This window comes from Lactobacillus mulieris (assembly GCF_007095465.1).
Lineage (GTDB): Bacteria > Bacillota > Bacilli > Lactobacillales > Lactobacillaceae > Lactobacillus > Lactobacillus mulieris.
Window position 1 is genome coordinate 115,343 of record NZ_SDGL01000003.1, and the last position, 46,201, is coordinate 161,543.

General features: G+C 35.1%; 40 protein-coding genes (1 of these 40 only partly in view). 4 read left to right on the forward strand and 36 right to left on the reverse strand.

From position 1 onward, the window contains the following. The 25 genes from ETI37_RS01965 to ETI37_RS02080 form a co-directional block, all read right to left on the reverse strand. Positions 1-7,538, reverse strand: the 5' portion of a protein-coding gene (locus ETI37_RS01965; protein WP_006586573.1) for a mucin-binding protein. It extends 592 nt beyond the left edge of the window; only the first 7,538 of its 8,130 coding nucleotides appear in the window; its start codon is at positions 7,536-7,538; the stop codon falls past the left edge of the window. Between the two features lie 137 nt (positions 7,539-7,675). Next, entirely contained in the window at positions 7,676-7,993 is a 318-nt protein-coding gene (locus ETI37_RS07880; protein WP_006586572.1) for a YSIRK-type signal peptide-containing protein, read from the reverse strand. Between the two features lie 149 nt (positions 7,994-8,142). After that, positions 8,143-9,270 carry a tRNA 2-thiouridine(34) synthase MnmA gene (mnmA, locus tag ETI37_RS01970; RefSeq protein ID WP_006587187.1) on the reverse strand — a complete coding sequence of 376 codons (1,128 nt, stop codon included), beginning with the start codon at positions 9,268-9,270 and terminating at the stop codon, positions 8,143-8,145. Positions 9,271-9,283: 13 nt separating this feature from the next. Next, positions 9,284-9,619 carry a DUF1831 domain-containing protein gene (locus ETI37_RS01975; RefSeq protein WP_006586570.1) on the reverse strand — a complete coding sequence of 112 codons (336 nt, stop codon included), beginning with the start codon at positions 9,617-9,619 and terminating at the stop codon, positions 9,284-9,286. A 51-nt stretch (positions 9,620-9,670) separates the two neighbouring features. Next, positions 9,671-10,834 (reverse strand): cysteine desulfurase family protein, encoded by a 1,164-nt coding sequence (locus ETI37_RS01980; protein ID WP_006586569.1) that lies wholly within the window; start codon positions 10,832-10,834, stop codon positions 9,671-9,673. Between the two features lie 18 nt (positions 10,835-10,852). Then, the gene (locus ETI37_RS01985) at positions 10,853-11,542 is read right to left on the reverse strand and encodes a 5'-methylthioadenosine/adenosylhomocysteine nucleosidase (RefSeq protein ID WP_006586568.1); all 690 of its coding nucleotides are present in this window, start codon (positions 11,540-11,542) and stop codon (positions 10,853-10,855) included. 13 nt (positions 11,543-11,555) lie between these two features. Next, entirely contained in the window at positions 11,556-11,834 is a 279-nt protein-coding gene (locus ETI37_RS01990; RefSeq protein ID WP_006586567.1) for a hypothetical protein, read from the reverse strand. Then, a complete protein-coding gene (locus ETI37_RS01995; RefSeq protein WP_006586566.1) occupies positions 11,827-12,393 on the reverse strand; it encodes an NUDIX hydrolase in 567 nt (188 codons plus the stop codon). The genes ETI37_RS01990 and ETI37_RS01995 overlap by 8 nt, the downstream gene beginning before the upstream one ends. Beyond that, positions 12,393-12,614, reverse strand: a complete 222-nt coding sequence (locus ETI37_RS02000; protein WP_006586565.1) for a cold-shock protein — start codon at positions 12,612-12,614, stop codon at positions 12,393-12,395. The genes ETI37_RS01995 and ETI37_RS02000 overlap by 1 nt, the downstream gene beginning before the upstream one ends. Next, positions 12,614-15,406 carry an isoleucine--tRNA ligase gene (gene ileS, locus ETI37_RS02005; protein WP_006587186.1) on the reverse strand — a complete coding sequence of 931 codons (2,793 nt, stop codon included), beginning with the start codon at positions 15,404-15,406 and terminating at the stop codon, positions 12,614-12,616. The genes ETI37_RS02000 and ileS overlap by 1 nt, the downstream gene beginning before the upstream one ends. A gap of 216 nt (positions 15,407-15,622) precedes the next feature. Further along, positions 15,623-16,354 carry a DivIVA domain-containing protein gene (locus ETI37_RS02010; RefSeq protein ID WP_006586563.1) on the reverse strand — a complete coding sequence of 244 codons (732 nt, stop codon included), beginning with the start codon at positions 16,352-16,354 and terminating at the stop codon, positions 15,623-15,625. Further along, entirely contained in the window at positions 16,324-17,148 is an 825-nt protein-coding gene (locus ETI37_RS02015) for a YlmH family RNA-binding protein (RefSeq protein WP_006586562.1), read from the reverse strand. The genes ETI37_RS02010 and ETI37_RS02015 overlap by 31 nt, the downstream gene beginning before the upstream one ends. Positions 17,149-17,191: 43 nt before the next feature. Next, positions 17,192-17,479 (reverse strand): YggT family protein, encoded by a 288-nt coding sequence (locus ETI37_RS02020; RefSeq protein ID WP_006586561.1) that lies wholly within the window; start codon positions 17,477-17,479, stop codon positions 17,192-17,194. Next, positions 17,479-17,940 carry a cell division protein SepF gene (locus tag ETI37_RS02025; protein ID WP_006586560.1) on the reverse strand — a complete coding sequence of 154 codons (462 nt, stop codon included), beginning with the start codon at positions 17,938-17,940 and terminating at the stop codon, positions 17,479-17,481. The genes ETI37_RS02020 and ETI37_RS02025 overlap by 1 nt, the downstream gene beginning before the upstream one ends. A 15-nt stretch (positions 17,941-17,955) precedes the next feature. Continuing rightward, complete coding sequence (gene ftsZ / locus ETI37_RS02030) at positions 17,956-19,329, reverse strand: cell division protein FtsZ (protein WP_006586559.1); 1,374 nt, start codon at positions 19,327-19,329, stop codon at positions 17,956-17,958. Between the two features lie 14 nt (positions 19,330-19,343). Continuing rightward, positions 19,344-20,714 carry a cell division protein FtsA gene (gene ftsA / locus ETI37_RS02035; protein WP_006586558.1) on the reverse strand — a complete coding sequence of 457 codons (1,371 nt, stop codon included), beginning with the start codon at positions 20,712-20,714 and terminating at the stop codon, positions 19,344-19,346. Positions 20,715-20,795: 81 nt separating this feature from the next. Next, positions 20,796-21,650, reverse strand: coding sequence for a cell division protein FtsQ/DivIB (locus ETI37_RS02040; RefSeq protein ID WP_006586557.1), 855 nt, complete (start codon positions 21,648-21,650; stop codon positions 20,796-20,798). 30 nt (positions 21,651-21,680) lie between these two features. Continuing rightward, entirely contained in the window at positions 21,681-22,793 is a 1,113-nt protein-coding gene (gene murG, locus ETI37_RS02045; RefSeq protein ID WP_006586556.1) for an undecaprenyldiphospho-muramoylpentapeptide beta-N-acetylglucosaminyltransferase, read from the reverse strand. Positions 22,794-22,795: 2 nt separating this feature from the next. Further along, positions 22,796-24,166 (reverse strand): UDP-N-acetylmuramoyl-L-alanine--D-glutamate ligase, encoded by a 1,371-nt coding sequence (murD, locus tag ETI37_RS02050; RefSeq protein ID WP_006586555.1) that lies wholly within the window; start codon positions 24,164-24,166, stop codon positions 22,796-22,798. A gap of 5 nt (positions 24,167-24,171) precedes the next feature. After that, complete coding sequence (gene mraY / locus ETI37_RS02055; RefSeq protein WP_006586554.1) at positions 24,172-25,131, reverse strand: phospho-N-acetylmuramoyl-pentapeptide-transferase; 960 nt, start codon at positions 25,129-25,131, stop codon at positions 24,172-24,174. A gap of 20 nt (positions 25,132-25,151) precedes the next feature. Then, positions 25,152-27,314, reverse strand: coding sequence for a peptidoglycan D,D-transpeptidase FtsI family protein (locus ETI37_RS02060; RefSeq protein WP_006587185.1), 2,163 nt, complete (start codon positions 27,312-27,314; stop codon positions 25,152-25,154). A gap of 2 nt (positions 27,315-27,316) precedes the next feature. Beyond that, positions 27,317-27,691: a cell division protein FtsL gene (gene ftsL, locus ETI37_RS02065; RefSeq protein ID WP_006586552.1), complete on the reverse strand. Its 375-nt coding sequence runs from the start codon at positions 27,689-27,691 to the stop codon at positions 27,317-27,319. 12 nt (positions 27,692-27,703) lie between these two features. Then, the gene (rsmH, locus tag ETI37_RS02070; RefSeq protein WP_006586551.1) at positions 27,704-28,657 is read right to left on the reverse strand and encodes a 16S rRNA (cytosine(1402)-N(4))-methyltransferase RsmH; all 954 of its coding nucleotides are present in this window, start codon (positions 28,655-28,657) and stop codon (positions 27,704-27,706) included. After that, on the reverse strand, positions 28,654-29,085 hold the full coding sequence (mraZ, locus tag ETI37_RS02075; RefSeq protein ID WP_006587183.1) for a division/cell wall cluster transcriptional repressor MraZ: 432 nt from the start codon (positions 29,083-29,085) through the stop codon (positions 28,654-28,656). The genes rsmH and mraZ overlap by 4 nt, the downstream gene beginning before the upstream one ends. Positions 29,086-29,282: 197 nt before the next feature. Next, complete coding sequence (locus tag ETI37_RS02080; RefSeq protein ID WP_006586548.1) at positions 29,283-29,612, reverse strand: DUF3397 domain-containing protein; 330 nt, start codon at positions 29,610-29,612, stop codon at positions 29,283-29,285. A 91-nt stretch (positions 29,613-29,703) separates the two neighbouring features. Between ETI37_RS02080 and ETI37_RS02085 the strand changes: the two genes are divergently transcribed. Further along, positions 29,704-29,823, forward strand: a complete 120-nt coding sequence (locus ETI37_RS02085; RefSeq protein WP_006586547.1) for a DUF4044 domain-containing protein — start codon at positions 29,704-29,706, stop codon at positions 29,821-29,823. Between the two features lie 42 nt (positions 29,824-29,865). Here ETI37_RS02085 and mreD read toward each other — a convergent pair whose 3' ends face one another. The 11 genes from mreD to ezrA all read right to left on the reverse strand — a co-directional run bounded on the left by mreD (position 29,866) and on the right by ezrA (position 42,822). Continuing rightward, entirely contained in the window at positions 29,866-30,411 is a 546-nt protein-coding gene (gene mreD / locus ETI37_RS02090) for a rod shape-determining protein MreD (protein WP_006586546.1), read from the reverse strand. Next, entirely contained in the window at positions 30,411-31,268 is an 858-nt protein-coding gene (mreC, locus tag ETI37_RS02095; protein WP_143458378.1) for a rod shape-determining protein MreC, read from the reverse strand. The genes mreD and mreC overlap by 1 nt, the downstream gene beginning before the upstream one ends. A gap of 51 nt (positions 31,269-31,319) precedes the next feature. Then, a complete protein-coding gene (locus ETI37_RS02100) occupies positions 31,320-32,324 on the reverse strand; it encodes a rod shape-determining protein (protein ID WP_006586544.1) in 1,005 nt (334 codons plus the stop codon). Between the two features lie 98 nt (positions 32,325-32,422). Beyond that, complete coding sequence (locus ETI37_RS02105) at positions 32,423-33,046, reverse strand: JAB domain-containing protein (RefSeq protein WP_006586543.1); 624 nt, start codon at positions 33,044-33,046, stop codon at positions 32,423-32,425. A 34-nt stretch (positions 33,047-33,080) separates the two neighbouring features. Further along, positions 33,081-33,761 carry an HAD family hydrolase gene (locus tag ETI37_RS02110; RefSeq protein ID WP_006586542.1) on the reverse strand — a complete coding sequence of 227 codons (681 nt, stop codon included), beginning with the start codon at positions 33,759-33,761 and terminating at the stop codon, positions 33,081-33,083. Continuing rightward, on the reverse strand, positions 33,751-35,007 hold the full coding sequence (locus tag ETI37_RS02115) for a bifunctional folylpolyglutamate synthase/dihydrofolate synthase (RefSeq protein WP_006586541.1): 1,257 nt from the start codon (positions 35,005-35,007) through the stop codon (positions 33,751-33,753). Before ETI37_RS02115 ends, ETI37_RS02110 begins: the two co-directional genes overlap by 11 nt. A gap of 1 nt (position 35,008) precedes the next feature. After that, positions 35,009-37,648: a valine--tRNA ligase gene (locus ETI37_RS02120; RefSeq protein ID WP_006587181.1), complete on the reverse strand. Its 2,640-nt coding sequence runs from the start codon at positions 37,646-37,648 to the stop codon at positions 35,009-35,011. A gap of 271 nt (positions 37,649-37,919) precedes the next feature. Beyond that, entirely contained in the window at positions 37,920-38,624 is a 705-nt protein-coding gene (locus ETI37_RS02125; RefSeq protein ID WP_006586539.1) for a pseudouridine synthase, read from the reverse strand. Beyond that, on the reverse strand, positions 38,624-39,838 hold the full coding sequence (gene thiI, locus ETI37_RS02130) for a tRNA uracil 4-sulfurtransferase ThiI (RefSeq protein WP_143458379.1): 1,215 nt from the start codon (positions 39,836-39,838) through the stop codon (positions 38,624-38,626). The genes ETI37_RS02125 and thiI overlap by 1 nt, the downstream gene beginning before the upstream one ends. Positions 39,839-39,847: 9 nt before the next feature. Beyond that, positions 39,848-41,002, reverse strand: a complete 1,155-nt coding sequence (locus ETI37_RS02135) for a cysteine desulfurase family protein (protein WP_006586537.1) — start codon at positions 41,000-41,002, stop codon at positions 39,848-39,850. An 86-nt stretch (positions 41,003-41,088) separates the two neighbouring features. Then, on the reverse strand, positions 41,089-42,822 hold the full coding sequence (gene ezrA / locus ETI37_RS02140) for a septation ring formation regulator EzrA (protein WP_006586536.1): 1,734 nt from the start codon (positions 42,820-42,822) through the stop codon (positions 41,089-41,091). Between the two features lie 293 nt (positions 42,823-43,115). Between ezrA and rpsD the strand changes: the two genes are divergently transcribed. The 3 genes from rpsD (at position 43,116) to ETI37_RS02155 (ending at position 45,571) form a co-directional block, all read left to right on the forward strand. Further along, positions 43,116-43,727: a 30S ribosomal protein S4 gene (rpsD, locus tag ETI37_RS02145; protein ID WP_006584510.1), complete on the forward strand. Its 612-nt coding sequence runs from the start codon at positions 43,116-43,118 to the stop codon at positions 43,725-43,727. Between the two features lie 81 nt (positions 43,728-43,808). Next, the gene (locus ETI37_RS02150; protein ID WP_006586534.1) at positions 43,809-44,276 is read left to right on the forward strand and encodes a YueI family protein; all 468 of its coding nucleotides are present in this window, start codon (positions 43,809-43,811) and stop codon (positions 44,274-44,276) included. After that, positions 44,273-45,571 (forward strand): replication-associated recombination protein A, encoded by a 1,299-nt coding sequence (locus ETI37_RS02155; RefSeq protein ID WP_006586533.1) that lies wholly within the window; start codon positions 44,273-44,275, stop codon positions 45,569-45,571. The genes ETI37_RS02150 and ETI37_RS02155 overlap by 4 nt, the downstream gene beginning before the upstream one ends. Positions 45,572-46,201 lie beyond the last annotated feature (630 nt).

Genomic DNA, 46,201 nt, shown 5'->3' on the forward strand with positions numbered 1-46,201 from the left:
GTTCTAGTTACTTCTCTTGAAACGAGTGGTTCTAGAGACTTACCTGTTGGAAGGTAAATTATGTCAAAAATTTCATCTTGGCTGTTTTCAGTTACTTCTTCAGCAGGGATGCTTGTTACATCGTGAGTTTGACCATCGACTGTTTCAGTAATCTTAAGCTTGAAGCCGTCAAGTAGTTCAACATTTGTTGCATCAAAGCCCTTCTTATCAGAAGTCCAAGTACCTTCCTTAACTGTCTTGCCAGTAACAAGGTCGATTGAATCTGTCTTATTAAAGGTTACTTTCTCTGTTGTACTTACAGTCTTTTCACCAGGCTTTGTAATATTAACAGTTCTTGTTACTGTCTTAGTTTCTGTATCACCAGCTTTGGTACCGTGTTGAACATTAATGGTATAAGTTGCATCGCTTGTTCCATAAGTGGTTGGGATTGTTTGATCATTTACAATCTTATAACCCTTATTTTGTAAGTTTTTCTTTACTTTGTTCCAATCATATCCAGTATCAGTGTTTGGATCACCTTTGCCACTAAAGCCATAGTAAGTCAAATCAGTGTCGGTATCGTTGTCGTGAACTGTAACTGTCAAGCTATGTTGAACAACTGTGTAGACTAAATCATCTTCACTATTTGCTTGTTCATTTGCGGCTGCAGTTACTTTGTCATTTTCAACTTTGAGCCCCTTCTTGGTAGTTGAATTTGCTACATAGCCATCAATTTGTGGAATATCGATTGCATCATAGTTTTCTGATGAAGCTTTCCAGTCAGTGGTTCTTGGATCCTTAACGATTTGACCATTAGTCTTATCTACATAAACGGTTCTTGTCCAGTCGACACTCTTGGTAATTGAAGCATGTAAGACTTTTCCATCTTTATCTAAGAAGTGAAGCGTGAAGGTGTAGGCCTTCTTGTATTGGTCTTCGCTTGGCCACTTTGGTCCTTCTGGATCATTTGGATTAATTGTAGTGCCAGGCTTTTCAGGATTATCTGGTCCAACCGGTACTACTTCATGTTCTACATGGATGGTGTAAGTTGCATCGCTTGTTCCATAAGTGGTTGGAATTGTTTGATCATCTACAATCTTGTAACCCTTATTTTGCAAGATTTGCTTTACTTTGTTCCAATCGTATCCAGTATCGGTGTTTGGATCACCCTCGCCTTTGAAGCCATAGTCATCCAAATCAGTGTCGATATCGTTGTCGTGAACTGTAACTGTCAAGCTATGAGCATTTACAGTGTAAGTTACGTAGTAGACTTCATTTGCTGAATTAATTGTTATGTCATCATTTTCTGGGATACTCTCAACAACTTGACCAGTAGCGGTATCCTTATGAATTACAGCAGTGTAGTTAGGCTGATCATCTGGGGTATATCCAGCTAAAGTACCCTTTTCAGGAGTCCAAGTACCATCTGAAAGCTTATCACCATTTACTGCATCAAGCGTTGGAGTTCTACTGAATTCAACTGACTTTTCAAAGACTTTTGTTGGTTCAGTTTCTCCTGGATTAATTGCGTATACAGTTCTTTTTACTGTCTTAGTTTCCTTTTCTCCATCCTTTGTACCATGCTTCATCTTGATAATGACATCGTTGCCATCAAGAACTACCGTTGTTGGCACTTCTCCAACTGGAATATAGCCATCTTCAGGCGTCTTACTCTTAATTGTGTAAGTTGAACCTTCTTGACCACCAGCATTTTCACTTTGAATAACCTTGTATCCGCCGTACCCCTTATCACTTGTATCAGGAGTTTGAGTATCTACCCAGTAGATGGTTTCTGAACTTTCAATTGGATTGTAAGTTACGTAGTAGGTTTCGTTTGGAGTATCTGCATTGACATTGGTCTTAGCTATAATGCTATTAACTTCTTGACCATCTGCGCTGTCTTTGTGAATTACAGGGGTGTAATGATCAACCTTATCTGGAGTAAATGCATCCCAACTACCTGATTCTAGAGTCCAAGTACCTGAATCAATAACTTTAGTATGATCAACAGCATCTACAGTTGGCGTTCTGGTAAAGGTGATGGTTTTGTCATATTTCTTAGTTGGCTCATTTTCACCAGGCTTAGTTACATAGACGATTCTAGTTAAAGTCTTTGTTTCTTTAGTCCCCTGCGTAGTACCATGCTTCAACATGATGTAGACGTTATTGCCATCGACTGTGACGCTCTTAATGTCTACTTGATCATCAGCTAAGACATAGTTAGTTGGAGTTTTCTTAGTCAAAGTGTAAGATGAATCTTCAATTTGACTTGGAGTGTCTTCACTTTGAACTACCTTCAATCCCTTTTGACCTGCTGGGTCTTGAGTTTCTGTATCAAGCCAGTAGACGACCTCACTCTTATTAATTGGATCATATGTTACGTAGTAGGTTTCATTTGGAGTATCTGCATCAACATCGGTCTTAGCAGCGATACTGTCAACGACGTTACCGTCAGCGGAACCTTCGTGAATCACTGCTTTGTAGTGAGGAACTTCATCTGGGGTAACTGCCGTCCAACTAGTATCGTTATCTTTTGCTACCCAGGTGCCTTCGTTAACAACTTTTGTTGGAGTGACCGCATCAACAGTTGGAGTTCTAGTGAAGGTGAGAGTCTTGTTATATTTTACAGTTGGCTCAGTTTCATCAGGCTTAATTTCATAAATAGTTCTATTTACTGTCTTTGTTTCTTCAGTCCCCTGCGTAGTACCATGCTTCAACATGATGTAGACGTTGTTGCCATCAACTGTAACACTAGTAACTGGGGCTTGACCATCAGCTAAGACATAGTTATCGGGAGTTTTCTTAGTCAAAGTGTAAGATGAATCTTCAATTTGACTTGGAGTGTCTTCACTTTGAACTACCTTCAATCCCTTTTGACCTGCTGGGTCTTGAGTTTCAGTATCAAGCCAGTAAACTGTCTCACTCTTATTAATTGGATTATATGTTACATAGTAGATGTCACTTGGAGTATCACCAGTTGCATTATTAATTTGATCAATACTTTGAACAGTTTCGCCATCTGGAGTGCCCTTGTGAATCACAACTTTATAATGATCTTGTGGTGTTGGAGTATAACCATTAATTACCGCAGAATCTGGATCCCAGTCACCATGTTCAATTTGACCATTTACTGCATCAACCACATTATCACGGGTAAATTCAATTGCAGTATTTACTACCCTACTTGCCTTAGTTGCATTTGGTTTAGTTACATAAACAACTCTAGTAACAGTTCTAGTTTCTGGCACTTTATTTGTGCGGTGCTTCAACTTGATAATGACGTTATTACCATCGACAGTAACGCTCTTAATATCTGCTTGACCATCAGCTAAAACATAGTTTTCTGGTGTTGATTTAGTTAACTGGTAAATACTTCCTTCAAGTTGTTCTGAGACTAGTTCACTAGCAACAACCTTGTATCCTTCTTGTCCTGCTGAGTCTTTAGTTTCAGTATCTACCCAGTAGACAGTTTCACTCTTCTTAATTGGAGCGTATGTTACGTCAAATGTTTCATCTGAAGAACCAGCTGTTACAGTTTCAGTTGGAATTGCAGTTGCAGAGTCATCGGCCTGCCCATTTTTACTAATCTTAGTGGTGTAATGGTCAACTTTAAGATCATCTTCAGTTAAACCAGTGAACTGATCACTATCACTAGTTCTGGTCCATTTTCCTTCAGTAGGTTGATTAGTTACTAAATCAGTAGAATCGGTCTTTGAGAAGGTTACAGATTGCTTAGTAGTTTTAGTTTCTTCACCAGGCTTAGTGATGTTGATAGTTCTAGTAATAGTCTTAGTCTCAGTGTTAGTACTAATCTTGTGCTTCAATCTAATAACAACATCTTGACCGTTATTAGTGATCTCAGTTACTTGGTCTTGTCCGTCAGCATAGTCATAATTTTCAGGTAATTTATCCAATGTGGCTTTTGTGCCTGGATAATCAGTTACATCTTGCTTTTGAACTAACTTAAAACCATCTTTACTATCACTACTAGTATCTGGAGTTTGAGTATCTACCCAGTAGACATGTAAAGTAACTTGAGCTGGACCAACACTCACATTAACAATTTCATTCACGGTGATATCGGCAGTATCACCAGCAGTTTGCTTTTGGTTGATAGTATTAATTAAGTCATCAACACTAACTTCCTTCACGCCATAAACGCTATTGCCCTCAGAATCAGTTTGCTTAATGATTGGACTTTGAATATTATCAGCTGACATTTCAGTTGCTGGAATTGTTTCCCCGCTGACTGGATCAGTGGTAAGCTTACGACCGTCTTCATCAGTGACTTCAACTTTAATTAAATCGCCACTTTGCACTTGACCAAAGAGGTACTTGTCCCAACCACTAGTTGTTGGGGTTACCATTTGCCATTTGCTATATTCTTCAACCTTGCCTGTTGCTTCGTTAACAGTTGCAGTTCTATATAACTTAAGTGTTTCAGTTTTACTGCCAACTAATTGCTTGTCTTTGTTATAAACATTAATTGTCCGAGTAACCTCTTTATAAAGTGCTTGTTTATCAACGTGTTCTGGATAATTCATATTTGGATTATCTGGAAGCGGTGTGTCAGGAGTCTTGGGACCATCTGGAGTTTTACCAGAAACAGTAATCTTCTTTGATTCAACATAAAAGTCAATTTCTTGTCCACCAGTAGTTGAAACAGTAACTCCCCAACTTAAGTTAGAGCCACTACCATTAGTAAAGACTGGACCGTTAATGCTGTAGCCTGGTTGAACATTAGCTGTGATTAAGTCAGCCGGAATATTTGCTTGAGGGTAGTCTTGGCTAATAATCAAGGAGCTGTCATTTGGATTGTATTCTTTTTCCATTGAAGGAATTTCAATCTTAGTTCCATCAGCCTTAACTAACTTAACTGGGACTTTTACCAATCTGTTAATCCGAATAGTAGCCGCAATTTGTTCATTTGGATTTGCTTTACTATTGATTTGAGTTACTATTTGCGGAGCCATACTATCTGAATATAGCCCGTTTGCCAAAAAGCCTATTCCGTTGAAGTCACCTTCAGCTGTTGTGTCTTGCCCATTTAAGATAATGCGGCCACTTTGACTATTAGCAGCAATTGTTGGTAAATAAATCTCAATGGTCTTAATGATGTTCCAGTCAGTTACTTGAGCTGCACTAACAAAACTACTCAAATCACTGATATCAGACATATTACCATTAAAGTTAAAGTCTTGAGTTGAATATTTAACTTCAGCATTCTTTAAATCATCTGGCAATTGAATTGGACCTGTCAATCTAAAGGTCATAGTTCTACCATATTTATCAGGGTGCTGTGAACCCACATAACCGCCTTGACCACTTGGCAAAGACAAGATGATGTGATTATTGCTTAATTCTTTTGAACTAGTATTAATGACAGAGTAAGCAAATTGGAGGTTTTCACCCTTCTTATTTGTAGCTTGAACTCTTTGACGCCAAATACCGTCGGGACCGGCGGAAAGCGTTACTCCAGTTTCTGAATCACCTAAACCAACCTTGGCGGTAAAACTACCTAAATCATAAAGTTGATTATCGTTTGTAAGACCAAGTAATTTCTTAACATCATCTGAACTTGCTGGGTTAGTCGTCTTGTCCATTGGCGTGGTAGTGTCAATGTAGGCTTTAATGTCGTAGGAACCCTTTGCAGCATCAGGTAAAGCTTGAATCCAAAAGCCTAAAAGTTTTGGTTGACCTTCATCGTCTTTTTCTTGATTTGCAAAGTCATAAGTAAAGCCTGTGCCTTTGTAGTCAACTTTAACAGTGTATGAACCATCGCTATTCTTAAATTCCGAAATCTTTGGCACAACACCTTGGAAGTTCTGGACATAAAGCCCGCTCAGTTTTTGAGCAGAAATTCCCTTTGGCATTACGTAGTAAATAGTTGGTTCATAAACAGTCCCTAACTTAGTGACACTAGAATTACCTAAAGTAGTGTATAAGTAACCAATTTGACCGCCAGGAGCTACTGTCATGGTACCAGTTGATTGCAACTGCAAGGTTGAAGTTTGCTGACCAACAGTTTGATGCAATTCACTAGATGATGTGTAATTATGATTGTCAACTGTTCCGTTTAAACTAAAGCTTGAATCAAGCTTGTCACCTGCTTGACTACCACTGGCTGTAGTAATCTTGCCGTAGAACTTGAAGACTTGATCACCGGTGACATTTGCACCAGTCAATAATTGATCTGGAGTAAAAGTCAAGCTAACAATTGGTGAAGAATCAGTGTTGACGATATCTTCATTAGCGTTAACTTGACCAGTTTGAACGGTATTATCAGCTCTAACAATCCGGTATTGATAAGTCTTAACGCCTGACAAGAACATACCAGCTGATTCAGGTGTAGTTACCTTATAGACGTGCTGATTGCTTGAAAAAGTGAAGCTGAATTGGGCACTACCATTAGTAAAGGAATCAGAACTATTGACGCTATAGCCAAAGCTGCCGATTAAATCATCGTTTTCGTGATCAAGCATCAGAACTTGACTATCACGCTTAGGAGTACTGGTGGTAGTGACATCCCCATAAATACTCTTAATCTGTTCTTTTTCTTGAGTTGATTGTTGCTCAGCTGGTTTTGAAGCAGCCTTCTTAACTTCGTCTTCAGTTGTTTTACCAAGTAAAATATCGACAAAAGTACCATTTGAAGCTGTTTTTGAATAAGTATCTGAGTAATTTACCGTTGCACTAATTACAGCTCCAGTTGGTGTGTAAGCCTTTGTATCTTGATCAGGTTGATCCCCATTAAAGTGACCTACAAAGTAGTATGGAGCAACTGAAGTTTGATTAAGGTCAACACCTTTCCCCTCAGGAATGGTGATGATAATATCCTTACCTACGCCATCTTGGGTAATTTCGGTTCCGTCATTTAAAGTATTTAAGGCATCAGTTGCTGCTTTATTTAATTCAAAGTTCGAGGCAACTGGAATAGTGATGACAGATCCAGCATTAAAGTCCTTTGGCACACGGTTGTAGTTATTAATTCCAATTTGATTGGATAAATCTACTGAATAAGTGTGGTCAGTGCCCATTTTAACTGCATTAGTTCCGCCGACACGCTTGACAGGATTTATGGAAAGTGATGGTTCAACATCGTAGACAAAATCAGCCGGCGTTTGTTCTTTGCCATTTACTTCCCAGGTTACTTGATAAGTGTGTGGACCGACATCTGCTTGAGTAATGTTATAAAGACTCGGATCTATGCCAGTAACATTAGTAGTCTGCAAATCATATAGGTGAAAACTAACATGAAAAGTAGATGTCGCATTCATGGTTATTTTGATAGTCGCACCTTGATTATTACTGTCAACATTGACACTAGCAACAGTTGGTGGTAATTGAGTATCACCATCTTGTTGACCCCATATCCCCTTAAATGGAATATGGACAGAAATTACATCCCCAGCTTGTGCCGAATAGGAAATATTTAGTGTATGTTTTGAAGTTTTGCCATCAAAAGTGTTGTTGTCAAAGTAAACGCCATTTTGTTCTTGCGTGTCATTTGAAGATACACCATTTGTAGTGGCAACTGAGTTTAACTTTGTTTGTTCCAATTTCTTAGCAGCCGTAGTTTGATCAGTTGTTGAAATCGATTTAGCATCCTTTGCTTCACCTTTAGTTTTATCAGCACTAACTGCTTCTTGCTTTACACTACTTTCATCCCTATTTGTAGTTGAACTAGCAGCTTGATCTACCCCCCATTTTCATTTTGGGTAGTAGTTGTAGCATGCATAGATGCTACTTGTTGATTTGACATATTAGCAGTTTTACTACTATTTTGATTATTTGTTTTTTTATTCTGTTGATCAATCTGGCTTACGGTTTTAGTATCAGTTTCTGTCTCTGCTTGTACATCAGCCTTAACTGAACTTGGCATTGCACCAAAGTAAAAGACTGTTGCAATCAAAGCTGAAGCTAAGCCTACAGAAAACTTACGAAATCCAAAACGTGGCTTTTGCTCAGCCATTTGCTTCATTTTATTTTTAAAGTTATTTCTAGATACTCCCATATAAAACCTCCACAAATTATAGATATCTTTTGTATTCGGTTACAATGCTATTGTAATACTTTTTTATAAACAATAGTAAATATTGTAATTTTTGCAAAATAAAAAACAGTATATCAGCTATCTTTCATAACTAATATACTGTTCAGAATTTAGACTAATTGTAATTGCTTTTCTTCTTGGTATGCAGCATCAATATTACCGCCACCAAGACATTCTTCACCCTTATAAAGTACCAATGCTTGCCCTGGAGTAACCGCACGAGCTGGCTCATCAAAGTATACATCACAAGTCTTGTCAGCAGCATGATACTTTACATGAACTGCAACATCCGCTTGACGATAGCGAAACTTAGCCGTGCAATCAAACTCAACATCATGGTCAGGATTACCGGTGTAAAATGACATCCCACTAGCCTTTAAACTAGTAGCGTAAAGACGTGGACTATCATAACCTTGTTCAACAATTAGTTCATTTTTCTTAAGATCCTTACCTACAACAAACCAAGGTGCTGTTGATTCTTTAGTTGAACCTAACCCTAAGCCTTGACGTTGGCCAATAGTATAGTACATAAGGCCTGAATGATTACCAACCACATTGCCATCAGGAGTTACCATTTTCCCTGGCTTTGCTGGTAAAAATTCACTCAAAAACTTCTTAAAGTTTCTTTCCCCAATAAAACAAATTCCAGTAGAATCCTTCTTCTTAGCGGTTGCCAAACCAGCTCTTTCTGCAATTTCACGCACTTGTGGCTTAGTCAAATTTGCTAATGGGAAAATAACATGCTTAATTTGTTCTTGGCTCAATTGACTTAAGAAGTAAGTTTGATCCTTATTACCATCTTTTGGTCGCATCATGTGAGTAACACCATTTTTATCTTTAACGGTCTTAGCATAATGTCCCATGGCAATATAATCAGCATCAAGACTCATCGCAAATTCTAGAAAGGACTTGAACTTAATCTCAGTATTACACATAATATCTGGGTTTGGAGTCCGTCCCTTCTTATATTCACTTAAGAAATATTCAAAAACCCGTTGCCAATACTCTTTTTCAAAGTTAATTGAGTAATAAGGAATTCCAATTTTGTCAGCTACTCTTTTTACATCTTCATAGTCTTCAGTAGCGGTACAAACGCCAGCGTCATCAGTGTCATCCCAATTTTTCATGAAGACACCCACAACATCATAGCCTGCTTCCTTGAGTAAAAGTGCAGATACGCTTGAATCAACGCCTCCACTCATCCCAACTACAACTCTAATCTTGCTATTGTCAACCATTAAATCCCATCCTTTATAGTGGCTTAATAATCTCGCGCTCAATCAAATCTTTCAAAATAAAATTGAGTAATTCAACCGTTGGCTTTAACTGTTGATTTTTGAAAATATTTACCTTTTGCAAACCATTTTTATCAGTAATCACCATTGTTAAATGATCCAAGTCTTGATTAATAGTCATCTTCAACTTGGTTGGAGCATTATAAGGTGATTCATTATATAAAGGGTGTTCATAAATAAAATTACCCTTTGGTGACTTAACAAAGCCTACATCAATCAAAGAATAACGCTTAACATTTTCATTGATTGTGAACTTTCTTGTATCACCATTAATAATTACGGTATTTGCCATCGTTAAAACCTCACTTACAAATTATAAGTTACTTACTCAAATAAAGCAAGTTTATACTTTTTGTAGACGCAGAGCCATCTTAACTAAAGCTTGGGCAAATGCTTCTACTTCTGCTTTTTTTGTTAATCTACCAAAACTTATTCTAATCGATTCTTCGATTCTTGGCGAATCTGCTCCATACATTGCAGTTAAAACATGAGAAGGTGTGAGTGAGCCGGCAGTACATGCTGATCCACCTGAAACAGCAAAGCCTGCCAAATCTAGGTTTGTCAGCATAACATAAGTTCCAATGCCAATTAGGTGCAAGTTCAAAGTATGATGCGAAACCAAACCAGTTAAACTGCCATTGATTTCATATTTAATATGGTTTGCATCTAATGCATCGAGCACAATTTGTTGGAACTCTTGATAACGTGTCTGTTCTGCTACCCGATCAACAGCTTGTAAAAGCTTAATCGCTTCACCAAAACCAGCAATGCTTGGTGCATCAGTAGTTCCAGCTCGTCGCTTTTTTTCTTGTTCTCCACCGGTAATCAAACTTGGTAAACTTAATCCTGTTCTTTCATACAAGAAGCCAATATACTTTGGTCCATTAATCTTATGAGCACTAGTTGACATAAAATCAATTTGCATTGCTTGTACATCAAGCTCAATATTACCCAAACCTTGAACTGCATCAACATGGAAACAGATTTTAGGATTATATTCATGAACGATTTGCCCGATTTGGGCTAAATCATTAATCGTTCCAACTTCATTATTAACTGCCATCGTCGATACTAAGGCAGTTTTGGCACTTAAGGCAGCTTTCAAATCAGCTAGACTAATATGTCCACTTTCATCAACTGGAAGATAAATCACCTCAACTCCTTCAGCCTGTAATTCTTTAGCTGTATTTAAAATTGAAGGGTGTTCAATTGCTGTAGTTATTATTTGACAATCATAGTTATGTTCTTTAGCAATTCCGCGTAAAACTGTATTGTTTGATTCGCTACCACCTGAAGTAAAAATAATTTCATCGTCATTTCTTGCATTAATGAATTTGGCAATTCGATGCCGAGCTTGATCAACCACTTCAAGCGCCTTTCGGCCAAAAGCGTGTGTGCTGGAAGGATTACCAAAATTTTCGGCTAATTGCTTAGTCATTTCAGCTACCACAGCCTCTGAGACTGGAGTAGTTGCTGCATTGTCTAAATAAACTAACTTTCTATCCACAATTCTCACCTTTAATCTTTATCGCTTTAAATATGAAATAATTAAATCAGCTGCTTTTTGTCCAGCTTCCTTAACAAATTCCTCAAAGCTTTCATTAGCATCTTCATCTCCATTATCGCTAATTGCTCGCAAAGCAATCAATGGCTTATTGAAATGGTATGCCACTTGGGCAAAACTTGCTCCTTCCATTTCAACTCCAACAGCTTCAGGAAAATTAGCTTTAATGACAGTTTTAGCTGCTTCTGAGGCAATAAATGAATCACCAGTAACAACTAATCCTTCTTTAAAATTAAACCCTCTAGTCTTCAAGAAATCAATAAATTGAGCTCGTTCAGTACTTTGTAAATCAAATCTTGCTGGTTCGCGCGGAATTTGACCTTCTACATAATCACCAGCCGCAGTATTATGAGCGTCATGATAAGCAAAACTATTGACCACAATTACATCTTTTTTCTTAATTTCAGGTTTTAAAGAACCAGCTGAACCAGTCATGATGATTAAATCAATATCAACCCTAGCCAATAAATTGCTAAGGTTCATAGCAGCATTAACTTTCCCAATTCCAGAAAGTCCTAAATAAATTTCATTTTCATTAACAGAAAAATGTTCGAACTTTGTACATCCGAACATTTTTACCTCTCTGTCATGAAAATGCTGATAATAAAATTCCGCCTCTTCAGGCATCGGAACTATCAAAGCGATTTTCATATTGACTCCTTATTTATAACTTAAATAGTGCCACAAAGACTAAAACTAACAATCCTAAAACAATCCCGATTGCAATATTCAATCGCTTTTTTAATCGATCAATTTTTTCCTCACGAGTTAATTCAGGATTTCTTTGATACTCTGGGCTATTTACATCTTGATTTATCCCAGCTTCATAATCTTCTTTGTTGAATTCTTGAGATTTCTTATCTTTTCTAAAAAAATCTGTCAACAAAGAAAAAGATTTAGATTTATTATGTTTGCGTTGATAATCTGCTCTTTTTTCAGTCATTGTTTTCTTTTGAACCTGATAAAATCATATTTTCCCAGACTGTAATGGCATAAATAGTCTTGGCATCCACAATTTTGCCTTCGGAAAGAAGTTGCTTTAATTCACTTAAACTATACCAATGAGTAGTTAAAAACTCATCTTCGTCCAAGTTACGCTTATCTTCCAATCTAGTTAAAGTATCACAATAAAAGAGATACATTTTCTCATCACAAAAGCCAACTGAAGAATAAAATTCTGAAACTTTTTCCCAGTATTCTGCCTTCAATCCGCCTTCTTCATTGAGTTCTCTTTTCATTGCATCAAGTGGTGATGCATCAGTTTCATCGATTAAGCCAGCTGGAATTTCTAAAGTCAAATCTTTTATCGGCTCACGCCATTGTTCAACTAATAACATCTTGTTTTCAGAATTTATAGCCATAGCTGCAGCTGCAGGACGATGTTTAACAATTTCTCTAGTAGCAGTTTTTCCATTTGGTAAAGTAATTGTTCTAACAGATAAATCGACAATTTGGCCTTTAAAAATCTGTTCTGAGGCGATTTCTTGTTCACGTAAGTCCATTAGTATCCTCCTTCACCATTATCAATGTAAACATTAATGCATTGAAGACCTTTTTTACCTTGTGCAAGTTGATAACGTACACGCTGTCCGATTTCTAAACTTTTGTATCCAGCTTCTTTTATTGCAGTATAAAAAACAAAATAAGAAGCCTTAGTTAAATCATCATCAATAAAACCAAAACCGGCAGCAGAATCGAATTGTTTAACAGTTCCTGTACGCATTAATCTTCAAATCCTTCCTTTACTGCATCAGCAAAGTTTTCTTCAACAATTTCTGCACAACGACCACAAAGCTTTGGTAAGTTGGCATTATTACCTACATCAGTTCTTGTCATTCGACAACGATCACAGACTGTACCTTCTGCATGCTTAACAACCAACTTAGCAGTTTCAAATTCTTCAGCATTATCTGGAGCTTCACTATCTAATACGTTAAGCTTTGAAACAATTAAAATTTGTCGCATATCAGCATTCAATTTATTGAACATTGCCTTAGTATGTTCAGTTGGATAAACATCAACACAAGCTTCAAATGACTTACCAATTAATTTGGCATTTCTTGCTTCTTCAAGTGCCTTTAAGACGTCATCTCTAAATTTCATAAATTCAGACCAATTTTGCAATAATTCTGCTTCATTGTCAAAACTTTCGACTTGTGGCATATCACTCAATTGTACATATTCTCGGTCTTCTTTTAGATAACTCCATGCTTCTTCCATAGTATGTGGCAAAATTGGGGTCATTACCTTGGTAATCTTTACTAATGCATCATAAATTACTGTTTGCATTGCACGTCTTGGAAGTGAATCTTCACCTTCAATGTATAATACATCTTTTGCAAAGTCCAAGTAAAATGCTGAAAGTTCATTTGAGATAAACTTAAATACCATTTTATAAACATTAGTAAAGTCAAATTTATTATATGCTGCTAAACAGTCCTTCACTAATTTATTAAGAAGAACTTCCATATATTGATCAATAGAACGTAAATCTTTATATGCAACACGATTAGCCTTAGGATCAAAGTCACTAGTATTTGCTAACATGTAGCGTAAAGTATTTCGAATCTTTCGGTAACTTTCCGCATTTTGTTGCAAAATTCCTTTTGAAACAGCAACATCTGATGTAGTATCTGCTGAAGCAACCCATAAGCGGATAATTTCTGCCCCCATTTGCTTAACAACATCATTAGGTGAGATTACATTACCAAGTGACTTACTCATCTTGTGTCCTTTATCATCAAGTACAAAACCTTGTGAGAGAATTGACTTGTATGGAGCATGGCCACTAACTGCAACAGAAGTAATCAGACTTGAATTAAACCAACCACGATATTGGTCACTACCTTCAAGGTAAAGATCAGCTGGATAATGAAGTTCAGGTCTTGCTGCAAGAACCCCTTGGTGAGAAGAACCAGAGTCAAACCAAACATCCAAAATATCAGTTTCTTTTTTGAACTTACCATTTGGTGAATGTTCTGACTTAAAGCCTGCAGGAAGTAATTCTTCAGCAGTGTGAGTATACCAAGCATTTGACCCTTCTTTTTCAAAAATCTGAGCAATGTGTTCAATTGTTTCTTTAGAAACGATTGGAGTGCCATCTTCTGCGTAGAAGATTGGAAGTGGAACACCCCACGCTCTTTGACGAGAGATTACCCAATCACCACGATCTTTAATCATGTTGTAAAGTCTAGTTTTACCCCAACTAGGTGTAAAGTTAGTCTTTTCAATTTCAGCTAAAATTTGATCTCTGAACGCATCAACTGAAGCAAACCATTGAGTAGTTGCACGATAAATAACCGGCTTCTTAGTTCTCCAGTCATGTGGATATGAGTGAGTAAAGAAGCTTAATTTAAGCAAAGCTCTCTTTTCTTCTAATTGCTTAGTAACCATCTTGTTAGCATCATCATAGAAAACACCAACCAAGTTAGGATCTGGAATGTCTTTAGTATAACGACCTTGGTCATCCATTGGTGAATAAACAGGAAGGCCATATTTTTTACCAACATTGTAGTCATCTTCACCAAAACCAGTTGCATTGTGAACTAAACCAGTACCATCTTCAGCAGTTACATAAGTATCATTCATTACCAAACTAGTTTTGTCATATAATGGATGTTTAACGGTCATCCGATCAAAGTCAGTACCCTTAAATGTATCAACAACTTCATAATCTTGCCAATCAAGATCTTCGGCCACTTTTTCTAATTGACTAGTTCCGATAACAAATTTACGTTCTTCACCAGCAACCTTAATTAATGAATATTCAAATTTAGGGTTAACAGTAATACCAACGTTAACTGGAATAGTCCAAGGAGTAGTTGTCCAGATAACCATATAAGTGTCATTATCTAAAATTCCCTTACCATCTTCTACTTGGAAAGCGACGTAAATAGCGGGAGATTTCACATCATGGTATTCAACTTCTGCTTCTGCCAAAGTTGATTCACTAGATGGTGACCAATAAACTGGCTTCAACCCTTTATAAATATAACCTTTTTCAAACATTTTACCGAAGACTCTAATTTCTTCAGCTTCAAATTTAGGTTGTAAAGTGATGTAAGGATGATTCCAATCAGCCATCACACCAAGTCGTTTAAAGTCAGTTCTTTGCTTGTCAATTTGCTCCATCGCATATTTACGACAAAGCTCACGATATTCAGCACGGTCCATTGTCTTACGATCAACACCTTGCTTAGCAAGTTGTTGTTCAATTGGAAGACCATGTGTATCCCATCCAGGAACAAATGGCGCATAAAAGCCAGACATATTCTTATAACGAACAATGATATCCTTAGAAATCTTATTTAAAGAGTGACCCATATGAATATTACCATTAGCAAATGGAGGACCATCATGTAAGTCAAAACGAGGTTTACCTTCGTTAAGTTTCAATCTTTGTTCATATAACTTGTTTTCTTCCCATGCTTTTTGCCATTCACCTTCTCTATTTGGCAAATTACCACGCATTGGGAATTTAGTTTTACCTAAATTAAGAGTATCTTTGATTCTCATACTTTGTTCCTTTCTAAATAAAAAATCTCGCCCTAGTCTTAGGACGAGATTAACCGTGGTACCACCTAAGTTGGACCTACACAGCCCCACTTAACATGCTTATCGCGCATAACGTTAAACTAAAATAATAGCTGATCGACTCCAAAAAATTATGTTAGTCTCGCACCATCACTAACTCGCTGATTCTTTCTTTGTCTTACTATTAAGTTTAAAAAATTAATTATGATCTTTATAATCATCAGGAAAAACAATTGTTACATCTGAATCATTTGTATTTTCTTGATCATTCTCTGGCTGACTTGTTGATAAAGGCACTTTATCAGCATCTTTGTCATGTTCCAAGTTTACGCCAGATTGGCCCTTATTGTCAACTGTAGGAAGTGAAGCAGTAGGAATTGGTTCTCCACCATCCGATGGATAAATTCTTTCTACATTTGTAGCAGCATCAAGATAATATTGCCAAGTATTATCATCTAATGAATCAATTTGTTTCTGAAGTTTTGCACGAATCTTATATCTAAAATCTGCAACTTGTGTTTTTAATCTTTGATAATCATTTTTTAAAGTATCATTTTGATAAACTAAGCTTTGATTTTCAGAAGCTGCTTGATTTTTAGCATCTTCAACAATCTTTTTAGCATCTTCTTGTGCTTTTTGTCTTAATTCACTAGCATCTTTTTGTGCCTTCAAAACTTCATCATTGATTGTCTTTCTAAGCTCATCTAGTCTATCTACTTCAGACTCTAATTCTTTAATTTTATTTTTTAAAGCCACATTTTCATTTTTTAAATCAACATTGTTATCTAGGCAATCACCATAATCATCAACAATTTGATCTAAAAAACTATCCACTTCATATCTGTCATAACCCTTATGTCCACGTGGAGTGAACTCTTTGTTATGAATATCCATTGGTGTTAGTACAATCTTTTCTTCTTGCTGAGCCACAAGTTTGCCTCCAAACGATACTTCCCTTTCCGGGTATTTGTTATATTTGAGATTTCTATTCTCCCATAATGACGTACACTTAGCACATCATTCACTGAGATTATTATATTAGAATTATCAATTTTATGCCAATTTAATTTGATATTTTCCTTTTCTATCAATTGTTTGACAATATTTCTACTAGACTTTGTCAGTGCAGCTAATATTGCATCTATTCGCAAAGAATTAACAATGATTTTAGTATTTTGAATATCATCTTCAATATTGACAATTTGCTTTAATGAAACCTCATTTAAGCTAACCGCAACTTTGCCTATCCTTTTTATCTCTTGACAAACAAAATCAGCCATCGCTTCTGAAACAAAAAACTGCCATTTGCCTTTTCCATCAGTAATGATATCCCCTAAACTTGACAAATTAAGTCCTGAACCTACCAATGTACCCAAAATTTGACTATGAGTAATGGTAGCAAATTTATGATTATAAGTTATATTGATTAATTTCAGTTGAAAATTTCTAACATCCTGATATTCCCAATCATTACGAATAATTGCTCGACATTTTTCTGCTCTATCATATCCGCCAAATTCTTGAACATAAAAATCATCTTGCGCAAGTTCTTTTAAATTCGCTCTAGCTCCTGGATCCAAGAAATTAGTTAATATTTCCTCTTTTCCATAGCAAACCTGGATTAAATAACCTGATAACTGAGAAATATCGTCATTATCACTTTGAGAGCGTAAAAACTGAGCACGCTTTTTTATTTTTTCGCTTAATAAAATATTTTCATTCATTATTCATATATAAATAAAAAATAGTGATTTACATCACTATTTTTTAAATCAATTTAAATGCTAACTGAGTAAGCAAATTTTGAATGATATAAATAACAAAAATTGCTAACACAGGTGAAACATCTACACCGGCTTTAATCGCAATTGTCTTTAAAAAACCAATCCTGAATAATCCAACATAAGGTTCAACAATTTTATTTAGATATCGACCAACTACTGAATTATATAGAAAGGGCAACCAACTAGTAATTGCATTTAAAACAATTAAGATTGTATAGATATATAAAAGCCAATTAATTACACTTATAGTACTTAGCAAAAAATTAATCATTAACTCAACTTATCCTTTTTTTCAACTAATTCGGTAATCTTACCATCAGTTTCAAATTTAGGAGGAGTTGCTAAGAAAATTTTATCGCCAACTCTTTGAATTTCACCGTTTAGAGCATAAACAGTACCAGTAATAAAATCGACAATTCTACGTGCTGAGTCATCATCCATTCGACTAAAATTGATGATAACTGCCTTATTACTAAGTAAGTTTTGAGCTACTTCTTTAGCATCTGAATATACGCGTGGTTCATATAAAACAATTTTGCTTTGTGGTACACTACCAGATTTTATAGAAACCACGTTATTTCTCCCCTTATTATTTAAATGATCAGCGATTTCAGTTGGAACTTCTACTTCATTCAATTGTGATGAAGCAGAAGTTGCTTCTGGAGCATATTCATCTTCAGCACTACTATCACTGATACCGAAAAAACTACTAATTTTCTCTAATGCAGCCATAATTATCACCTTTCATTATTGCTGATTACGGTGTCTAAAGAATGGAATGTCACTACTATTATCACCATTGTCAGCACTTGTCTCAATTTGCGAGATACTATCTTGATCGTCATTATTAAATGTGTCAAAAGTATCTTGCTTTTTATTTACTACACCTTGATTTTTAACTTCCCGGCGATTGTTATTATCATCTAAATTCCACACATCAATTGGATTTACCATTGATTCTTTTTGATGTGATTCTTCAGCTACTTGTGGCTTTTCAGAAAGCGTTTCAGCAACTTGTGAAGGTTCTGCCTTAACTGTGTCACTTGTTTCTACATTTTGAGGTTGTGGAGCTTGATTTACTTCAATTTCAGGTTTAATGTCAACACTTGGTCGACTTACTGTCCGATGATGGCCTGGCAATTGCTTTGAAGCTTCTTCTTCGGCCTTTGAATCAATACCAGTTGCAATAACAGTAACTACAACTTCATCCCCTAAATTAGCATTGATTGAAGTACCAAAGATAATATCTACATCATCTCCTGCAGCTTTAGATACAATTTCTGAAGCATCTTGTGCTTCAAATAAAGTTAAATCAGGACCACCTGTAATATTCAAAAGAACTTGCTTAGCACCATCAATTGAAACTTCAAGCAATGGTGAAGAAATGGCAAGCTTTGTTGCTTCAACAGTTCTATTTTCACCGCTTGCTCTACCAATTCCCATTAAAGCAGAACCTTGGTTTTCCATGACAGTCTTAATATCAGCAAAGTCAAGATTAACGTAATCAGTTGAAGTAATCAAATCTGAGATACCTTGTACCCCTTGACGCAAAACATTATCTGCTTCTTTAAAGGCATCCATCATAGGTGTCTTCTTATCAACCATTTCTAATAGACGGTTGTTGGCAATGATAACTAAAGTATCAACATATTGCTTCAATTGAGCAATACCAGCAGCAGCATTTTTGGAACGCTTAGGTCCTTCAAACGTAAACGGACGCGTTACGACCCCAACGGTAAGTGCACCAGTTTCTCGAGCGACTTTAGCAATTACAGGAGCTGCGCCTGTACCTGTTCCACCACCCATACCTGCAGTGATGAAAATCATATCAGCACCTTTTAATGCTTCTTCAATTGTTTGTTCACTTTCTTCAGCAGCTTTTTGTCCAACTTCTGGATGTGACCCTGCACCTAAACCTCTAGTAAGCTTAGGTCCAAGTTGAATCTTATTTTCTGCTTTATTACTATTTAACGCTTGAACATCAGTATTAGCAACGATGAAAGAAACACCTTGTACTCCTTCATCAATCATGCGGTTTACAGCGTTACCACCTGCACCGCCGACACCAATAACTTTGATGACAGCATTCTTGTTGTCGTCTTGATCGAATTGGAAATCCATTTACTAAACCACCTTTAATCAAAGAAATTCTTAAAGAATCCTCTGATACCCTTTTTACTATTTTCTGACTTATTTGCACCATCTTTTTCACGATCTACGCGTGGCGCTATAGTATCATTATAAGCTTCTTTTGTGTTATTTTCACTAACTTCTGCATGTCTTTTAAAAATATTGATACTATTTTCACTAAATTCAGCTAATGGATTTTCATGGGATGCAGAAGTCCCATAAATTACACCATTAACAAGCAAATCAATATCATTTAAGTTATAAACATAGTTAACTACACCATATGCAGCTGCATATGCAGGATTTCTTAATCCCATCTCATCAGGTTGATAAACACGTGTTTTAACTTCAAAATGCTTTTCAACAGCAGATTGCAATCCTTGCAACAAAGTCATGCCACCTGTAATTACCACCCCACCAGGTAATTTAAATGCATCATGAGAAGCTAATCCTTTACCAATTCTACCCAATATTTGATCCATTCTAGCAGCTATAATTTGACTCAAATAATTTTCATCAACAGTTTCTTGTTCACTTTTACCAACTGTTTTAACAGAAAATTTATCTTCAGAAGATGTCAATTCAGGATCAGCTGAACCATAATCGAGCTTTATTTGCTCAGCGTCTTTTTTGGAAGTCCCCAGAACTACAGAAATGTCCTTGGTTACATCTTCTCCACCTTCCAAGTCAATTGTGGCATACTTAATTTTATTTTCATGAATTACAGTAGCAGTTGTTGTTCCACCACCTAAATCCAAAATAACTGAACCAAAGGTTCTTTCTCCCTCATCAAGAGCAACACTTGCAATTGCTAACGGTGTTGGAATAAAGAAATTATTTTGATATCCTGCTCGTTCAATTGCTTTTTTGATATTATGTAAATCACCTGTTGGAGCAGTAAGCAATATTCCATGTACTTCTAAAGAATGTGCAATCATCTTACGAGGATCATCAACATCGGTTTTTCCATCTAACAAGAATCTGCTAGGTAAGAAGGCAATTGCTTCACGACCTGATTTTACCGCTTGTTTAATTGCAAGTTCTAAAACCCGTTTTACGTCTTGATCACTAACTTCTCGGCCATCTTCACCAATATTAATTAATCCAGTTGAAGTTTCCAATTGAAGCATACCTACTGGAATTCCTGTTACCACTCGATAAATTTTGGAATTTGTTTTTTGCTCAACGTTCTTCAATGCTGAGGAAATCGCATTAGCTGTTTGATCAATATCAACAATTTTTCCTTGGCGCATACCTTTATTTTTTTCTTTGACTGCACCAATAACTTGAATTTCATTGACTGAAGCATCGGCAACAACTGCTTTTACAGAATCCGTACCGATATCCAAGCCAACGATTAAGCTTGAATTACTCACAATAACGCCCCCATGAATCCTTCTTATTACAAATATACCATAAACTTTGTGAAGTTTTACATAAGATTATGTAAACGCTTATTAAAAACCTAAATTTTTCTTTTCACTATCAGTTAAAGGACGTGAAAAGGCCCCAATTTCTAAATCAATAATACTTTTACTACTTAAATTGCTTTTTATCTGTGGATAATACGTGATTTTTTGAGCAATAGTATCTGTATTTCCAATAATAATATTGCCATCTTTCATTAGCAACACTATTTCACTTTTACGTGTGCTTTTTCCATTAATTAAACTAATTTGGTTTCTTAACTTAGTTGGAATAGCTTTTAACGCTTTTAAGTCAGTAAACAATCCAGATTTGCTTGTATAACCAACAAATATTGGCAATGACTTGTTAAGCTGACTCTCTGTTAAACTTTGTCGAGCTATTTTTTTATTATTCAAAATTTTATAATATCTACCATTTTGATTTACATAAGCTAAAGTACTATATTCTTGCAAATCTAACTTGATTTGATTTAGACCCGCTAATTTTAATTTAGCAGATTTAATTTCTGGATAATATTTTTTAAGTTTGCTTTCGTATGTGTTTTTACCAAGCCAATAATCAATTAATTGGTCCTCAGCTTTAATACCTGATTTTTTAATAACCTCTGTCGCATCCAATTCTGGGGCTCCAACGACAATTATTTTTTGCAATCTTGTATAAGAAGATACATAAATTCCTAATCCCAGAATTGCAAGAATTGAAATAATTATTATTGCACCTAAGCGTCTTCTTAGAGCTTGTTTTCGCTCATTATTAAGATTAGTCAGTGAATCAGATGCTTTTTGATTAGTTCGATTAGTAATATTATTTTTATTTTTCTTATAATCAAGGAAATTATCCAAATCCTTTTTGGGATCTTTTTTAGTAATTCTCCTATTAGTCATCTGTTCTCCTCCAAATCTTAAAGAAGTTTTTTATTTGTTTGCCTGTAGTGCCTTCATAACTGTAATTATTTGATCTGCTGAATCAGGAACTCCTAATTTCTTAGAAGCTTTACTCATTTTAGAAGCATATTCTGAATCAAGTAAAATATGATCAATTGAAGAGACAAAATTATTTGGATTCAAATCATTTTCAGGAATTACTAAAGCGGCCCCAGCCTTCTCCATATCTAAAGCATTTTTCATTTGATGATTATGAGTTACATTAGGACTCGGTATCAAAACCACTGGAACACCTAACGCAGTAAACTCAGCTAAACTTGTGGCTCCAGATCTTGAAACAACGCAAGACATTTGTGGTAATAAAGCTGGCATATTATCAATGTAAGGTACGATTCTTAAATTTTTAGGAATATCTTTACCGGCTAATTTTTCTTTTACTGAACCATAATAATATTGGCCAGTTGCCCAAATAACTTGATAAGGTTTTTTAGAAAGTTCAGAAAGTGCTGATTCCATTGCTCGATTGATTGCTAATGCTCCTCTTGAACCACCAAAAACTAACACTGTTGGCATTTGTGGATTCAAAGACCACTTTTGAGCTAAATCAATTTTTTCAAGATTTAAATTCAAGACTTGTTGTGAACGTGGATTCCCTGTCTGAATTAATTTCTTCTTTTCACTAAATTGCTTTGCTGCATCATCAAAAGTATAACAAATCTTATCTACATAATGTCCTAAAAACTTATTTGCTAAGCCAACAACTGAATTTGATTCATGAATTAATGTAGGAATCCCCATTTTAGCCGCTTCATAAACAATTGCACCTGAAACATAGCCACCTGTACCTAAAACAACATCTGGTTTAAATTCAGAAATTATTTTTCTAGCCTTTTTAGTTGCCTTCATAAAAAGCTTGATAGTTTCTATATTTTTAATTAGATTTTTTCGACTAAAACCTTGAATTTCAATTGTTTTAAAATTAATCCCAGCGCGAGGAACAATCTTGGATTCTAATCCTCTTTCTGTTCCCACAAACAAAATCTCATCATCATTTGAAATTCCAGTTTCTTTTAGACGTTCAATAATTGCTAAAATTGGATAAATATGGCCACCTGTGCCACCACCTGTAAATATAACTCTCATTTTTAATTCAATTCCTTTATGTATTCCATGAAATAGTCTCCACGTTGTTCAAATGTCTTAAATTGATCCCAAGATGCACAAGCTGGAGAAAGCAATAATACATCACCAGGTTTAGTTAATTCATATGCTACTGGTACTGCTTCTTTCAAAGTATTCACAATTTTTATTTCTTTAATACCTGCTTTTCTAGCTGCGTCAGCTAAAAGATAACGCGTTTCACCATATAAAACAACAGCTTTAACATGCTTTTTCAATAGAGGAACTAGAGAATCAAAAGTAAATCCACGATCTAATCCACCACCAATTAGCACCTCTGGTTCAGAAAATGCTTTTATTGCAACTGTAGCAGCTTCAATATTAGTTGACTTAGAGTCATTATATACTTTCACGTCATTGATAGTCGTCACATATTGTAATCTATGTCTTGCTCCAGCAAACGTAGATAAAACAGCTTGGATATCAGAATTTTCTGCTCCCATTAATTTACTAATTGCAATCGCAACCATACTATTTTGTAAATTGTGTCTGCCTGGCAATTTAATATCAGAAATTTTCATAATTTTTTCTGATTGTGATTCCAAATATTCATCACCAACAAAGTAACTAGCTGAATGATCGTTCATACTAAAAGTTTGGATTTTAGCCTTAGTAGTAGCTTCTTCTTTAGATAAAATTTCTTTTTGATCAAAGTTTGCAATAAAGTATTCATCACATGTTTGGAACCGAGTTACATTTAATTTAGCCGCAATGTAATTTTCCATTGTCTTATGATAATCAAGATGGGTCGGATAGATATCAACAATTGCTGCAACCTTTGGTTTTATATCTGTTACACCAAGTAATTGGAAACTTGATATTTCGACAACTAAGACATCATCTTTGGTTGCTTTTTGAACCACTTCACTAATCGGAACTCCGATATTACCAACAGCATAAGCATGATGACCACTTTTTGCTAAATGATGGTCAATAATTTCACTAGTTAGCATAACTGTTGTTGTTTTACCATTTGAACCAGTTACACAAACAAAAGGAGCTTCACTTGCACTTAAAGCAATTTCAGGTTCTGTAATAATTGGGATTTTTAATTCAGACGCTTTTTGAACCATTGGATTTTCGTAAGGAATCCCTGGATTTTTAACAAAGAAATCAAAATGTTCTTCTTCAAGCAAGTCAACCGGGTGATGACCACCAATTACTCGAACTCCCATTTTTTCTAATTTTTGTGCATGTTCATTATCAGTTAAATCTTGCTTATCATTTAAAGTGATTTTGGCACCTAATTTTAAAAGTAATTCACTAACTGCAAATCCACTCTTACCCAAACCTAAAACTAAAACGTTTTTACCTTGATATGTCTTAATGTCCTTCATGTCTTTTATCCCCAGATAATTAAATATAAAATACTAAAAATCAATTGAACTAGCCAAAAGACAATGTCAACTTTCCATTCGCTCCAACCTGAAAGTTCAAAGTGGTGGTGAATTGGCGTCATCTTAAAAACTCTTTTATGGGTTAACTTGAAACTAGTTACTTGTATCATAACACTTGCAGTTTCACAAACGAATACAAGTCCCACTAAAAGTAAAGACCATGGTCTATTTAATAAAATTGCAATTGCAGCAAGAGAGCCACCTAAAGCAAGGGACCCAGCATCACCCATAAAAATTTTAGCAGGTTTATGATTGAAGATTAAGAAGATTATTAATCCACCAATTACACTCATACAAAAAACCAAAATTGCCAAATTTTCTTGCTTAAAGGCCAAGTATGCATATGTAGCAAAACTGACAATAGATAAACCACTAGCTAAACCATCTAAACCATCTGATAAATTCACAGCATTAGAAAATCCGACTAACCAAAAAATAGTAAATAGCACAAAAATTACCGGTCCAGTTAGCGCTCCGCCCCAAGGCATGCGTAAAGCGAATGCAAAACGATCAAAACTAGCAATTAAAACTAAAACAATAGCAATAAAAATTTGCAAAAGTAGCTTTTGCCACGCTCTTAATCCTAAGTTGTTTTTCCAAATAATTTTTAAACCATCATCTAAAAAGCCAATTAATCCATGCCCTAATAAAGCGATTATCAAAATAATTGCTATATTATTAAAGCTCTGCTTCCAAACTAAAACTAAAGTTGTTGCAATAACAGAAGCTATTACAAAAACGGTACCTCCCATTGTTGGCGTTCCTGCTTTTTTCAAATGGGCTTTCGGTCCTTCTTCTCGAATTGGTTGTCCTTCATGGTGCATGTGCATAAAGACAATCAACCATGGCAAAAATATTGCTGTAATAACCATACTAATAACTAAGGCATAGATACTATATAGCATTATTATCTCCCTCTATATCTCTATTTTGTTTTTATTGTAATTTCCTGTCCGTTTTTTAAGGTAGTTCCTGCTTTAATACTTTGTAACTTAACTTTTCCATCCTCTGATCCAGAAACCTTAACACTGACTCCTGCCAAAGCAGCATATTGTTTCACTTCTTCAACAGTCCAATTTGTAAAATCAGCACATGAAATCTTTCCACTAGTTAAGACAAATACTTTGCTTCCAGCTGAAAGTTTCTGCCCTGTAGCAGGTGTTTGCTGAGTAACTACATCACTTGAGCCAAGCACTTCAACTGATAAAGCTACTTTTTCAATGTCATTTTTAGCATTAGAAACAGACTTACCAACGACATTTGGCACTTCTTCTTTGCTTGCACTAGCTTTTTTAGTTACTGAACTAGAAAGAATAAGTCGATTCATCATTGGCTTAAAAATTGAAGCTAAAATCGTTTCAGCTGGATCGGTCATCTTTTGTGGTTGTTTCATAGTTAAGTAAACTGCATAGTGAGGATTATTGGCTGGAGTAACCCCAATCACAGAGAAAATATAATTATTATTTCCTGTTAAATATCCACTTGAACCAGCAATTTGAGCCGTCCCTGTTTTTACAGCAATGCTTTTTCCAGCAATTTTATAAGCGGTCCCTGTTCCGTATTGTTTATTAACAACATCTTGCATCCCCTGTAAAACTGTCTTAACGGTAGATTCAGAAACAACTTTCTTGCCAACTTTTTGTACTTTATAGTTTTGAACCACCTTACCAGTTGGTGAAACAATTTTTTCAACTAGTTGTGGTTTGACCATCTGACCCTTATTTGCAAGAATACTGTAAGCTTGCATCATTTGCCAGACATTCACATTAACCCCTTGTCCAAATGAAGTTACAGCTTGATCTAATTTACTCTTAAATGCAATCATACCTGCTTGCTCACCTGGCAAAGTAATACCTGTTTTTTTTGTGATACCAAATTTATTTAGATAGCTTCTCCACGTAGAAGCTCCCATCTTTTGCTCTAAAATACTTAAACCAACATTACTTGAACGAGGGAAGGCTTCATACAAAGGAATCGAACCCCATCCAGTAACATTCCAATCATGAATTGTTGAGCCATTCAACGTAAGAGATCCTGATTTATATAATTCATTAGGATTATAATGGCCAGAATTGATAGCAGCAGCAAAAGACAGTATTTTGAATACTGAACCTGGTTCATATGTTGCTTGGGTTAACAAATCAGTATATGAATCCGTTAATCCTTTTTTAGTCTGAGCATCAAACGTAGGTCTTTGTGATGCTGCTAAAACTTTACCCGTCCGTAAATCCTCAACTACTGCTGTTAAAGCCTTAGGCTGATACTTACTTTGAACTTTCGTTAACAAATTCTCTAAATAATTCTGTAATTGACTATCAAGAGTCAAATAAATATCATCACCATTTTTTGCTGCTTGATAAGCATTGGTACCATTTGGAAGTTGATATTCTGAAGCATCAACGCTACTTTCTTTATAGCCATCTCTTCCGGCAAGATATTTGTTGTAATATGCTTCAAGTCCCATTGTTCCAACCAAATCAGTTGACTTTGTTTTTTTGTTGTAAACCGGCTGAGCTAATCCAACAATATGTGAGGCAAAAGTACCATTAGGATATAGTCTAGATGGTGATTCAATAAACTTAATCCCTGGCAACTTCATTTTTTCAATTTTTTGTTTTTGCTCAATTGTTAAATTAGAACCACCAGATCCAAATTGAACTTGGAATGCCTTAGTTTTTGGATTTAAATATTTTAAGATTTGTTCTTTAGATAAAGGTAAAACTGTAGCTAATTTTTCAGCGGTTTTATCTTTATTAACAACATACTCTGGCTTATTCTTATAGTTTATTGATGAATGATCAAGTATTGCATAAATCGTATAAACATGTGAATCTTCTGCAATAGTAAAACCATTGCGGTCATAAATCGTACCTCTAGTTGCTTTAAGCACTTGATTTCTCTTATATAAAGCAGCTGTTCGAGCAGATAAATTTTCGCCAGCAACGGTTTTTGAAATACTTATATATAAAGTTCGTCCTAAAAAAATAAGAAAAACCAAGGCAACAATAACCTGAAGGACTCTCCCCACCTGAAAACGGTTACTGTGAACATTGGTTTTTGTTGTTTTTATATTATTTGAATTCTTCATTATTAATCAACAGTCCTAATATTACTTTCGATTAAGCTAAGACCTTCTTGCTTAGCAATTTTATTCATTCTTGAACTTGAAGTAAGTTCACCGATTTCTTGTCTTAAATTAGAAAAATCGGTTTGACTACTTGTAAGCTCAGTTTGAATATTGGCTAATTGGTGTTGTGCACTAGTTGCTGCAACACTAGTAAATACAAGCATGGCAGCCATGGCGATAGTAACAATAGAGCCAGCAATTAAAATAAAAATTTCAGACCTAGAAAACGGCACTTTATTGGGATCAACAGACATTCTTCTTTCTGTTTCAAAAGTACTTCTTGCTTTTCTACTAGGTTCATAATTATAATTTAGATTTCTTGCGGAACTATCAGCCATTTTTCTATCCTCTTATAACTTTTCTGCCACTCTTAATTTAGCACTGTGTGAGCGGTTGTTGTTAGCTAACTCTGAAGCTGTAGCAAGAATAGGTTTTCTATTTACCAGTTTAAGTTTTGGTTTCAAATTATCTGGAATTATTGGAATTCCACGTGGTACATCAACTTCAGAATTTTCTTTAAATATTTTTTTTACTATTTTATCTTCATGCGATTGAAAAGTAATTACGCTAATCCGTCCACCAGGTCTTAATAGTTCAATTGCTTCTTGCAAAGAGGCTTTTAAGCTATCTAATTCATGATTTACTTCAACGCGAATTGCTTGAAAACTCTTTTTAGCAGGATGCCCGCCAGTTCTTCTTTTAGCAGCTGGAATAGCTTCTTTAATAAGCTCTACCAATTCGAATGTGGTTTCAATTGGTTTTTGTTGTCGTCTTTGAACGATTTTACGGGCAATTTGCCGTGAGAATTTTTCATCACCATATTGATAAAGAACATCTGCTAGTTGAGATTGAGAATATGAATTTACCACTTGATATGCATCAAGCTCTTGTTCTTGATTCATTCTCATATCCAATCTAGCATCAAATCTATATGAAAAGCCTCGATCAGGTTGATCGAATTGTGGAGAAGAAACTCCTAAATCATAATAAATTCCATCAATGCCATCTTTAATTCCCAGCTTATTTAAATTATCAGTTAAATGACTGAAATTATCATGAACCATAATTAACTGTGGCTGATGATTACCAGATAAATATTCAGAGAAATTATCTTTAGCAGCATTAATTGCGTAATTATCTTGATCAAATCCAACCAAAACACCTGTATTGAGCTTACTTAATAAATAGCGAGCATGACCTCCACCACCAAAAGTCGCATCAACATATAGGCCTTCATCTTTTACATTTAAATTATCAATTGTTTCCCTGAGTAATACACTTGTGTGCTTGAAATTCGTTGTCATAATTCAATATCATCCAAATCTTCTGCAATGTCATCGTAGTTTTCATCAGCATCATCAGTAAAATCATCCCATCGTTTTTGTGACCAAATCTCTATACGGTTGGAAACACCAACAATGACACATTCTTTTTCCAATTCTGCATGTTCTTTCAAGGTAGCAGTTAAATTAACTCTACCCTGTTTATCAAACTCACTTTCCATTGCCCCAGAATAAAACAAACGTGTAAATTTACGCACATTTCGTTTAGTCAGGGGGAGTTTGGCTAATTTAGCTTCAATCTTTTGCCATTCTTCTTCAGAATAACCAAAAATACAGCCTTCCATCCCACGAGTGAAGATAATTTTATCACCCATTTGGTTACGAAATTTGGCAGGAATTATCAAGCGTCCTTTCGCATCCAAATTGTGATGATATTCACCCATGAACATGACGGTAGCCTCCCTTCCAAGTAATAATCTACCACAATTCCCCACTTCCTACCACAATATTACAAATAATTGTGAAACTTTTTTAACAATTATTTTCTTAGAATATAAAAACAGCGCTAAATCAACCTTTAGCGCTGTTAAACTTTCTTTATTAATTGTGGGGATTTTGTTTTTATATTTGAAATTCTTATACTAAATTAGATAATAATTGTGAATAAAAGTCCAATGTACCAAAAAATTGTACAAACTGTGAGATAATCCCATAATTTCCGGATTAATTTTCCAGAATCAATATTTTTGAACTTAATAGCACTGCTAATACTAATAACAAGTACCAAAACAAAATAAGTTAAAAAACCATATGGCAAAAAAGATGGATTTTTTAAAAAATTTGATATATTTTGACAAGCAGCAATAAAGAAGAAAGGTAATACATCGTATCCGCGAAATTTTGCTTTGGGAAATACTGCATTAACAATCGCTGCTGTAATGAAGCCGAGAACTGGTAGTAAAATAATCATTAACATTTATAATCTCCTTTATTCTTCCTCTCAATTTTATCAATAAATTGCAAAACAATTCCAGCTAAGCTAAAATACAAGCTTAGGAGGATTTTTCATGGCACGTAAAAAGAAGTCTAAATTTCAAAAGCTTACAATTGTAATGGCAGTATTAATGGCATTGATTACTCTCTTAGCCATTTTAATTCCTGTATTACAAGGCTTAAATATTTTCTAATAGTTTAAATAAAAAAGGTTGTTGCCAATTGCAACAACCTTTTTATTTATAATAATTCATTTTTATTGCAAAAGGATATTCTCGACCCAAAAGATTAAATAAAGGATAGCTCAAGCTTGCTAAAATCAAAGCTAAAATAGCATTAGCAATCATCCCCCATAGAACTTGGGAAAAAGAGATAGAAATCGTACTTGCAATTGTCAAAATAAACCAAAAGAATGCATCAAAAAGCAAATAACAAATAACAATTACTGGAACTCTAACCACAAAAACATCAGGTAATATACGAGTAACCTTTTGACATAGCCATGAAACTAATGTTAGTCCAACTGTATAAGGTCCAATAAAGCCTAGATAATAAATATCCGCTATCAATCCTATAAAAAAGGCTAAAATAATTTCATTATTGTTATTTTCGTCAATTAAGCTACATGCCGCTACAGCAATAACAACTAACCAAAAACTGGCGCTCACTCCACTTAGCCCTAATAACGAATGAGCATAAATACTAGCAACACCATCAATAATTAACGCACCAAATTCTGCAATCGCAATATACCATCTTGATAACTTAGATCTAGAATTCATTATTCTGAGACCTTTCTTTCAACTACAGACACAACTGAGGCATCTCCAATAGAACCAGCTGGTTTAATTTCAATTAAATCAGACAATCCAAATGAATCTCTAGTAGTTTTTGCAACAGTACCTACTAATAGCCCCTTTGGAGAACGCCCACCTAAGCCACTAGTATAAACTTTAGCACCCTTCTTGAGCTTTTTACTATCAACAACTTGCGTGAAATACAAAGAATTTGTGTCATCACTATCAACAGTAATAATACCATGGACTTTTTTACCATTAGCAGCATCAGCTTCAACACTAAATCTATTGGCTGATTTATCAGTGGTAGTAATCAATTCAACTTTTGACGTTGCTGAATTAACCTCGAGTATTCTCCCAATTACACCACCACCAGACATAACTGCCTGATTTTTCTTAATACCACTACTTGAACCTTTATCAATAATTAAAATATCTGACCAAGTATCAGGTGAACGTGAAATCACTGAGGCATTAACTATAGTGTAAGTTGTTAATGTATTTTTTAAGTTGAGAGCTGATTTAAGTTGCTTATTTTCTGCTTCTAAACTTGAATTTCGTGCTTTGGTTTGAGCCAAGTTAGATACTTGGCTTTTTAAATGATCATTTTCTTTTTGCATATTAATAATACTATTGATATTACTAATGCCATCAGATGCTAAAGAAACTGGCCAATTAACTACTCGACTAGCAACTGAAATAATATCATTACCCATTTTTTGGAAGAACAGTGGACTATTCCGTTTACTTCTTAAACTAACTGTAATTCCTAAAATAATAACAACTAGCAAAGTAGTCAAAAAACTAACAAGTATCTTTTTATTTTGTAAAAACTTCTTCATTAATCTAATTTCTTCAATTTCATAAAATAAAAACCGGCTTTCGCCGATTCATTATTTATGTGCTCTCCGCATTACTTCAATATTCTTCAAAGATTCACCAGTCCCAATGGCTACACAGTCAAGTGGATCTTGAGCAATAAATACAGGAACCTTAGTAGCTTCTGAAATAACTTCTGAAAGGTTCTTAAGTAAAGCACCACCACCAGTTAAAACAATACCGTGGTCAATAACATCAGCTGCAATTTCAGGAGAAGTTTCTTCTAAAGTTTCTTTGATTGCAACAATAATATCTTGAACTACTTCTTGAATAGCTTCTGCTACATCAACTGCATTAACATCAACAGATTTAGGTAATCCAGTAATTAAATCTCGACCTCTAATGTTCATAGATTCAATTTCCTTTGCCTTTTCAACAGAAGCAGAGCCAATTTGAATCTTAATATCTTCAGCAGTTCTTTCACCAATTAAGAGATTAAACTTTTGGTGAATATAGCTTGAAATTGAGCTATTGAATTTATCCCCAGCTTGGCGAGTTGAACGACTTGATACGATCCCACCTAAAGAAATAGTAGCAACATCAGTAGTTCCCCCACCAATGTCAACAACCATTGAACCTGTTGGATCCATAACTGGAAGTCCAGCACCAATAGCTGCTGCAAATGGTTCTTCAATTACATATGCTTCTCTTGCACCAGCAACACGGGCGGCATCAATTACTGCACGCTTTTCAACTTCAGTAACACCAGATGGAACACAAATCATAACTGCAGGCTTAGAATTACCTACTGTCTTTTCCATAAAGTATTTAAGCATTGCAGCAGTTGTATCATAATCTGCAATAACCCCATCCTTCATTGGACGAATAGCTCTAATAGTACCCGGTGTTCTACCAATCATTTCCTTAGCTTCTGAACCAACAGAAATAACTTCACCAGTTTGGGTATTCTTGGCAACAACAGAAGGTTCACGTAAAACAATACCTTTACCTTCCATGTAAACTAATGTGTTAGCTGTACCAAGGTCAATCCCGATATTCTTTGATCCTAATCCAAACACGAATATCTCTCCTTAATAATTGTGGTCTCAATAAATCTTGAACTATTATAGCATATTAAACAAGGAAGCGGCCGGATTTAACGGGATTTTAATAACCCTTAAATTAATTGCTCCTCTTTAAAGCTTAAATAGCTTCGATCAGCAACAATAATGTGATCTAAAAAATTAATCCCCATCAAATCACTTGCTTTATTTATTTGTTTAGTAAATTCAATATCTTTTTGTGAAGGGTTGGCATCCCCACTAGGATGATTATGGGCTATTAAGATACCAACACTATTGTAAAATACTGCCCACCTAAATATGTCTCGTGGATGAACAACAGATCGATTAACCGTTCCTTGAAAAAGCAAACGCTCTCCTAGAACCTTATTTTTATTATCAAGATATATAACAACTAATTGCTCTTGTTCCACTCCTAAAAATCTGTCAATTAAATATTTTCCAACTTCATGACTGGAAACAAATTGAATTAACTTTCTAGTTCTAACTGCTTTTAATCTTTTTAATAAAGTTATCGTTCTGCTTAAAAGTTCATCATCTATCTGACAACTTGTCAAATAATCATAAATTTGTCCAAAATTTTCTAACTTTTTATTTAATAAAACATTATTAAGCTCAGCGAAGCTCTTAATTCCAGCTTCTTCAAGCAAAATAAAAATTTCATTTAATAATTCTTGATCTGTTTTTAATAAGTAGTGGTCCTTATCTGCAATCTGCATTAAATCGCTCCTTCCACTACTTATATACAAAATTTTAAGCGATTTTTTCTAAAAAATCCAAAAAGCTTGTACAGATTAAACTAGCATTCTTCTTATCCTTTAAACTAGGACTTTTCAAGTCTGGAATCATTATTCCCTGAATGCCAGCATCTTTACTAGCAGCAATGCCAGTTGATGAATCTTCAAAGATTATCAGCTCTTGTTTATTCAACTTTAATTCTTTTGCTGCTAATTCATAAATATCTCCAGCTGGCTTAGGGGCTAATTCAAATTTTTCAACATCATCATATGATAAATAAAAATCAAAATATGATTTAATGCCCGTTTTGGTAATAGCGTGTTCAATTACCCTTTTATAGTTACTTGATGCAATTGCAAGATGCAAGCCTCTGCTTTTAAACTCATCTAGAGCTTCCTGTACACCTTTTTGTAACTTTAACTTTCCCTCATCTGTCCATTGCCAAACCAAGTCATCTGTTCGCTTAATAAATGCATCACGTTCTATTTCACTAGCAAAATATTTATGATAAAAATTCTGCATATCTTTAGCCGTTGCACCTGTCAACTTTAGATATGAATCTTCTGGAATATCAAGTTTTGCTTCTTGAGCTGCTTGAATATTAGCTTGCCAATATAATTTTTCTGAATTGACTAATAATCCATCAAGGTCAAAAATCACACCCTTAATATTACCAACTAATCCTTTAACTTGCATCTATCTTCTCCTGAAAATTTAAAATCTGACTAACTAAATAAAATGAACCAGTTACAACAAGAGTATCATTTTCTTTCAAATTTTTCTTTAAATCAATATATGCTTGGATGGCATTTTTTCTATACTTATATTTTTCTAAAACTTCAGCTGGAAAGTCTGCTTTTTTAGCAGCCCGTGGATAATCAATTGTTGTTAGAGTTATTTTTTCATTGTGATTAAACAAAGTAAAAACCTCTGACAAATCTTTATCTTTCATCATAGTTATCAAAACATAAATTTGTCCTTTATTTTTCTCAGCATTAACAAAATCAATCAAATTATTCATTGCTTGCATGTTATGAGCTCCATCCAAAATTATTGTTGGTTTAGTTTTAATTATCTGATAGCGCCCCGGAATTTTCGTCAAATTAATTATTTTTTCAATTTCAGTTGGTAAAATTGATAAATTAAGTAAGCTCAAGACCTGACAAGCTATTGCTATATCAAATCCTTCTACTAGGGGACGTGATTCAAATTGATATATCCCCATCTTTGTGTGAACTAGCAATTTATTTTCTGCACTCATAACCGAAAAATCTTTATTCAATTGGTACATTGGAGCTGATTTTACTTGGGCTTCTTTTTGAATTATGGGAAGTATACTCTCAGGTACATTACCTAAAACTACTGGTCGCTTATCTTTTATTATTCCAGCTTTTTCAAAAGCAATATCTTGCAGCGTGGGGCCAATAATCTTTTCATGATCCAAACCAACTGTTGTAATAACACTTACTTCAGGAATTATGACATTTGTTTTATCATGACGGGCGCCGATTCCTACTTCAATTACAGCATAATTACAACGTTTTTTTGCAAAATACCAAAACGCTAAAGCGACCTCATACTCGAATGTTACTAACTCAATTTTAAGTTTTTGCAAAATTTGATAGATATAATTAGCCCCAACTAAAAGATCTTCAATTGAAATATTTTGGCTATTTAATTGGATTCGTTCATTAAATTCGCGAATATATGGTGAGACAAAAAGGCCAGTCTTTTGACCGGCCTTTTCTAGTAAATTACTAATGTAATAGCACGTAGAACCTTTACCATTAGTGCCTGTAACATGAACTGTCTTCACCTTATCTTGTGGATTATCCATTTCTGCCAAAACCTGCTTAATATAACTTAAATCACTTTTTTTATGCAAACGTGGTAACGCATAGAGATAATTTAAAAAATCAGATAAAGTATTAAATTTATTCACATTAACGACTTTCTTTTAATTCTTGCATCCGTGCTTTAACAGCTTCAAGTTGACTTTCATAATCAGCTTGTTTTTCCTTTTCCTTAGCAATTACTGCTTCGGGTGCATTCTTGACAAATCCTTCATTTGAAAGTTTCTTGCTTGCACGCATAACTTCGCCTTCGAGGCGCTTAGCTTCTTTTTCCATTTTAGCTAATTCTTCATCTAAATCAACAATATCAGCCAATGGAACGAAGATTTGAGCTCCTGGAATAACGGCAGTCTTAGCTAATTTTGGAGCTGAAACTTGAGTTGATACTTCCATATTCTTAGGATGTAAGAAGTTTTGGACGTATTCTGCATTATCCTCTAAAATCTTCTTATCTTCTGCTTTATCAAGTTGAATCAAAATATCAATTGAGCTTGACATTGGTGCATTAACTTCCATTCGAATATTTCTTACAGCCTTAATAACTTCAATCATGAAGTTCATTTGGTTATCAGCATCATTGTTTTCAAATTCAGTATGAGTTACAGGATAACTTGCAACTGAGATACTCTTGCCTTCATGTGGCATTGATAACCATAGCTTTTCAGTTACAAATGGCATAATTGGGTGCATCAAACGCAAAATTTGATCTAAAATCCAAATTAAGTTTTCTTGCTTTCTAGCCTTTAAATCTTCGTCATCACCATTTAAGGCAACCTTAGAGATTTCAATGTACCAATCACAGAAGTCATTCCAAATGAAGTTGTACATTTCTCTGCCAGCTTCACCAAATTGGAATTCATCAAATAAGCGGTTTACTTCTTTAACAGTGTGGTTCAAACGGTCGAAAATCCACTTATCAGCCAAATCAAATTTGGCAACATCCGGCATATGAGCAGGCTTAGCATCACTAGGTAAGTTCATGATTACGAATCTTGAAGCATTCCAGATTTTATTGATAAAGTTCCAAGCTGAGTCCATCTTAGTGTAGCTGAAACGAGTATCTTGACCAGGTGCTGTTCCGTTAAGCAAGAACCAACGCAAGGCATCAGCACCATATTTATCAATTACATCCATTGGGTCAATCCCGTTACCCAAAGACTTACTCATCTTACGTCCTTGTTCATCACGAATTAAACCGTGAAGCACAACATGGTCAAATGGCTTTTGCTTAGTAAAGTGCAAACTTTGGAAAATCATTCTAGATACCCAGAAGAAAATGATGTCATAACCAGTTACTAATGCATTAGTTGGGAAGTAACGCTTGAAATCTGCTGCGTTTTCATCAGGCCAACCTAAAGTTGAAAATGGCCAAAGAGCTGAACTAAACCAAGTATCAAGCACATCTTCATCTTGACGCCAATTTTCAATATCTTTAGGAGCTTCTTCACCAACATACATTTCGCCAGTTTCTTTATTGTACCAAGCTGGAATTCGGTGCCCCCACCATAATTGACGAGAAATTACCCAGTCATGAACATTTTCCATCCATTGTTCAAAAGTTTGGCTAAATCTTTCTGGAACGAAGTCAATCTTGCCAGCAGTCTTTTGATTTTCAAGTGCTTTTTCAGCAAGTGGCTTCATTTTAACAAACCATTGAGTTGAAAGACGTGGTTCAACTTGAACGCCACTTCTTTCAGAGTGACCCACTGAGTGAACGATTGGTTCAACTTTAATTAAGTAGCCTTCTTTTTCCAAGTCCTTAACTAATGCTTCACGGCAATCAAATCGGTCCATTCCTGCATACTTACCACATTCTTCATTCATGGTACCATTAGCATTCATAACATTGATGCGTTTAAGGTCATGCCGGTTACCCACTAAGAAGTCATTAGGGTCATGAGCTGGTGTAATTTTAACCAACCCAGTACCAAATTCTGGATCAACATGTTGATCTTCAATAATTGGAATGTGACGACCAACAAGTGGCAAGATTAATTCTTTACCAACTATGTCCTTGTATCTTTCATCCCCAGGGGCAACAGCAACAGCAACGTCACCAAACATAGTTTCTGGACGAGTGGTTGCAATTTCTACAAAACCACTACCATCTGCAAATGGATACTTAACATGGTAAAAGGCTCCCTTATCATCTTGGTGAATAACTTCAATATCACTTAAAGCAGTTTCAAGTTTCGGATCCCAGTTAATGATATATTGACCGCGATAAATCAAGCCTTCATTGTAAAGTTGAACGAAGACTTTTCTTACAGCCTTTGAAAGCCCCTTATCTAAAGTGAAACGTTCACGACTGTAATCAAGTGACAAACCTAATTTTGCCCATTGAGACTTGATAATATTTGCATATTCATCTTTCCAGTCCCAAACTTGCTTAACAAACTTTTCTCTACCCATTTGATGACGGTCTAAGCCTTGCTTACGCAATTTTGCTTCAACCTTTGCTTGCATTGCAATTCCTGCATGATCCATTCCTGGCAAGTAGAGCGTATCATAGCCTTGCATCCGCTTGAGTCGAATTAAAGTATCTTGAATAGATGTATCCCAAGCATGCCCCAAATGAAGCTTACCTGTTACATTTGGTGGCGGAATCACAATAGAATATGGGTGAGCTTTTTTATCACCAGATGGCTTAAATAAATCTTCATCAAGCCAAGTTTGATATCTACCTTCTTCAACCTCATTAGGGTTGTATTTTGGCGCTAAATTTGTCATTTTTACCTCCATAAAAAAAGTCCTAGACAAAAGTCTAGGACGATTAACTGACCGCGGTACCACCTATATTAAGTATAGAAAAAATTTCCATACTTCTCTTTAAGCGATAACGGTGCTAATCCGGATAAACTTACTTAATTTCAATCTACCAGCTGACCAAGCTACCCGAAATCCTCTGGCCTCTCAGAATTAATGGCTGTTCTCTGTAAACGAAGATTCTCCTCTTGGCTATGCTGTTTTATAAAAGAAAGTATAACATAAAAATTCACTACTAACTATCTTTTAATGCAGATATCTCTGCTTTAGTTAATTTCCGATACTTCCCTAATAATAAATTTTCATCTAAGCTCAAATTTCCCATACTTATTCGTTTGAGCCTTACTACACCTAAATCAAACAAACCAAACATTCGTTTAATTTGGTGGAATTTTCCTTCATGAATTGTAATAAAGCCTTGCTTTTTATTACTTTTATCAATCTTTAATTGAGATGGACTAACTTTTGTACCATCAGCTAAAGTGACTCCCTTAGCAAAGTTGACAATCAACTCATCAGATACCTCATAATCTAACTCAACAAAATAAGTCTTAGCAACGTGTTTTTTGGGACTAAGTAAATTGTGGTTAAGTTGACCATCATTAGTAAGCAACAATAACCCTGTAGTATCTTTATCTAGACGTCCTACAGGGCTTAACCCTTGATAGCGATCCTTATGCTCGATTAAATCAAGTACAGTCTTTTGTTGTGGGTCCTCGGTTGCGGTAATTACTCCCGCTGGCTTATTTAACATAAAATAATGAAATTGTTCATAAGCTATAGTTTCATCAGCTACTTTAACTATATCTGTATCAGCAACTTGTTGTTTTGCCTGCTTAACCAGTTGACCATTTACAGTAACTTTTTTTGCCTTAATTAAATCATGAACCTCTTTTCGAGATCCAACTTTCATATTCGCTAAATACTTATCAATTCGCATTAAAGTAAATCCTGATCTGCTGTTTGATCATCAATAAACTTTTCATTAGGCTTAATTGTGCTAATTTCAATACCTTCCATTGCTCTTTGCAAAAGCCCTTCAACATCTAAACGTTTTTCATATTCGATTGCTTTTTCAATCTTAGGTTTAGTTTTTGGACGTGGTGGGGCAAAAATAGTACAACAATCTTCAAAAGGCATTACTGAAAGATCAAAAGTTCCAATTTCTTCTGCCAAACGAATGATTTCTGTCTTATCCATCGTTGCAACAGGACGAATTACAGGAGTTGTTGTTACATTATTTATTGCTGCCATAGATTCTAGAGTTTGTGACGCAACTTGTCCAACTGATTCACCATTAAAAATTGCTAACCCTTTGCGCTTTTCTCGAATCATATCAGCTAAACGCAACATAAAGCGTCGTTGAATTGTCATCAAATACCCTTCTGGCAGCTTTTCTTTAATTGTTTCTTGAATTTCAGCAAAAGGAACCGCAATAAAAGTAATTTTTCCACAGTAATTTGCTAAAATACCTGTCAATTCTTTAGCTTTTGCTAAGGCTTTATCGCTAGTGTATGGTGGGCTGAAAAAGTGTACCATTTCAATATCAACGCCACGCTTTAAAGCAAGATATGATGCAACAGGCGAATCAATTCCCCCACTAAGCATCATTACTGCCTTACCAGCTGTACCTACTGGCATTCCACCTGGTCCATGTAATAATTGATTAGATATATAAACAGCATCCTGACGAACTTCTAAACGCAATACAACATCAGGATGTTTCATTTCAACCTTAGGATTTGGTAAGTTATCAAATAAATAATCTCCTACCATTAAGTTAAGTTGATTGGTGTCATATTCAAAACGATGATCCGCTCTTTTAGTATTTACCTTAAAAGTCATCCCAGATTTATAAACTGCCTGCATTATTTCAAGGGCAGTCTTTTTGATTGCTTCAAGGGTTTTCTCAGTTCTTATAACTGGTGAATAAGTTTGGATACCAAATACTTTCTTTAAGCGGCGATCAACTTCTTCCAATGAAGCGCCATTCAAGACAATATGCATTCGATCATGTTTGGGATAAATTTTTACATTTTCTAAATCCGCAAGAACTTTTTCTACGTTACCGGCCAAACGACCAATAAAATCCTTTCTATTCTTGCCTTTAGTTGATAATTCGCCATAACGAACCATAACTTCAGTATATTGCATTATTTACTCCTATCCTAAATGATTAACTTTAGCAAAATGACGATAAATTTCATCAAATACCTTAATAAATTTATCTGCTTCTTGCAAGGTATTACTTGCGTCAAAACTCAATCTAATTGAACTAGTTGCAACTTTTTCATCAACTTTCATACTTGCCAAAGTACTTGCTTCATCGCTAACTTTCGAAGCACAAGCACTTGTAGTAGATACATAAATTCCTTTTTGCTCTAAAGTGTGAACTAAAGTTTCTCCTCGAATTCCTAGCAATGAAAAAGTTAAAACATGGGGTGCAAAATTAGATTTTAAAGGTGAAAAAATTGTAATTCCTGGCTTATCAGCAAGATAATTATAAATTTTTTCTTTAACAGCATACTCACGTTCATAATTTTCTGCCTCTTTTTCACTAACCAAGCGCATTGCCTTGGCAGTAGCTGCAATTGCAGGAAGATTTTCAGTGCCAGACCGCAATCCCTTTTCCTGGCCTCCACCATCAATTAATGGAAGTAGCATTTTACCAGCTTTTTTATAAAGGATACCAACTCCTCTTGGAGCATGATATTTATGAGCTGACAAACTCATTAAATCAACTCTTGGACAAAATACCTGCTTCCAAATATTTTTTCCAAAAGCTTGAACATTGTCGACGTGAAAATGAATATTAGGGTAATTTTCTAACAACTCACCTGCTTCAATTATAGGCTGAATAGTACCTATTTCATTATTTACACCCATAATTGATACCAAGGTTGTATCGCTATCAAGACTATTCCTCAAATCATTGATATTAATTCGCCCTTCACTATCAACAGGAAGTCGTGTTACCCTATACCCCATATTTTCAAGGGCAGTAAAAGTATTGGCAACAGAAGCATGTTCAACACTGGTAGTTATAATATGTTTACCGAATTCTTTCTTAGTAAAAGCTGATTCTTTAATAGCTAAATTATTAGATTCTGAGCCACAACTAGTAAAAAAGATTTCATTAGGCTTTACATCTAACAAGCCTGCAATCTGCTTACGTGATGCTTCTAAAAGTTGATGAGCCCGATCTCCTAATTTATGTAAGCTTGAAGGATTCCCCCAGATATCTTCACTTACCTTATTGTAAGTTTCCAAAGCAGCAGGGAAAATTCTTGTAGTTGCACTATTATCAAAATAAATCACAATAATAATCTCCTCGAAAAAACGACCAAAATTTTGGTCGTTTGTCTAACTATTTGATTTTAGCTTAAAATTGCTAAATGAGCAATTTAATCGTCTTGCTCATCATCAGATGCACTCAGTTGTGAATAATATGCACTTTCAATTCTTTGATAACTTCCAGGTTCAACTTGTTCCATAGCAGTTGCAATGGTGTCCAAAGCATCTTTATAATTGTAAGCTCTACTATATAAATCCATCGTAGTTCTTCTTGCCTTAGCTACTTTTGGATTAGTTCGATATTTATTAGAATATTGAACTGTCAATTCAACCAAAGCTGCATAATTGATAATTTGATCGGCCTCTTTTTTTAAGCGATCAACATCATCTGATATCTGAATCATTTCTTCAGAAATCTTTTCCATATTAATTCTAACCTGGTTCAATTCTTGACTAGTATGAGAAATTTCATTAACAACCAAAGTGTACATCTGAATAAAACTATCTGGTTTTCCAGGTAAGTTTCTTCTTTGCAGGCGTCGATAGATTAATGCAACATCTTGCTTAAAGCCGGCAATAGATTCATTAGCCATCTTTTCAGCTTCGTAAAGTCCATCTACTTCATCTACTAGCTCTTTTTCACGCTTTTCAATCTTACTAATTCGTTCAAGTTGTTTTAACCAGCGCTCTTTAATTTCTGAATATACACCTTTTCCATCTGCCAAAGCTTGTACATCGTGATTATATTTTTCTTCCATTTGAGAGACTTCTTTTGATAAGTCCTTAGCTTCTTGAAGTTCACCATGTGTTAATTCATAACTTTGATCAATGTGCTCAAGTTTATCAATTAATTGATTCGAGCCGTTTTCTAAATGTGATAATAATCGTAATATCTTATCTTGATTTTGCTCGACAAATGGCCGAGCTGAATATTCTTTCGTAATAACGTCATATAAGCCATCTATCTTTTTAGCTAATTGAGCATTATTAGATTCTAATTCATTAATCTCTAACCGTGCTTCCAAATCCCGTGATTTTTCTAATAGTGTTTGTAATTTTTTGACTTCTTCTAAGAAATCAATTTCAGAAACTGCTAACTTATCAACTCTCATTTTCCGATAAGCACTGGTAAGTTCATCTAGTTGTTCAGGATAGACATCTTGAATAGCATTCTGGGCTTTCTTAATTCGCGGTAATAAGTCTTTTAAATGAGCTAAACGTTTGTCGATTTTTTCAAGAACACGCTTGCCTTCAACATAATCACCTTGAGCAGACAAGTTCTTAGCATTATTGAAATGTCTTTCTAATTCACTAAGTTCATCTTCAATTTTTTCCAAAGCAGGACCATAATAAAATGAAGCTGCAAGTACTTCTTTTCTAATATCCCGATAAATCTTAATTAAAGAATCATATTGCAACTTATTAGCCCGATTAGACTCTAACAATTGTCGAAAAACTTCTTTAGTTTTGTTTAAATCTTCCGATACTGAATCAATTGCAGAATCAATTGCCTTAATCTCTTTTCTTGCTCTTAATAAGTTATAGTGAGTATTTATTTCTTGGCACTGTTCGATTCTTTCATGTAAATCTGGAATTATCTTATCATTAGCCTTTTCATAAACTTTTTTCCAACTATTAAACGTTTTTAGGCTTTCACCAGCTAATTCCATTTGAGCAAGATTTTTAATATCAGCAGAAATGCCAAGATCTTCTAAATCGTTCAAATCTTGTTCAAAAAAAGATAAAATTTTACTTTGTCGGCGATTGAGCATCAACATACTTCCAGTTGTGGCAATCAACAAAACGACAATACTAATTATAATGAGTGATTGTATTGACGACATAATTTTCCTCCAAAACTACCATTAATTATAACAGACAACTTGATTTTTTCATTCATAAAAGATAGTTTTTAATGCTATTCCTTGCAAAAAAGTTTAAAAATCTCTATAATGGTCTTCGTGTAAAATATTTGCAGCGATAAGTTGGCAAGCTCGTCAACATCTGTGGACGTTTTAGTGAATTAGTAACTCGTGCTGCAATGAGCGAAAATTCAACTGCAGATGAACGAATGCAGAGCTTATTTCAGATATTTTACTCCATCAATATTTTTTATTTATTTAATGGAGGATTTTTTATGTCAAGATACACTGGCCCAAGTTGGAAACGTTCAAGACGTTTAGGTATTTCACTTTCAGGTACTGGTAAGGAATTAGCTCGTCGTAATTACGCACCAGGTGAACATGGTCCTAACAACCGTGGTCGTCTTTCAGAATATGGTATGCAATTACACGAAAAGCAAAAGCTTCGTTGGATGTTCGGTTTAAACGAACGTCAATTTAGAAACTTGTTCAACCGTGCTGGTAAGATTCGTCAAGGTGAACACGGTACTAACTTTATGGTATTGCTTGAACGTCGTTTGGACAACATCGTTTACCGTTTAGGTCTTGCAACTACTAGAGAACAAGCTCGTCAATTGGTAAACCACGGTCACATTTTAGTTGATGGCAAGCGTGTTGACATTCCTTCATACGAAGTAAAAGTTGGTCAAGAAATCAGCTTGAAGGAAAAGTCAAAGAACTTACAACAAGTTAAAGATGCTTTAGAAGCAGTTGTAAGTCGTCCATCATTTGTTTCATTTGATGAAAACAAATTAACTGGTAGCTTAGTTCGCTTACCAGAACGTGATGAAATGGAACCAGAAATCAACGAAGCCCTCGTTGTTGAATACTACAACAAACTTCTTTAATTTTTGGTTGCTTTTGGAAAAAGTCTTTCCTACTATTGTGTGGAAAGGCTTTTTCTTTTTCTCTAACAGGAGGTTGGTTATATGTCAGAAAATTTGAATGAACGCCTAGAGCAATCATCTCACGGTCCATTACAGACTAAACCAGATGAACGCCGACGGTATTTAGGAAGTTTGCGTGAACGTGTTTATTTAAAAATGACAATCACCGATTTAGAAAATCCAACAAGTCGTCAGATTTTCTTAAACCATATTAATGAATATAAAGATTATCAAATTTTAATAAATGGGAAAATGGATCAAAATGAAGCAATTGATCAAATAGAAGCTTCATGCGCAAAAGAAAATATTCCGTTTACCCTTATTTCAGATGAAAACGCACAAACCAATCCAGATTCAGCTGCGATTTTAGTTGTGGCTAAATCAGCAATAAACAAAGATAGGATTGCAATTAAACAAGTATATCCACCTGAATTTCCTAAAGAGCAATTAAACCAGCCGAAAAAAGAAAGTTTTTGGCATAAGCTATTTCATAGAGGTGATACTGAATGAAGCCACTTGCCTATCGAATGAGACCCCAAGACTTAACTGAGGTTGTTGGTCAAAGTCACCTTGTAGGTCCAGGGAAAATTATTCGCCGTATGGTTGAAGCCAAATTATTATCCTCAATGATTCTTTATGGACCACCGGGTATTGGAAAAACAAGTATCGCTTCAGCTATTGCAGGTTCAACTAAATATGCCTTTAGAATGTTAAATGCTGCTACTGATACCAAAAAAGATTTGCAACAAGTTGCTCTAGAGGCAAAAATGAGTGGAACTGTGATTTTGCTATTGGACGAAATTCATCGTCTGGATAAAACAAAGCAAGATTTTCTTCTTCCACTTTTAGAATCTGGTCAAATCGTATTAATAGGTGCTACAACTGAAAATCCCTATATTTCAATTTCACCGGCTATTCGCTCAAGGTGCCAAATTTTTGAACTACATCCTCTTTCTGCCACAGATGCCCAAAAAGCGATTCACCGCGCTTTAAACGATGAAGAACGAGGATTAGGGAAATACCATGTTCAATTACAAAAGGATGCTGAACAGCTATTAATTGAAAAAGGTAATGGTGATTTACGCGCTACACTAAATGCCCTAGAATTGGCAGTCTTATCAACATATGCTGAAAAAGGCAGAAATAAGGATCAACAGCTAATAATTACCCAGGAAATCATGGCTGATTCTATCCAAGTTAAAAGTCAAAATTTTGATGCAAATGGAGATGGCCATTACGATTTAGTATCTGCCTTTCAAAAATCAATCCGTGGTTCTGATACCGATGCTGCTTTACATTACTTAGCTAGGTTGATAGAGAGTGGCGATTTAATCTCAATTTGCAGACGTTTATTAGTCATTGCCTATGAAGATATTGGTTTAGCAAATCCTGCTGCTTGTCAACACGCAGCACTTGCTGTATGGACTGCTCAACAAATTGGCCTACCTGAAGCTAGAATTCCTTTGAGTAACGCTGTAATTGAATTATCACTCTCTCCAAAAAGTAACAGCGGAATTAGCGCAATTGATTCAGCATTAGATGTCATTCGCACCCAGAAAGTGTCCTCTATTCCTAATCATTTGAAAGATAGTCATTATTCAGGTGCTAAAAAGTTAGGACATGGAAATAACTACCTCTATCCTCATGACTATGCAAATGATTGGGTTGCTCAGCAATACTTACCCAGCTCATTAATTCATGATAGTTATTTTAGACCAAAGGGTAACTCAAAAATTGAATTAGCACTCAAAAATCAATATCAACGTCTAAAACAAATGCAAGAAAATGGATTGGATAATCACTGATATATCAAGTGTTGAAAGCGAGTACATTACTTGACTTTATTATAAATTCTGCTATTATAATAAGTGATTCGAGTTGATAGAATTAAAGTACAAAGTTGACCGATCAAACCTACGACGTGGAGGTCTGTAAATAACTACTGAATCGGAAAACTGCCATTGAGCAGGATCCATATTCACTGCGATACAGACCATATATACTTGCTATTAGCGGGATCAACAAGCGTCTTTACAGTTCGACAGTCAACTCGGATTTTTTTAGATTTTAACGGCGGTTCCTTTGGAGCCGCTTTTTTGATAGGATGATAGTTTATGATTATTAAAATAGCTGTTCTAATCTTTTTACTAATAGTTTTCTTTCTTGCATATTCTTTTATGGTCTAAAAGAAACACTAATTTTTTGATATTTGATAGCTCACAAAAAAATTATTCTTTCTGCATGACAGTTACTAGCCTCAGTTTAGGATTAATTACCCTGTTTGGAATATTTTTTCTCTTTCTAAACAATGTTTTATTAAATTTACTTACTATCTCATTGACTTGCTTAGTAATTTTAGAGACTGTAAAATAGTTTGTGTAAGGATGAATAATTCCTTAAATTTATTTCTTAAAACATTAGAAAAAGGAGTTCCT

What these genes read in the sequence shown, in the direction of transcription:
- ETI37_RS07880 (WP_006586572.1), bottom strand. Translation starts at nt 7,993, where the DNA reads ATGGGAGTATCTAGAAATAACTTTAAAAATAAAATGAAGCAAATGGCT.
- mnmA (WP_006587187.1), bottom strand. Translation starts at nt 9,270, where the DNA reads ATGGTTGACAATAGCAAGATTAGAGTTGTAGTTGGGATGAGTGGAGGC.
- ETI37_RS01975 (WP_006586570.1), bottom strand. Translation starts at nt 9,619, where the DNA reads ATGGCAAATACCGTAATTATTAATGGTGATACAAGAAAGTTCACAATC.
- ETI37_RS01985 (WP_006586568.1), bottom strand. Translation starts at nt 11,542, where the DNA reads ATGAAAATCGCTTTGATAGTTCCGATGCCTGAAGAGGCGGAATTTTAT.
- ETI37_RS01990 (WP_006586567.1), bottom strand. Translation starts at nt 11,834, where the DNA reads ATGACTGAAAAAAGAGCAGATTATCAACGCAAACATAATAAATCTAAA.
- ETI37_RS01995 (WP_006586566.1), bottom strand. Translation starts at nt 12,393, where the DNA reads ATGGACTTACGTGAACAAGAAATCGCCTCAGAACAGATTTTTAAAGGC.
- ETI37_RS02000 (WP_006586565.1), bottom strand. Translation starts at nt 12,614, where the DNA reads ATGCGTACAGGAACTGTTAAACAATTCGATTCTGCTGCCGGTTTTGGT.
- ileS (WP_006587186.1), bottom strand. Translation starts at nt 15,406, where the DNA reads ATGAGAATCAAAGATACTCTTAATTTAGGTAAAACTAAATTCCCAATG.
- ETI37_RS02015 (WP_006586562.1), bottom strand. Translation starts at nt 17,148, where the DNA reads ATGAATGAAAATATTTTATTAAGCGAAAAAATAAAAAAGCGTGCTCAG.
- ETI37_RS02020 (WP_006586561.1), bottom strand. Translation starts at nt 17,479, where the DNA reads ATGATTAATTTTTTGCTAAGTACTATAAGTGTAATTAATTGGCTTTTA.
- ETI37_RS02025 (WP_006586560.1), bottom strand. Translation starts at nt 17,940, where the DNA reads ATGGCTGCATTAGAGAAAATTAGTAGTTTTTTCGGTATCAGTGATAGT.
- ftsZ (WP_006586559.1), bottom strand. Translation starts at nt 19,329, where the DNA reads ATGGATTTCCAATTCGATCAAGACGACAACAAGAATGCTGTCATCAAA.
- ETI37_RS02040 (WP_006586557.1), bottom strand. Translation starts at nt 21,650, where the DNA reads ATGACTAATAGGAGAATTACTAAAAAAGATCCCAAAAAGGATTTGGAT.
- murG (WP_006586556.1), bottom strand. Translation starts at nt 22,793, where the DNA reads ATGAGAGTTATATTTACAGGTGGTGGCACAGGTGGCCATATTTATCCA.
- murD (WP_006586555.1), bottom strand. Translation starts at nt 24,166, where the DNA reads ATGAAGGACATTAAGACATATCAAGGTAAAAACGTTTTAGTTTTAGGT.
- mraY (WP_006586554.1), bottom strand. Translation starts at nt 25,131, where the DNA reads ATGCTATATAGTATCTATGCCTTAGTTATTAGTATGGTTATTACAGCA.
- ETI37_RS02060 (WP_006587185.1), bottom strand. Translation starts at nt 27,314, where the DNA reads ATGAAGAATTCAAATAATATAAAAACAACAAAAACCAATGTTCACAGT.
- ftsL (WP_006586552.1), bottom strand. Translation starts at nt 27,691, where the DNA reads ATGGCTGATAGTTCCGCAAGAAATCTAAATTATAATTATGAACCTAGT.
- rsmH (WP_006586551.1), bottom strand. Translation starts at nt 28,657, where the DNA reads ATGACAACGAATTTCAAGCACACAAGTGTATTACTCAGGGAAACAATT.
- mraZ (WP_006587183.1), bottom strand. Translation starts at nt 29,085, where the DNA reads ATGTTCATGGGTGAATATCATCACAATTTGGATGCGAAAGGACGCTTG.
- ETI37_RS02080 (WP_006586548.1), bottom strand. Translation starts at nt 29,612, where the DNA reads ATGTTAATGATTATTTTACTACCAGTTCTCGGCTTCATTACAGCAGCG.
- ETI37_RS02085 (WP_006586547.1), top strand. Translation starts at nt 29,704, where the DNA reads ATGGCACGTAAAAAGAAGTCTAAATTTCAAAAGCTTACAATTGTAATG.
- mreD (WP_006586546.1), bottom strand. Translation starts at nt 30,411, where the DNA reads ATGAATTCTAGATCTAAGTTATCAAGATGGTATATTGCGATTGCAGAA.
- mreC (WP_143458378.1), bottom strand. Translation starts at nt 31,268, where the DNA reads ATGAAGAAGTTTTTACAAAATAAAAAGATACTTGTTAGTTTTTTGACT.
- ETI37_RS02105 (WP_006586543.1), bottom strand. Translation starts at nt 33,046, where the DNA reads ATGCAGATTGCAGATAAGGACCACTACTTATTAAAAACAGATCAAGAA.
- ETI37_RS02110 (WP_006586542.1), bottom strand. Translation starts at nt 33,761, where the DNA reads ATGCAAGTTAAAGGATTAGTTGGTAATATTAAGGGTGTGATTTTTGAC.
- ETI37_RS02120 (WP_006587181.1), bottom strand. Translation starts at nt 37,648, where the DNA reads ATGACAAATTTAGCGCCAAAATACAACCCTAATGAGGTTGAAGAAGGT.
- ETI37_RS02125 (WP_006586539.1), bottom strand. Translation starts at nt 38,624, where the DNA reads ATGCGAATTGATAAGTATTTAGCGAATATGAAAGTTGGATCTCGAAAA.
- thiI (WP_143458379.1), bottom strand. Translation starts at nt 39,838, where the DNA reads ATGCAATATACTGAAGTTATGGTTCGTTATGGCGAATTATCAACTAAA.
- ezrA (WP_006586536.1), bottom strand. Translation starts at nt 42,822, where the DNA reads ATGTCGTCAATACAATCACTCATTATAATTAGTATTGTCGTTTTGTTG.
- rpsD (WP_006584510.1), top strand. Translation starts at nt 43,116, where the DNA reads ATGTCAAGATACACTGGCCCAAGTTGGAAACGTTCAAGACGTTTAGGT.
- ETI37_RS02150 (WP_006586534.1), top strand. Translation starts at nt 43,809, where the DNA reads ATGTCAGAAAATTTGAATGAACGCCTAGAGCAATCATCTCACGGTCCA.
- ETI37_RS02155 (WP_006586533.1), top strand. Translation starts at nt 44,273, where the DNA reads ATGAAGCCACTTGCCTATCGAATGAGACCCCAAGACTTAACTGAGGTT.